The sequence below is a fragment of the Microcoleus sp. AS-A8 genome, assembly GCA_039962225.1.
Lineage (GTDB): Bacteria > Cyanobacteriota > Cyanobacteriia > Cyanobacteriales > Coleofasciculaceae > Allocoleopsis.
The window spans coordinates 230,221-287,891 of the sequence record JAMPKV010000008.1; the positions used below are offsets into that span (position 1 = coordinate 230,221).

Annotated in this window: 49 protein-coding genes and 1 tRNA gene (2 of these 50 only partly in view); 16 read left to right on the top strand and 34 right to left on the bottom strand. The window is 46.9% G+C overall.

The annotated features are described in order from the left end of the window. Both devC and NDI48_15045 read left to right on the top strand, forming a co-directional pair. Positions 1 to 829, top strand: the 3' portion of a protein-coding gene (gene devC, locus NDI48_15040; protein MEP0832488.1) for an ABC transporter permease DevC. The gene continues 329 nt to the left of window position 1, outside the view; 829 of the gene's 1,158 nt are visible here — the last part of the coding sequence; its start codon lies beyond the left edge, outside the window; it ends in the stop codon at positions 827 to 829. A 203-nt stretch (positions 830 to 1,032) separates the two neighbouring features. After that, positions 1,033 to 1,764, top strand: coding sequence for a DevA family ABC transporter ATP-binding protein (locus tag NDI48_15045; protein ID MEP0832489.1), 732 nt, complete (start codon positions 1,033 to 1,035; stop codon positions 1,762 to 1,764). A gap of 204 nt (positions 1,765 to 1,968) precedes the next feature. On the opposite strand, the gene NDI48_15050 is transcribed toward NDI48_15045, so the two are convergent. The 9 genes from NDI48_15050 to NDI48_15090 form a co-directional block, all read right to left on the bottom strand. Continuing rightward, the gene (locus NDI48_15050) at positions 1,969 to 3,999 is read right to left on the bottom strand and encodes a tetratricopeptide repeat protein (protein MEP0832490.1); all 2,031 of its coding nucleotides are present in this window, start codon (positions 3,997 to 3,999) and stop codon (positions 1,969 to 1,971) included. A 340-nt stretch (positions 4,000 to 4,339) separates the two neighbouring features. After that, entirely contained in the window at positions 4,340 to 4,900 is a 561-nt protein-coding gene (locus NDI48_15055) for an ATP/GTP-binding protein (GenBank protein MEP0832491.1), read from the bottom strand. A gap of 395 nt (positions 4,901 to 5,295) precedes the next feature. Continuing rightward, entirely contained in the window at positions 5,296 to 5,667 is a 372-nt protein-coding gene (locus tag NDI48_15060; protein ID MEP0832492.1) for a roadblock/LC7 domain-containing protein, read from the bottom strand. 125 nt (positions 5,668 to 5,792) lie between these two features. After that, the gene (locus NDI48_15065; GenBank protein MEP0832493.1) at positions 5,793 to 6,278 is read right to left on the bottom strand and encodes a hypothetical protein; all 486 of its coding nucleotides are present in this window, start codon (positions 6,276 to 6,278) and stop codon (positions 5,793 to 5,795) included. 968 nt (positions 6,279 to 7,246) lie between these two features. Further along, complete coding sequence (locus NDI48_15070) at positions 7,247 to 7,882, bottom strand: ATP/GTP-binding protein (protein ID MEP0832494.1); 636 nt, start codon at positions 7,880 to 7,882, stop codon at positions 7,247 to 7,249. Positions 7,883 to 8,035: 153 nt separating this feature from the next. Continuing rightward, the gene (locus tag NDI48_15075; GenBank protein MEP0832495.1) at positions 8,036 to 8,407 is read right to left on the bottom strand and encodes a roadblock/LC7 domain-containing protein; all 372 of its coding nucleotides are present in this window, start codon (positions 8,405 to 8,407) and stop codon (positions 8,036 to 8,038) included. A gap of 74 nt (positions 8,408 to 8,481) precedes the next feature. Continuing rightward, complete coding sequence (locus NDI48_15080) at positions 8,482 to 9,036, bottom strand: protoglobin domain-containing protein (GenBank protein ID MEP0832496.1); 555 nt, start codon at positions 9,034 to 9,036, stop codon at positions 8,482 to 8,484. 810 nt (positions 9,037 to 9,846) lie between these two features. Beyond that, a complete protein-coding gene (locus NDI48_15085) occupies positions 9,847 to 10,977 on the bottom strand; it encodes a saccharopine dehydrogenase NADP-binding domain-containing protein (GenBank protein MEP0832497.1) in 1,131 nt (376 codons plus the stop codon). A gap of 347 nt (positions 10,978 to 11,324) precedes the next feature. Beyond that, positions 11,325 to 13,019 carry an NAD(P)/FAD-dependent oxidoreductase gene (locus NDI48_15090; protein ID MEP0832498.1) on the bottom strand — a complete coding sequence of 565 codons (1,695 nt, stop codon included), beginning with the start codon at positions 13,017 to 13,019 and terminating at the stop codon, positions 11,325 to 11,327. A 433-nt stretch (positions 13,020 to 13,452) separates the two neighbouring features. Between NDI48_15090 and NDI48_15095 the strand changes: the two genes are divergently transcribed. Then, positions 13,453 to 13,779: an STAS domain-containing protein gene (locus tag NDI48_15095; GenBank protein MEP0832499.1), complete on the top strand. Its 327-nt coding sequence runs from the start codon at positions 13,453 to 13,455 to the stop codon at positions 13,777 to 13,779. A 30-nt stretch (positions 13,780 to 13,809) separates the two neighbouring features. Here NDI48_15095 and NDI48_15100 read toward each other — a convergent pair whose 3' ends face one another. Next, entirely contained in the window at positions 13,810 to 14,949 is a 1,140-nt protein-coding gene (locus NDI48_15100; GenBank protein MEP0832500.1) for a SpoIIE family protein phosphatase, read from the bottom strand. 238 nt (positions 14,950 to 15,187) lie between these two features. On the opposite strand from NDI48_15100, the gene NDI48_15105 reads away from it, so the two are divergent. Then, positions 15,188 to 15,607: an anti-sigma regulatory factor gene (locus NDI48_15105; protein ID MEP0832501.1), complete on the top strand. Its 420-nt coding sequence runs from the start codon at positions 15,188 to 15,190 to the stop codon at positions 15,605 to 15,607. Between the two features lie 201 nt (positions 15,608 to 15,808). Here NDI48_15105 and NDI48_15110 read toward each other — a convergent pair whose 3' ends face one another. Together NDI48_15110 and NDI48_15115 are read right to left on the bottom strand one after the other, a co-directional pair. Then, positions 15,809 to 17,218 (bottom strand): cytochrome P450, encoded by a 1,410-nt coding sequence (locus NDI48_15110; protein MEP0832502.1) that lies wholly within the window; start codon positions 17,216 to 17,218, stop codon positions 15,809 to 15,811. Between the two features lie 196 nt (positions 17,219 to 17,414). Further along, the gene (locus NDI48_15115) at positions 17,415 to 18,821 is read right to left on the bottom strand and encodes a cytochrome P450 (protein MEP0832503.1); all 1,407 of its coding nucleotides are present in this window, start codon (positions 18,819 to 18,821) and stop codon (positions 17,415 to 17,417) included. 187 nt (positions 18,822 to 19,008) lie between these two features. Between NDI48_15115 and NDI48_15120 the strand changes: the two genes are divergently transcribed. Continuing rightward, positions 19,009 to 21,207, top strand: a complete 2,199-nt coding sequence (locus NDI48_15120) for a phosphoketolase (GenBank protein MEP0832504.1) — start codon at positions 19,009 to 19,011, stop codon at positions 21,205 to 21,207. A 94-nt stretch (positions 21,208 to 21,301) separates the two neighbouring features. Here the strand turns inward: NDI48_15120 and NDI48_15125 are convergent, their stop codons facing one another. The 3 genes from NDI48_15125 to NDI48_15135 form a co-directional block, all read right to left on the bottom strand. Beyond that, positions 21,302 to 22,591: a 50S ribosome-binding GTPase gene (locus tag NDI48_15125; GenBank protein ID MEP0832505.1), complete on the bottom strand. Its 1,290-nt coding sequence runs from the start codon at positions 22,589 to 22,591 to the stop codon at positions 21,302 to 21,304. A gap of 429 nt (positions 22,592 to 23,020) precedes the next feature. Continuing rightward, positions 23,021 to 23,266, bottom strand: a complete 246-nt coding sequence (locus NDI48_15130) for a hypothetical protein (protein MEP0832506.1) — start codon at positions 23,264 to 23,266, stop codon at positions 23,021 to 23,023. After that, positions 23,263 to 23,553, bottom strand: a complete 291-nt coding sequence (locus tag NDI48_15135; protein MEP0832507.1) for a hypothetical protein — start codon at positions 23,551 to 23,553, stop codon at positions 23,263 to 23,265. The genes NDI48_15130 and NDI48_15135 overlap by 4 nt, the downstream gene beginning before the upstream one ends. Before the next feature lie 275 nt (positions 23,554 to 23,828). On the opposite strand from NDI48_15135, the gene NDI48_15140 reads away from it, so the two are divergent. The 3 genes from NDI48_15140 (at position 23,829) to NDI48_15150 (ending at position 26,272) form a co-directional block, all read left to right on the top strand. Then, entirely contained in the window at positions 23,829 to 24,359 is a 531-nt protein-coding gene (locus tag NDI48_15140) for a hypothetical protein (protein MEP0832508.1), read from the top strand. A 93-nt stretch (positions 24,360 to 24,452) separates the two neighbouring features. After that, positions 24,453 to 25,517, top strand: coding sequence for a low specificity L-threonine aldolase (locus tag NDI48_15145; protein ID MEP0832509.1), 1,065 nt, complete (start codon positions 24,453 to 24,455; stop codon positions 25,515 to 25,517). A 455-nt stretch (positions 25,518 to 25,972) separates the two neighbouring features. Further along, complete coding sequence (locus NDI48_15150) at positions 25,973 to 26,272, top strand: 2Fe-2S iron-sulfur cluster-binding protein (protein MEP0832510.1); 300 nt, start codon at positions 25,973 to 25,975, stop codon at positions 26,270 to 26,272. Between the two features lie 32 nt (positions 26,273 to 26,304). Here the strand turns inward: NDI48_15150 and NDI48_15155 are convergent, their stop codons facing one another. From NDI48_15155 to hisF, 6 genes are all read right to left on the bottom strand, one after another. Further along, positions 26,305 to 26,508 carry a hypothetical protein gene (locus tag NDI48_15155; GenBank protein MEP0832511.1) on the bottom strand — a complete coding sequence of 68 codons (204 nt, stop codon included), beginning with the start codon at positions 26,506 to 26,508 and terminating at the stop codon, positions 26,305 to 26,307. An 18-nt stretch (positions 26,509 to 26,526) separates the two neighbouring features. Beyond that, complete coding sequence (locus NDI48_15160) at positions 26,527 to 28,194, bottom strand: SpoIID/LytB domain-containing protein (protein MEP0832512.1); 1,668 nt, start codon at positions 28,192 to 28,194, stop codon at positions 26,527 to 26,529. A 69-nt stretch (positions 28,195 to 28,263) separates the two neighbouring features. Beyond that, the gene (locus NDI48_15165) at positions 28,264 to 34,917 is read right to left on the bottom strand and encodes a response regulator (GenBank protein MEP0832513.1); all 6,654 of its coding nucleotides are present in this window, start codon (positions 34,915 to 34,917) and stop codon (positions 28,264 to 28,266) included. Positions 34,918 to 35,602: 685 nt separating this feature from the next. Then, positions 35,603 to 35,675: transfer RNA gene (locus NDI48_15170), tRNA-Ala, on the bottom strand. Positions 35,676 to 35,743: 68 nt separating this feature from the next. Next, the gene (locus NDI48_15175) at positions 35,744 to 35,956 is read right to left on the bottom strand and encodes a hypothetical protein (protein MEP0832514.1); all 213 of its coding nucleotides are present in this window, start codon (positions 35,954 to 35,956) and stop codon (positions 35,744 to 35,746) included. A gap of 125 nt (positions 35,957 to 36,081) precedes the next feature. Next, the gene (hisF, locus tag NDI48_15180) at positions 36,082 to 36,849 is read right to left on the bottom strand and encodes an imidazole glycerol phosphate synthase subunit HisF (GenBank protein ID MEP0832515.1); all 768 of its coding nucleotides are present in this window, start codon (positions 36,847 to 36,849) and stop codon (positions 36,082 to 36,084) included. Positions 36,850 to 36,941: 92 nt separating this feature from the next. On the opposite strand from hisF, the gene ruvB reads away from it, so the two are divergent. Continuing rightward, entirely contained in the window at positions 36,942 to 38,045 is a 1,104-nt protein-coding gene (gene ruvB, locus NDI48_15185) for a Holliday junction branch migration DNA helicase RuvB (protein ID MEP0832516.1), read from the top strand. 177 nt (positions 38,046 to 38,222) lie between these two features. Further along, a complete protein-coding gene (locus tag NDI48_15190) occupies positions 38,223 to 39,047 on the top strand; it encodes a tetratricopeptide repeat protein (protein ID MEP0832517.1) in 825 nt (274 codons plus the stop codon). 179 nt (positions 39,048 to 39,226) lie between these two features. Here NDI48_15190 and NDI48_15195 read toward each other — a convergent pair whose 3' ends face one another. Continuing rightward, positions 39,227 to 39,427, bottom strand: a complete 201-nt coding sequence (locus NDI48_15195; protein MEP0832518.1) for a hypothetical protein — start codon at positions 39,425 to 39,427, stop codon at positions 39,227 to 39,229. Between the two features lie 571 nt (positions 39,428 to 39,998). On the opposite strand from NDI48_15195, the gene NDI48_15200 reads away from it, so the two are divergent. Continuing rightward, complete coding sequence (locus tag NDI48_15200; protein ID MEP0832519.1) at positions 39,999 to 40,226, top strand: hypothetical protein; 228 nt, start codon at positions 39,999 to 40,001, stop codon at positions 40,224 to 40,226. A gap of 90 nt (positions 40,227 to 40,316) precedes the next feature. Here the strand turns inward: NDI48_15200 and NDI48_15205 are convergent, their stop codons facing one another. Further along, on the bottom strand, positions 40,317 to 41,141 hold the full coding sequence (locus NDI48_15205) for a TIGR01548 family HAD-type hydrolase (protein ID MEP0832520.1): 825 nt from the start codon (positions 41,139 to 41,141) through the stop codon (positions 40,317 to 40,319). Between the two features lie 81 nt (positions 41,142 to 41,222). Here NDI48_15205 and NDI48_15210 point away from each other — a divergent pair, with 81 nt between their 5' ends. Further along, positions 41,223 to 41,522: a 30S ribosomal protein PSRP-3 gene (locus NDI48_15210; protein ID MEP0832521.1), complete on the top strand. Its 300-nt coding sequence runs from the start codon at positions 41,223 to 41,225 to the stop codon at positions 41,520 to 41,522. Between the two features lie 69 nt (positions 41,523 to 41,591). On the opposite strand, the gene atpC is transcribed toward NDI48_15210, so the two are convergent. Both atpC and atpD read right to left on the bottom strand, forming a co-directional pair. Further along, positions 41,592 to 42,002 carry an ATP synthase F1 subunit epsilon gene (gene atpC / locus NDI48_15215; GenBank protein MEP0832522.1) on the bottom strand — a complete coding sequence of 137 codons (411 nt, stop codon included), beginning with the start codon at positions 42,000 to 42,002 and terminating at the stop codon, positions 41,592 to 41,594. A 118-nt stretch (positions 42,003 to 42,120) separates the two neighbouring features. Then, positions 42,121 to 43,575, bottom strand: coding sequence for a F0F1 ATP synthase subunit beta (atpD, locus tag NDI48_15220; GenBank protein ID MEP0832523.1), 1,455 nt, complete (start codon positions 43,573 to 43,575; stop codon positions 42,121 to 42,123). A gap of 134 nt (positions 43,576 to 43,709) precedes the next feature. On the opposite strand from atpD, the gene NDI48_15225 reads away from it, so the two are divergent. Continuing rightward, on the top strand, positions 43,710 to 43,907 hold the full coding sequence (locus tag NDI48_15225; GenBank protein ID MEP0832524.1) for a hypothetical protein: 198 nt from the start codon (positions 43,710 to 43,712) through the stop codon (positions 43,905 to 43,907). A gap of 114 nt (positions 43,908 to 44,021) precedes the next feature. On the opposite strand, the gene NDI48_15230 is transcribed toward NDI48_15225, so the two are convergent. From NDI48_15230 to NDI48_15240, 3 genes are all read right to left on the bottom strand, one after another. After that, positions 44,022 to 45,833, bottom strand: coding sequence for a PKD domain-containing protein (locus tag NDI48_15230; protein ID MEP0832525.1), 1,812 nt, complete (start codon positions 45,831 to 45,833; stop codon positions 44,022 to 44,024). 306 nt (positions 45,834 to 46,139) lie between these two features. After that, complete coding sequence (locus NDI48_15235) at positions 46,140 to 47,483, bottom strand: adenylate/guanylate cyclase domain-containing protein (protein ID MEP0832526.1); 1,344 nt, start codon at positions 47,481 to 47,483, stop codon at positions 46,140 to 46,142. 245 nt (positions 47,484 to 47,728) lie between these two features. Next, positions 47,729 to 48,973, bottom strand: a complete 1,245-nt coding sequence (locus tag NDI48_15240; GenBank protein MEP0832527.1) for a hypothetical protein — start codon at positions 48,971 to 48,973, stop codon at positions 47,729 to 47,731. A gap of 122 nt (positions 48,974 to 49,095) precedes the next feature. On the opposite strand from NDI48_15240, the gene NDI48_15245 reads away from it, so the two are divergent. Further along, the gene (locus NDI48_15245; GenBank protein ID MEP0832528.1) at positions 49,096 to 50,037 is read left to right on the top strand and encodes a metallophosphoesterase; all 942 of its coding nucleotides are present in this window, start codon (positions 49,096 to 49,098) and stop codon (positions 50,035 to 50,037) included. Positions 50,038 to 50,067: 30 nt separating this feature from the next. Here NDI48_15245 and NDI48_15250 read toward each other — a convergent pair whose 3' ends face one another. The 3 genes from NDI48_15250 to NDI48_15260 all read right to left on the bottom strand — a co-directional run bounded on the left by NDI48_15250 (position 50,068) and on the right by NDI48_15260 (position 53,473). Next, positions 50,068 to 51,066: a glycosyltransferase gene (locus NDI48_15250; GenBank protein MEP0832529.1), complete on the bottom strand. Its 999-nt coding sequence runs from the start codon at positions 51,064 to 51,066 to the stop codon at positions 50,068 to 50,070. A 59-nt stretch (positions 51,067 to 51,125) separates the two neighbouring features. Beyond that, on the bottom strand, positions 51,126 to 52,550 hold the full coding sequence (locus NDI48_15255; GenBank protein MEP0832530.1) for a 1-acyl-sn-glycerol-3-phosphate acyltransferase: 1,425 nt from the start codon (positions 52,548 to 52,550) through the stop codon (positions 51,126 to 51,128). Positions 52,551 to 52,618: 68 nt separating this feature from the next. Next, complete coding sequence (locus tag NDI48_15260) at positions 52,619 to 53,473, bottom strand: lysophospholipase (protein MEP0832531.1); 855 nt, start codon at positions 53,471 to 53,473, stop codon at positions 52,619 to 52,621. Between the two features lie 323 nt (positions 53,474 to 53,796). Here NDI48_15260 and NDI48_15265 point away from each other — a divergent pair, with 323 nt between their 5' ends. Continuing rightward, entirely contained in the window at positions 53,797 to 55,395 is a 1,599-nt protein-coding gene (locus NDI48_15265) for an AAA family ATPase (GenBank protein ID MEP0832532.1), read from the top strand. Between the two features lie 298 nt (positions 55,396 to 55,693). After that, positions 55,694 to 55,888 (top strand): hypothetical protein, encoded by a 195-nt coding sequence (locus NDI48_15270; protein MEP0832533.1) that lies wholly within the window; start codon positions 55,694 to 55,696, stop codon positions 55,886 to 55,888. Positions 55,889 to 55,976: 88 nt separating this feature from the next. Here NDI48_15270 and NDI48_15275 read toward each other — a convergent pair whose 3' ends face one another. The 3 genes from NDI48_15275 to NDI48_15285 form a co-directional block, all read right to left on the bottom strand. Next, positions 55,977 to 56,231, bottom strand: coding sequence for a hypothetical protein (locus tag NDI48_15275; protein ID MEP0832534.1), 255 nt, complete (start codon positions 56,229 to 56,231; stop codon positions 55,977 to 55,979). Positions 56,232 to 56,304: 73 nt separating this feature from the next. Beyond that, complete coding sequence (locus NDI48_15280) at positions 56,305 to 56,718, bottom strand: hypothetical protein (protein MEP0832535.1); 414 nt, start codon at positions 56,716 to 56,718, stop codon at positions 56,305 to 56,307. A 121-nt stretch (positions 56,719 to 56,839) separates the two neighbouring features. Beyond that, on the bottom strand, positions 56,840 to 57,671 hold the 3' portion of the coding sequence (locus NDI48_15285; GenBank protein ID MEP0832536.1) for an aldo/keto reductase family protein. It continues 164 nt past the right edge of the window; 832 of the gene's 996 nt are visible here — the last part of the coding sequence; its start codon lies beyond the right edge, outside the window — the gene reads right to left on this strand; the stop codon is at positions 56,840 to 56,842.

Consider the following 57,671-nt stretch of genomic DNA (forward strand, 5'->3'; position numbering starts at 1 on the left):
AACCGGGATTTTAGTCGTGGGTTTTGACCCCAACCAATCGGTATTTGATTTACCGGGAGTCAACGAAAATCTGAATACGATCAAACTCCCTGATGCGGTGTTATTTGACCGCTCATCCAGAGGAGATTATAAGGCAACAATCGCCCAAGTGGTTCAAGGCAAATCCGTCAGCACAGAAGTCGGCGATCGCCAAATTAACATCAGTGGCTTATTTAGTATTGGCGCTTCCTTTGGTGCAGATGGCAGCTTAATAACCAGTGACCTAAATTTTCTCCGAATATTTCCCCGACGTAATCCAGAAAGTGTCAGCGTGGGCTTAATTAGCTTGCAACCGGGTACCGACCCCCGCCTCACAGCAGACGCCTTGCAAGCCAAACTCCCTGAGGATGTCAAAGTTCTCACTAAGCCAGAATTTATGGAATTTGAAAAGAATTACTGGCAGACGAATACAGCGATCGGCTTTATTTTCACCCTAGGGACAATGATGGGATTTATCGTCGGCGTGATTATTGTCTACCAAATCCTGTACACCGATGTTGCCGACCACATGGCTGAATATGCCACCCTCAAAGCAATGGGCTACAAAAACTTCTACCTGCTCAGTGTCGTGTTTCAAGAAGCTCTAATTTTGTCACTTCTCGGCTATCTCCCTGGAATTTCTCTATCAGTTGGGCTGTATGCCCTAACCCGCAATGCCACCAATCTCCCCCTATTTATGGCTACTCTCAGAGCCTTACAAGTACTCATTATGACAATGGTCATGTGTGCAATTTCCGGAGCGATCGCCATGCGTAAACTACACTCAGCAGACCCCGCCGACATCTTCTAGCCAGCACCACATCGTTCCTATCCCCATATTTATAAAGATCAAAACTCAACCTCTCTTATCCTCTCTCCCCTTTCTTCTCTGCGTTCTCTGTGCCTCTGTGGTTCGTTCTATTTCAATCAAACCTCCCTTTAAACGGAAAAAAGATTGATATCAATCTGCAAAAAGCGAACAACAAAAACTCCAACCCTAACCCTAAAAAGCCCATGTTGCCAAAACCAGTGATCGCCATTAAAAATCTCAACCACTACTTTGGTCAAGGAAAACTACGCAAACAAGCATTATTTGAGATCAACCTAGAAATTTATCCCGGTGAAATTGTCATCATGACCGGGCCATCAGGTTCAGGAAAAACCACCCTACTCACGATGGCAGGTGGTTTGCGAGCAGCACAAGAAGGTAGCCTTCAAGTATTAGGTCAAGAGCTATGCGGAGCAACCCAAAATCAACTCGTTCAGGTGCGTCGTAACATTGGCTACATTTTTCAAGCCCACAATTTACTAAAGAGCCTAACCGCGCAACAAAACGTACAGATGTCGCTGGAATTGCATAACGACATTCCCGTGAAAGATATGCCAGCCTTAGCGGCTCAAATGCTAGAGGCAGTGGGGTTGGGAAATCGCATCAATTACTATCCAGAGGACTTATCTGGAGGGCAAAAACAACGAGTTGCGATCGCACGCGCTCTCGTGAGTCATCCCAAAATAGTATTAGCCGACGAACCCACTGCCGCACTAGATAAAAAATCCGGTCGCGATGTGGTTGAACTGATGCAGCATCTAGCCAAAGAGCAAGGCTGCACCATTTTGATGGTGACTCACGATAATCGGATTCTGGATGTAGCCGATCGCATTGTCCACATGGAGGATGGGTGTTTAGCGTCAGATTCTAGCTTGGAGCGATCGAATCAGGAGAGCCTAGCGGTTGCTTCAAGCTAGTACCACATCCGGGATGACTACTCCATTTTTTTGTATGAACCACACAGACACAGAGTTGGCAAAGCATAGAACAAGAAATAAAATTACTTAGGCTTTGGCCGTTAACCACTATTACCCTGAGTTTGTGAGTCGTTAACGCCTCACAAATCACACAAGCCACGTAATCCTGGATGAAGCGCAGCCCTTTTGTGCGCTCGTCAGCCCTTACCCCTCACTTCGGCGAAACCACTGCAAGGCATTCCGAGCTAAGTCTAACGGACTCCAGGGCTTCACACCCGTTTTCCCAGTCGATTGTGTACTACCCTCGCTCATTTCACTCACGGAATTTGGCTTCTGGATTAACTCAAGCCACTCAGCTACCCGTTTAGACTTGGGTAAATTGGGGGGCAGTTTGGTGAGAGCTTCTTGCCATAACACGCCTGCTTCCGCCTCATGGCCTTGTTTAAGATGGAAGATTCCCATATTGGCTAAAGTTTGAGCTTCTCCGTATAGCTCTCCCAACTCACTGAAGATCACTCGACTCTGCTCATAACATTCACTCGCGTTTTCCCAGTTATCCTGCTGGCAGTAGACATTAGCCAGGTTACCCATAGTCTTCGCCATTCCCAGGCGGTCTCCTAACTCACCAAAGATGACTAGGCTTTGCTCATAGCTTTCGCGAGCCTTCTCCCAGGCATTTTGCAAAGCGTAAACGTTGCCCAGGTTAGTCAAGGTCTGAGCTTCTCCTTGGGGGTCGCCTAATTTGGCGCTAGCTTCCAATGCCAACAAGTGAGTGCGTTCCCAATCGGCATGATCGGCATAAATATTAAAAAAGTTAACTAAGTAGCTCGTCAGTGAGACGACAATATCCCATGCCTGGGCCTGGTAAGCCCATTCAATCGACGCTAATAGGTTCATCCGCTCTAGCTGAAACCAGTTTATGGCAGCTAAAAACCAATTTTGCTCTGCGGCTTCTAGGGATTGGTGTTTGCCGTCTATCAAGACTTGGGCTAAAAGAGGACGAGTCTCCGGCTTGAGAGCCAAGTTGACAATCTCAGAAGCTTCTAGATAGCAACGAGCGGCTCTAAGACGAGCCGCCTGACGCGCCTCCGCAGGCTCTTCGCTCGCTAATTGCTCTTTAGCGAACAGGCGCATCAAATCGTGGAGAAAGTAGCGTCCTTCACTGGCTGGCTCCAACAGTTGCAAATCAACGAGATATTTGACAAACTGCTCGGCGGTTACTGGCTCCAGTTCTAGCAGCGCAGCGGCTACCGTTGGCGCAAAGTTTTGTCCTGTGAGTAATCCCAGCAAACGGAAGAGACGAGTAGAGATTTCATCCAACTGCTTGAAGCTAGCCCCAAAGCTGGAGCGCACATCTTGATGATTTAAGCTCAGTTGAGCAATGCGTTGTTGCTCCTGAGTGAGTTCAATCACATAGTTTTCTAATTGCAACTGAGGCTGATTTCTCAGCGTGCCACCTGTAATCCGAATCCCTAGGGGAGACAGACCACAAAGGTAGATGAGCTGTTGGGCAGCTTCGGGTTCAGCCTGCACTCGTTCTATCCCAACCAATTTCTGGAACAGTTCTAGAGCTTCTGGTTCTGGGAGTAGACCGAGTTCGAGTGGAGCCACTTCCTCCAGTGCGGTAAGGCGTTTGCGGCTGGTAACCAGAACCGCACAAGAAGAACTATCCGGTAGCAAATGGCGAATCTGAGGCGAGTCGTGGGCATTGTCTAATACAACCAAAACCCGTTTGCCTGCCAGAAAGGAACAGTAGAGCTGCGAACGCTCAGTCAGATTGTCAGGCATGGATAGGTCATCGATACCCCAAGCGCGGAGGAAGCCAGCTAACACGTCCAAGGGATCGAGGGGTTGGCTTTCGCTTCCGCGCAGGTTGACATAAAGTTGAGCGTCCGGGAAATCCTGTTTCAACTGATGGGCAACATGAATCGCCAGAGCGGATTTACCGACGCCTGCCACGCCGATAATCGCTGTAATCGCCAAGGGGGACGCGGGCGTGTCCGTGGCTACCTCTCCACTGGGCGTTGTTGTGGTGAGCAAAGCAATCGCACGCTCTAGTTCGTCCTGGCGACCTGTAAAATCAGGCAGATCGGCTGGTAGCTGATGCAGAGGATCGGAGGTAAAGCGGGCTAAGTTTCCCTGAAAAATTTGTCTAACTTTGTTAGGGTCACGAACGACAGCACTTTGTACACTGACGTGAAAGTGCAGTTCATACCTTGGTCTATGCTCAACCATTTCTTGCTCCCGTAGCTTGTTGCCACAGTCATCAACATCCGTACTCAGTCACCCTCAAAAAGTTCCCCAGTCTGAAGCTTTAAGCATAAAGTATGAAAAGCAGCACTTCTCAAGACTAGCTTGTGTGAAGTGTGAGGATAACAAGGCTTACAGGCAAGTCTACTCTTGCTTTGGCCTCAGTTCCATGCTTCAGTCTTTATACTTCCTCCTTAATGCTTCATCCTTTTCCATCTTGACTCAGGTGTACTGAAAAATGCCAGTCAAACGAAGTGTGAGGACTGAAAGGGTAATTGGAAAGAATAACATTTTTTATCCTTTCTCATGCACACTTCATCGTTTTTTAGGCGGTATGGGATAATTTCACATCACTCTGGGCAACGATAAGACCCATTAACACAACCATCGCTTCGAGGACGGTTGTGCGATCATTCGGATTAATATTCACCATGGGGGGCCGATTTTTATCATGAATGTCATAGCCCAGAGTCGAGAGAATTTCCTCTGGAGTCAGAGCGCCCGGACAATCCATATGGGTCAGACCAATAATCATCGGGATTTGTACGCGTTCGCTAATAAATGAGACTATTTCACGAGCATAGTTGAAATCATTGGGTCGATTGGCTGCTACCAAGAGAATATAGCAGTGAGCATTTTGAATTAACAGATCCCACATGAAATCAAAACGAGCCTGACCCGGAGTGCCGTAGATATGCAGATCCATCTTGGGGCCAAACACGAGTCTGCCAAAGTCTAAAGCAACGGTTGTTTGTGACTTAAATACTGCTGTCCCGTCCGTAGCTATACGGTCTGTATCTACAACTTCAATTTCACTGAGCGTTCGCACAAAAGTAGACTTGCCAGCTCCTACAGACCCGGCGACTACTAAACGCATGGTTTTCATTCGATTTTGCTCCGAAAAACTTACTAACAAATAGAGAGTGAAAGCTGATTCGGGATGGAGTGGGAGAGTGAGAGAGTGGGGCCGGATCTTTAGAGAGGATGAAAGAGTGGGAGAGTGAGGATGAGAATGAAGGAGAAGAAAGATTGTTCAAATATTCCTCAAGACTGGCGATAAGCTTCTGACGATCGGGTCTAGTTATACCAAGTTATATTTGAAGCCATAACCTCCTGTTCCCCTACTTATTAACTCTTTTCCTGCCTTATCTCTAGAGAGTCAATAACGCTTTGACTCGCAACTTAATTTTCGATAACACGGTTCAAAATTCGTGAATGAATGCCTCCTACTCAAGGCGTTAATTTTGGCAGGAGGCAGGGTCTTACAGCACTCAAAATAACTTACAGCAAAAGCAACTTAAGTTCAGCGACGCTTCGCTTAATTTCTAACATCAAAACTCCCTGTTTTGCCGCCTTGCTTGCAAGAACAATAAATACGGCCTCTTCATCACATTTAGTTAGAATACTAAAGCCTTCATTGCCCTCCACATAGATGCGGTCAATATCACCTCTAGCAAGTTCTTTGCCGATGCGCTCACCCAAAGACAGCATGGCAGCAGACATAGCTGAAACTCGTTCATCATCCATCCCACTGGGCAAGCTTGACGCCAAGGGTAACCCGTCAGGAGTTACTAATGCTGCGCCTTGAACATCAGCGGTTGTCGTTACAAAGCTTTGGAGGACGTAACCGATTTTTTGAGAATTAATCGCCATTGTTGGATTCCTGATTTAATTTTATTCAGTATCATTCAGTCAGTTTTGGGTTTTTCTGGTCTCTAAAATGGATATAAATAGAGACCAGTTTGAATTGACTTCTAATACGTTTGGGAAGTATCTATTTAACCTAGAGGTGTGTACTCTAGGACATCGTAGCTACCACCACGTAAGACCGATTCTGTGTGTTGTCCCCGTAAGCGCTTGCCTAAGAACGCTTCTAAAAAGCCCTGAATCGCCCCTAAGGTAAAAGTACACTTGCGTGGGGAACCTTCTTCTTCACCTGCTGAACAAACGGTTTCGCGGGTATAGACTTTGTAGACTTCTCCTTCTTGGATAATCTTGTCTATAATGCACAAGCGAGTGCCTTCTGCGCCTATGGCGTACTTAACTTTTTCTGTGACTTCCGGCAAAGAGATTTCTTCACCCTTGTTGTCTAAACCTAAGTCTTCCGCTAACTTTTTACCGCGTTGACGACCCGCCGAAATTAAGGCGATAGCAGCGGCTTTCTCTCCGAGAGCTTCTTCTACACCAACAACGACTGCTTTGAAACAAACGATACTGCTGTATTCTCCGAGTTCTTGGCGTAAAGAATTTTGAGGAAGTGACATGATGTTGATTTCCTGTATTTAAGGTGAACAGATTGAAGGAATTACTAAGCACTTAAACTTTTAGGTTACTTAGTATTTTCCTGGGTACACCCTGCTGTTGAATTTCGTCCTTATTTAATCTGCTAGACAGTATTAATTACTTACCGTTCTGGCTTTCTTCAGTAAAATTTGTAGGTGCCTATGCCAGATTAGGTAGTTCTTTATTTTCTGTTTGCAGAAAAAATTAATGCAGCTTTTTAAGTACTTCATCATCCAAGTTTTGCTGCATTTTGAGATGAAACTTCTCTTCGCCAACCCAGATATTTTTTTCGATAGATTGACTGAGCAACTAAAAGATTAGAGATTGCTACTCTTCTTTAGCTGTGAGGAGAAATCTATCTACTTGATCCAGTTTTAGCAAAATTATCTGACTTATGTCTGTAGTCTTATTTAAAATCAACATTAATTTAAAGATTTTTTATGAAATAGAGATAAAAATATTCCTGTTGATTTAGGTTTGTTATTATATGGATTACCTAATTTATCCCTATAACAAATTAAAGCTTAAATAATGGGTTAAGCTTTTAAGATAGAAATCTATCAATAAATATTTATGTGTCGTATACTTTTCAAAAAGCAGTATGAAATTAACACAATTTTCCTGCTTTTGAGAAAAAAGACAGTGTTTTGAAGTTAATGTTATAAGGTTTACAGTAGTCTAGATCACAGTACACGGCCTCCTGCACTGTAAGCAGAGACGGCGATCTCATCTCCTTCTATTTGTTCATGGATGCCCAAGCCACATTGAATGAACTAAGCCAGTCTGTACATTTACATCATCAGCCAGTCAAATCTTCTCCATAGGCTCTTTATCCTAATGAACGATTGATGACCTTAAAGCTCAACTTTGTTGGAGGAGTTGGTATGAATTCTCAGTTCCAAACTAGATATTGAAGTTTGGCTGGTCTTTAAAACGAGTTTTGTCATTTTTACCGACCTCGTGAGAAGTTCGACAGAGGAAATTGATAGGGAGCCTTTGTTTTAGGCTGAGACGATGGACTGGGTTCTCCTTTGTTTGCCGATTGAGGCACATTCTGCTGAGCCACCAACAGAGCCATCGACCCCATGACGGCTTCCACGACTGAGCCTCGTTCTGTAGGATTAACTTTCAAGACTGGCGGACGATTTTTATCATTCATGAAGCCTAACCGAGCCATAATCTCATCTGTGGCACAAGCCCCTGGACAATCGCTATGAGTAATACCAATGAGCATCGGAATCTGTACTCGTTGATTCATAAACAGAAGAATCTGACGAGCATAGTGAAAATCATTGGGTCGATGCGCGGCTACTAAAAGAATATAGGTGTGAGCTCTCTGAATCAAAAAATCCCACATGAAATTAAAGCGAGATTGACCAGGAGTACCGTAAATTTGGACTTCCAGAATAGAACCAAACACAAACCGACCATAGTCGAAAGCTACAGTGGTCTTTGGCTTTAATAGAGATGTTTCATCGGTTGCAGCACGGTCTGTGTCTACCACTTCAATATCACTAATTGTCCGTACAAAAGTAGACTTGCCAGCCCCTGGAGTTCCTGCTACTACTAAACGTAATGTTTTCATTGAATTTAGCTCCGCAAAAGGAAATTAAAGTGAGAATTGAAAGCTTATTTAGGCTTTTTTAAAATGCACCCAAATAGACTGATGTGACGTGATGCCTCCTGCTCAATAGCTTATATTTAGCAGGAGGCATAGTACTATTCAGAGAAATTTGACTTACGACAGAACTGGCTTTAATTCAGCAAGCGCACGTTTAATTTCTAACATCAAAACACCTTGCTTCGCTGCCTTGCTGGCGAGGACAAGAAAGACCGCATCTTCACCACAACTGGTCAAAATACTAAAGCCTTCGTCTCCTTCCACATAGATGCGATCGATGTCACCTCTGGCGAGTTCTTTGCCAATACGCTCTCCTAAAGAGAGCATAGCAGCAGACATTGCTGAAACCCGTTCATCATCCATCCCTCCAGGTAAGCTTGACGCCAGAGGCAAACCATCGGGTGTGACCATTGCTGCTCCCTGAACATCAGCAGTTTGAGAGACAAAGTTTTGGAGAATATTCCCCAATTTTTGAGAATTGATAGCCATGCTTGTGTTCCTAGTTTAATTTAAAATCCTGCAATTGAGTCAATTTTTGGTGCTTTGAAGTGACCGACAGAGACTTACATTGAACTCGCACCTGTTGAGATCAAACGTCTGAAGAGACCTTCTGTCCAGCCAGTTTCTTTGAGTACCGCAGCTGAACTAACTTCTACGTAAGCTTGCTCAATGAAGGCTAAATCAATCATGCAAATTCGCCCTAAAGCCTCCCGTAATTCTTCAGGCTTGCCATCCGCCTTCAGTTGTTTGCCAACTTCATTCACTACAGTCGCCATGGCGGGTACAACATGTTGGGGGCCAATTCCAATTTGCACATGCACCAGGCCAATCCGCCAACGACGATCAGCATAGGCATTTCCCCAATCATCCATACCCGTAAACATTTCATAAAACCAGGGGATAAAGGTTTCACGCAAGCGATGAATACGCCCTTCTTTTGCATTCATAATGGCATTCATTTCTGGATCGCGGCTTAAGTATTCATAGAAATGATCTGCCATTGCAGGTGCAATCGCTTTTCCCCATTCAGCATGAGATTTTAGAAGTGCTTTGTCTTCACTTGTAAAATTCACACGTTTTTCCATGGTGGTCATGAAGGTATGGGAATCTAAGCTCATAATTTTCCTTTATTTTTCCTCTTTAAATAGAAATTCCTCACTTTTCCTTCCTAATAGTTTTAACAGGGGATCTCTGCCTATTTCGGGATAGTATATGTATATTTTTCATAAAAAACAAAGAAAACATTCGGCCTTAAAATTATTTAGTGAGATAAATAAAATTTTGTAATTACCTATTATTATATTCCCCTACTATTGAATTCAATAGCTTATAATCACTCAGCGCATAGGGGATTTTAAACCTGTAACAGTTACTTCAGTTCTAGCAATTTATTCTAAGGATGTTTCTCAATAAGATGGATCTAAATGCCTGTTTTTGAAGATATTAATGAATTTTAGATAAATGACTGATGTACCCTCTCTCTTGACCTAATCATTTGGGCTTTTTAATATCTTTCAAGAAGAAAAAATATCTCTTAAGGCGGCTTATCGGAGTACTATATAGAGATTATGAGAACCTTGTTTACTAACCTTTTCATCCCTTATGGATTAAATCCGGAGGATTGGGTCACTAAATTTACTCCACAATACCGGTATTTGTCTCCAGTTCGGTATCTCTTGCTCTGATGTTTTAGAGTTTTGTAAACATAAAGAATTTATGGATTGTTTATGTAGGTCGATTGAGTTCTCGGTAAAAACATATCGGCTCAATAACCACCCATGCATCAACAAAAACACTTGTACAGACAGGGGAACTCCAGCCATAGAGTATCTACCTCCGTTCTGAAAAAGTGAAAAGTGGAGAGTAGTGTGAAACTACTCTCCAATTCGGGAGTATCACTCCTTGTATGAGCCTTTTTGGGTGAGGTTTTATTCGGTCACAGGAGCAGGTGTTACTGTACTCTCAACATTAAGCTTGAGACCTCGACTTTGAAGTGTTTGTTTAAACAATTCAGTCGGGAGAGCCTGTTCAACAGGCCAAACGCCTGATTTATTCAGTTGATTGGCAAGCATAAGTTCGGCAATGCTGCCAGTCCCCGCACCAGCCGCCACTGCTGTATTTTCATGCACCAAAGTTGAGCCGATCAGGGTAGGTTTACCATCTTTTTGACCCCGAACTTCAGAGCGAATGGCGACACCAATGCCACTGAAGCGATCGCTGACAGAAGTCATGCGGTGGCTGACATGAGATAAAAACTCAATACCCCCTGGATTTTTGAGCCAGGAGGGCGGAAAAATGTGAGCTGCAATCCAAGTGAGATGATTGTAAAAATCGGGAATAGAGCCAAACTTGGTAATAACCGTTTTTACAGGAAAGGAGTCAACGAGTGTAAAAGCTTCTGGCATATCAAACCAGTAGACACCGGCTTTCCCATAGGGTTCCGGGAATTGAACCGTTTCGCGAGCGCTATAAGGTTTCACCGATTGCCATTGGTGATCAATCCATGCTTCAAACGGTTCTTGTAAACCCAGAAATGTCGTCCGCATGACCGTAACCCCAGCACCACCGGAACCTGCTACTACATAACTGAGGTGAATTTGTTCCGCCTCATCGAGCTGTTCGACATCGTGACGCACCATGCTATTGGAGATGCCGGGAAAGATGCCAGTGTTAATAATAGCAGTAACGCCCGCTGCCTTAGCGGCATCCCCTAAGGCTAGCGCTTTACGAGTGAAGGAGCGGCTGTCACTGACATCTAAATAGTTTACACCCTGTTCGATGCAAGCTTTTAGGACACGAGTGTCCCGGTAGAGAAACGGACCTGCACAATGAATCACAAGCTGATGAGAAGCGATCGCTTTTTCTAACCCTTCATGATCTGCTAAATCCAAGGCCAAAAACTCTACTTGCGGCGACTCCTGCGGCTGCACAGCGCCTTCAGATTTCAGCGTCCGTCCCGTTACAGTAATCTTGGCCTGAGTATTCGCAACAAGGTCGTGCGCTACACTCCTGCCGATTCTCCCTTGTCCTCCCAGAATTAAAACCTGCTGGTCTGTCATCGCTTCTGCATCGGTAACATTGCGTTCCTTATTTCATCACTTTTGCTCTGTCCAAATCATCAGTAGCCCGGATGACCATTTCTCTGTAAAAAGATTGATTTTGGTTTATGATACCGAGTTGCATTCAAAGAGGTAACATCCTCCTCCCCAGCTTCCCTAGTCGTCCTAGATTAGATGTTTGAACGCAACTTAGTATGAGAAGTGACAGCATGAACAGATCACATTAGTCATTAATCAATAGTCACGAAATTTTGACCAATGAATAATAGACTTCTTGAAAAAATCCCTGTCGCCTCAAGTAAGGGCGCACCTTAGAGCGCCCCTATGGGTACTGATGACAACACTCCTTAAGTAGTCTTGAATACAGACTCTACTGCTGATTTAACAGTATTACCAGCATCTTTCAGCTTTTGGGCAATGGGCTGTTGAGTATTCAGAAACACACGGGCACAGTTACGTCCCGGCATTCCAGAGATCGAACCGCCCGGATGAGTCCCAGCACCTGTGAGATATAGATCTTCAATCGGTGTTTTGTAGTTAGCAATTTCCGGTAAGGGACGGAAGAAGATCATCTGATCGAGGGTCATGTCCACATGGTAGTAGTTGCCCTTGTATGCCCCCAACCGCTCTCCTAGTTCTGCTGGGCTTTCCACGCGACGAGCCATAATCGCATTTTTGATATTCGGGGCATAATCTGCCAATTTATCAATTACACGGTCAGCCACTTTGTTTTTTAGTTCATCCGTCCAACCTGTACCCTTCAAACCTGTCCCCTCTGCGCCAGCAATCTGGTAAGGAGCAAAGAACTCAATCCATAACGTATGCTTGCCTTCGGGAGCCATCGATGGGTCTAGTACTGTTGGGACATCCAGATACATTGAGGGATTAGAGTCGGGAATAATTCCCCTCGTTGCTAGGGAGTGGGCTTCTTCTACATGAGCCACAGAATCGGCAATTAGCACTGAGCCAATCAAGTACTCGTCTTTGTGATCGAAACGTTCAAAACGCGGCACCTCTGACAGGGCGCAGTCAATCTTGAGAATTGTTTCATTGTTATTGACAATACGTCGTTCCAAGCGCTCTCGCAGGTTGGGATCAGCTGAGTGGGTATCAGCCGGATCAACCATTTGAAGGAACAACCGCCTAGCGTCAATATTGGAAATCACGCCCTTGTTAGCACGGTACTCTTTGCCTCCACCAACTCTTACACCCACCGCACGACCGTCATCAACTAAAACTTGCTCAACGTGCTGGTCGCACAAGACCTCGCCGCCTTTACTCTTAACCAGGTTTAATAAGGCTTTAACCAGTGCGCCCGTCCCGCCACGGGGTCTAGCCATGCCAGGGTTATGACGTAATGACATCATCATCGCCCCAATGGCAATCGTTTTTTGGGAAGGAGGCGCTCCTAATTCTGCCGCGAGTCTTGCCAGTGGAGCTTTGACGAACTCGGAATCAAACCACTCATTGAGGAGATCTTCTGGACTGGTTAGCATATTCCGAACCAAGTCCAGTGCTTTATCAACGCCACCGATTACCGAGAGGAGGTCTTTGATATTTTGCGCACCATAGTTGCCTGCAATATCAATAATCGATTTAGGCGGCGCATTGAACATGGGAGTGATCGCTTTGGTGACGCGCTGCCAGTAGTCTATAAATTCAGCATATTTTTTAGCATCGCGCTCGCTATATCGGGCAATTTCAGCACAAGTCTTCTCAACCGACTTGTGACCGAAAAAATACTTGCCATCGGGATGGGGACAAAAGGTAACAGGGTCACAGAATAGATATTCTAATCCGTATTTGGTTAGTTCTAATTCTTCGACCACTGGGCCGAGGTGAATAAACTCGTGGTCAATCGCGCAGAGGTTGAACTTAAAACCAGGGGCTTCCTCTGGCATAGCTTCTTCCGTGGTGGCTGCACCGCCAGGGACGGAACGCTTTTCTAGAAGCAATACACTGTAACCCGCTTTTAGCAGGTAGGCAGCACAGACCAGTCCATTATGACCCGCGCCGATAATAATGACATCGTAAGATTGCATGAATAACGCTCTACAAAACAGTAAGTCCAATAACTTCCTGATTGTAAAGAAATGAAAATGTTTTCTAGTCTATCACGGGAAGGATATTGGGGGATAGTCTCAAGTGAATAGGGAATGCTCTCGGAGTAGATTTATCAAGGGTTGGGCAGGAGGAGCATAGCCTGGGATCGGGTACTGAGTGTCGGGGGCGCATCCTAGAATCCCATGGTGTATGAACCCTGAGAGAGGGCAGCGCTAGAGAACTCAGCAATCGCTCAGGAGCCGTTTATCTAGCGCTTCGTTCTGAGAGAGCGGATAATGATTACAGGTGTCGCTGCCCCTTACTCTGGGATTAATCGTTGTATCGATCTGTAGAGTCTGGCTGAAAGCTGTTGCCACAGCTATACTGGCAAAGTCTGGATCTTTGTGTAACTAATTAAGTCTGCAATAGCCTATGAATCCTGTAGTTAAAGTTGTTCAACCCTCTGGAATCTTAGACGGCACCAAAGCCGGTCAATTTCGTCAAGAGATTGCTAACCTTGTGGATTCTGGTGTCGATATGGTGTTGGTTGATTTCCAAGATGTTACATTCATGGACAGCTCAGGGTTAGGGGCGCTAGTTTTGGCGCTAAAAACGGTTCGAGCTGCTGGTGGCAAGCTCTTTATTTGCTCGGTTAACGAGCAAATAAAAATGTTATTTGAACTAACGAGCATGGATCGCGTTTTTGAAATCTTTGCAAATCGAGAAGAATTTGAAAACGCTATTGTTTCTACCCACTAAGGCAAGAGATTCTCTTGCCTGAGGATCGTGTTAATCGAAGTTGATTTCCAGTAAAGACAAATCATCATCAAAATACTCTTTGGGGTTCACGGCTTTAATAGCCTCCAAGATCTGATCTAGATCGCGAGTATTTTTACTCCTACAGTCCGTCAAAAGTTGGACGAACGGATCAAGTCCCCAGATGGTGCCGTCTGATTGGTTAATCTCGTAGATCCCATCGCTGAAAATATACAGGGTGCTGGGTTCGACGATTTCACAGCATTCATCAATATAATCGGCATCAGGGAACATCCCAGCGGGTAAGCTTGGAGTCTTCAAGCGTTGCACCTGGATGAACGAATCTGACCTTCCAGAAAGCAATAGGGCAGGTGGGTGTCCTGCACTGGAGTAAACCAGTTGACGCTTGACTCGGTTATAGACCGCGTACCAGATGGTAAAGTACTTATCATTCTTCTGGGTCATCTGGAAGGTTTCGTTCAGCCCTCGTAAGACGTCGCTGGGTTGATAGTAATTAATCTTAGGCAGCGCTCGCGACCTGAGAAGATTCAAAACTTGAAGCGTCGGTAAGGCAGCCCGTAAGCCATGTCCAGAGGCGTCCAAAAGATAAACCGCTAAATGCTCTGAATCGAGCCAATAATAATCAAAGCCATCACCTCCCAGTTGCCGAGAAGGAATAAAGCGAGCATCGATTGTAACCGGTGGCTCTGTCAGTCGTTCGGGCAGAATCGAACTCACATATTCAGCCGCTTCGGCTAATTCTTCCTCCAACAACTGCTTCTGGAGCTGCAACTCGCGGTTGGCTTCATGTAACCTCAAGCCTGCCCGGACTCGTGCCTTCAATTCAGCCATTTCCACTGGCTTGGTCAAAAAGTCATCCGCGCCAGCATCCAGTCCTTCAACACGATCCTCCAGTGCATTTCGAGATGTCAGCAAAATGAACATAGTCGTTGAAAGTTCTGGTGTTGCCTTAACTTGGCGACAGACCTGTAGTCCGTTCATTTTTGGCATATTCCAGTCACAAAGGACGAGTCCCGGACGTATCTTACGTGCCAGTACTAGACCATCTTCACCGTTACTGGCAACTGAAACCTCGTAACCTTGGTTGTGCAGTGTCCGTTTCAGCAAGATTTGAATAGCCGGATCGTCATCAATAATCAAAATTTGGTTCATGGCATCGAGGTACTACAAGTCATGCTTAGGAGATTGCAGATGCACAGGTTGAGAACGTCGATAATTACTCTTTTCAGTTCGAGTGTAGTCTAATGAGAAAGTCAGATAAAACTGCACAGCAAGTTAATCAATGGTAGAGCATGGGTTAAATCCAGGCTAGACTAGATTCTTCAACAGGGAGTATCGGCATCTTGACAACCATGATGAAAGTGTTGTTGATTTAAAAGGCTTTGAGCAATTGAAAGACTTTCACCAATCTAGCAAGCAAGTAAAGAGTGACCTCAAGGTGTTAGAAGAGGTTTTGTTGTGGTTTGACCAACTTAACCGACCTTCTATCCCCAAAAAAGTTTGGTTACAGTGCCAATTAGCCTTAGCCGAGGGGTTCACCAACGCCGTCCGTCATGCTCACAAAGGTCTCCCGACCAATATATCCGTAGATCTTGAAGTTACTGTATACCCCCAACAGTTAGAACTGCGAATCTGGGATCATGGGCCGCCGTTTGATTTAGAACAGTGGCTCCAAGATCACGAGCATAAGATAGATGCTAGCGCTGGGGGTGGGCGTGGGCTGGCAATCTTACAACAAATTGCCGACCAGCTCAGTTATACGCGCACGGATGACAACCGCAACTGTTTATTGCTCGTGAAACATTATTAAGAGACGCCATAATATCGGGTCTATGCAAGGCTTTCTGGCTCTCGCTGGCAGCCTCGGCGTCAACTACAAGAGGCGGATCAGGCTGAAATAGATCTGGTCGCCTGCCAGGGGCTTTCTTCAAAGCGGGACGAAGTTCTGTTGCTACCCGAAATTTATCCTTCATACTTCATACTTGTTTCATCAAGTTGTTGATGGGCCGCATTAATTGTTACTGTTACTCGTGAGCTTATAATCCCGGACTTTAATCGGCTCAAATGGCTTCGCGGTTCGCTCGTGCTTGACCACAACCGGAACCCCTCCAGAAGGAACTAGGGTAATGCCCCGACGGACGGGTTGCACAGGACGGGGATCGGCTAAGGCAAGCTGATAACGGGATAGAATCGTTGCCAGCACGAGTTTCATTTCCAACATTGAAAAGGCCATTCCAATACAGCCACGAGCCCCGCCACCAAAAGGGAGATACTCATAAGGCGAGAATTTTTGGTTGAGGAACCGCTCTGGTTGGAACTGCTTGGCCTCCGGGAAGACTTCAGGACGGCGATGAGCCAGATAAATACAAGGAATCAGAATTGTACCCGTATCAAAATGGTAGCCTGCCACTTGCACCGATTCCAAGACTCTTCGTGGTGTACAAATCAAGGCAATGGGATTGACTCGCAGGGTTTCGGCGCAGACGGCTGTCAGATAAGGCAGTTGGGCGATCGCATCAGGTTGGATGTCATCCCCTAAAGCGTCGAGTTCTTTTCGTAATTTCTCCTCCGCCTCAGCGGTGGAGTAAATCCAGTAAACAGCCCAAGTCAGGACAGCGGCTGTCGTCTCGTAACCGAGGAGCAAGAGTGAAACGAGTTGATCGCGCAGCTCAACATCACTCATCGGTTGACCGTTCTCATCTCGCGCTGATATCAGCATGGAGAGAATATCTGTCCCAGAGGCATCTGCTTGCTCACGGCGTTCTTTAATCTCGTCGTAAATTAGGCTGTCAATTGCCGCACGGCGTCGGAGAAAGTGCCCCCAAGGACTCCAGCCACCTAAATCCCGTTGTAGGGGGGGGAAGAAAAACAAACTGGAGTACCAGGGAGTAGTAATGTCATCTAAGAGCGAACTCAGCCTTTGTTCGAGCTGTTGGTACCGGGGGCCGGGATCGATGCCAAACACGACCTGTAAGATGATCTGGAGGGTAATTTTGGGCATGACCTCCTGCATGGATACGGTGGAGCCTATAGTCCAGCCTTCTATGGCCTGCTGAGTAATTTCGCAAATAAGCTGACCATAACTTCTCATTCGTTCGCCATGAAAGGGCGGCATCATCAACTGACGCAGGCGATTATGGCTACGTCCCTCCTGCAAAATGATGGACTGCTCTCCCATCAGGGGTTCAAAGACATGGGTTGCCTTGCGAAAGTCTAACTTGGAGGAAGGCAGCGAAAAAATTTCTTGAATGGCGTCAGGATTCCCGAAAAATACCACAGGCGGAGAATTTAAACCGAGTACTCGTGTGGTGAAGGTGTCTCCATAGTGTTCTCGACACTTATCCAAAAATTGAGTCGGTTGAGCAATTAATTGAACCGTCTGTAATAAAGAAGGTGTCTGCGGGCCATTCGGTAAGTTCATTGGACTGTGTCAGGCTGTGTGAAGGTATAAACTAGGCGAGGAAAGACGCTTGGGCAATGCATACCTTGTTTCTAGGCTGGCCTTACCCTGTACGAACCTCCCTCAGCATGGCTTCTTTCGATTCTCTACGTTAATAGCGACCTTCACAACCAATTTGACGCTACCAGTTAGAGCCAATGTAGAGTGGAGATCGCTGTTACATCGAACTCTCAACTGCTAAAGGCGATTCCTCTTGAGATGGGGTTTCCGGATTTTTGCTGACCTGATGCCGACTCTTGACGACCAGCTTAACGCCATCGGCAGGCATCATCGCCACACCCCGACGGACAGCCCGCACTGGCTGCGGTTTAGCAAGAGCAAGTTCGAAGCGTGACAAAATAGAAACGAGTACGAGTTTCATTTCATACAGGGCAAACGCTGCACCAATGCAGCGACGATTACCACCTCCAAACGGCAAATACTCGTAGGGTGAAAACTGCCGTTCTAGAAAGCGCTCTGGCTTAAATTGATTCGCTTGAGGGTATAAATCCTCACGATGATGGGTCAGATAAATACAGGGAGCCAGTACCGTACCCGCCTCAAACTCTCGACCAAGGATCTGGAGTGGGGATTTCAGAATTCGAGGGGTAGAGAGTACGAGAATCGGGGAAATTCGCAGCGTTTCTGAGCAGACGGCGTTGAGATAAGGGAGTCGCAGAATTGCGCTGGGGTCTGGGTTTAAGCCGAGAGTATCGAGTTCCTCAAGGAGTTTTTCTTTCACCTCTGGCAGATAATGAATCCAGTACAATGCCCAAGACAGAGCTATAGCTGTAGTTTCATGACCAGCGATGAGGAGTGTGATCAACTCATCCCGTAATTCCTGATCTGTCATCGGTTGACCTGCTTCATCTCGCGCAGACATCAGTAAAGAAAGGATATCTGAGCGAGATGGATCGGGATGTTTTCGGCGTTCGTGAATCTCGGCATAGAGCAGTTGGTCAATGTTCTGCTTGCGCCTGATAAAGTGTCGTCCCGGACTCAGCGGCCCTAAATCACGCAGCAAAGCTGGCAAATAAGTAAAGGCGGTAAACAACGGAGAGGTGATAAAATCCACCAGGGAAACCAGCAGCGGTTGGAGTTTCTGGCTGCGTTCTCCTGGATTCAAACCAAAAACTGCCCGTAAGATGACTAGCAAGGAAATTTCTTGCATAAATAAACGAGCTGTGATATGCGAACCTTCCGTCCACTGGCTGGTAAGTTGTTCAGCAATCTGGAAAATAAGCTGACCATAAGCTCGCATCCGTTCCCCATGAAAGGGGGGCATTAACAACTGACGCTGACGGTGGTGGCTATCGCCTTCAAGCAAGATTAAAGAATTATCCCCTAGTGTGAGGCGTAAAACACTCTTAACACCGAAGAGGTTGGGATTGGCAGTAAAAATTTGCTCGATCGCCTGTGGATTGCTCAAAAATACATAAGTCGAAGAGCTACCTAACCTAGCAGTAAAGCAATCTCCGTAGCGGTTAGCGCAAGTGTCCATAAACTTGATTGGGTCAGCAATCCACTGGATGAGCTGCAACAGCGGCGGTGCTTGTGGACCATCAGGCAGTTTCGTCGTGACCATAGCAATAACATCCCGCCAGAGAGACTATATTAGTGACATCAATCTTATCAATAAGATATTTCATTACTACAGATTCCTTAGCGATCGCCCCTGACAGCGCCATTTCCTGGGTTGCCAGATTGTACGATCTACCTAGTAAGGTCAACCCGTTACAGGGACGCAGTTGTTTGAAGAGGGATCTAAAATTATGACCGTTGCCACTCAAGCCCCTAGTTTTTGCGAAGGGATTCAGTATTTTGGTGAAGCGTTGCCGGGTTTTGACAAGCTTGGCAAGGAACCCGCGATCGCACAAGGGCAAAAAGCGATCGCCCAAGCCAATGACCAAAATGCTGTGTTTCAGACACTGCTAGCGGCTGACGCCCTGCGTTACCTGATATTGCAAGTTACTGCCAGTAAGTCATCGGGACATCCGGGTGGCTTTGCCAGTCAAGCGGAAGCGTATGCTGCTCTGGTCATGCTGGGTTACAAAAACATCTTGACAGAAGTCGGACATCATGCGCCCGGTTTCTACAGCGCCATGTTCCTCGATCGCTCCTTAGAGGATATGGGGATTTCTACCGTGAGGGAGTTGTGCGATCGCTTCCGAGAAAAACACGGGCTTTTGGGTCACCTTTCCGGTCAAATTCCCGGTCTTCTCTCCCCTGCTGGCCCCTTGGGACAAGGGCAACACTTCGCCATGTCAGCGGCTTTGCTCAACAGCGGCACACTCTTCCCCTTCACCATCGGGGATGGCGGGCTTGGCGAACCCTACATCATGAGCAGTATGGCTCACTTCCACACGGCTTTTCCCAGCGTCACGAACTTCTTACCAGTATTGGTGTGGAACGGCTTTAGCCAGGAACATCACAGCATGGTTTCCACCCAGTCCAACGAAAAGATGATCGAGTACTGGCGCGGCAACGGGTTTGAAAATGTCATTTTAGTCAATGCCAAAGACTACGACGACGCCAACCAATCGGGTGAGTATGTCGATAGCACCGCCTTCTCATTTGAACAGCGGCTTGCCTTCACCAAAGCAGTTCTCAACGCGGCTGATGAAGCGGCTAAGTCTGCCCTGGGTGGCAAGCTAACGGTGCTGATTATCAAACAGCTCAAAGGTGCTGGTGTCCACGACCGGGGGGCAAAATCTCACAACCTCTATGCCCATCACACCTTGGAAAGTGAGGATATTGTTGGGGCACTCAAAACCCGTGCACTGACGCCAGCCGCTTGGGAACTGGTGCGTAGTAATTTTGAACGTGCTGGGGGTGGGCCTGCTAGCCGTGTTGCGGCGACGGAAAAAGTGCGATCGCTTCCAGAACTGGGTAAACTGCCTCTAGAGGAATTCACCGTTGGTGGTGAGAAAAAAGTGGCAACGACGGCGATGGGTGCTGTTGTTGGGGCTGTGGGACTACATGACACGTCGTTTATCGTTACTAACGCTGATGGTAACGAAGCCTCTGGTATTGCCAACATCAACAAAGCACTGCAAATCCTCCACCCTACGGCTGATGAACGCTACTACCAAAGCCCTGCTGGGCGAGTGTATGAACCGCTGAGTGAAGATGCCTGTGCTGGTTTAGCATCCGGCATGGCTCTGATGGGAGGGCGCAGTCTTTGGTGTTCCTACGAAGCCTTTGCGATTAACGGCTTACCCATTTGGCAGACTGTTACTCAGGCAATGGCGGAACTGCGACGCCCGACGCCTTCTAATATTTGTTTGTTCACGGCTGGGGCTTTGGAACAGGGACGCAACGGCTGGACGCACCAACGTCCGGAAATTGAAGCCTATCTCGCCGCGATGATGCGTAATGGCAACATCTTCCCCATCTTTCCCCCCGATGCCAATAGCATCCAAGTGGCGTATGAGTGGGCACTGGGTACGAAGAACAAAGGCATCATTATCACTGCCAGCAAATCTCCCTTACCCATTTACACGACATTTGAGCAAGGGCGTCAGGGACTCCAAGATGGTGGCATTGTCTTACACGAGTCAGCAGGAGAGAAGACGGTTGTCTTTGCCGTAGTGGGAGATATGGTTCTCCTCCCGGTGTTTGAAGCAGCTAAACAGCTTGAATCTCAAGGCATAGGCGTCCGGGTTGTGTCGGTAATCAATCCTCGCCGCCTCTACCGTCCCTCTGATGTCTTGTGGGAAGCTGCTTCTGAACCGGATGGTGATTTCCTGGATGATGCTGGTTTTGAAAAGATGTTTGGCGGTGATGCCTTAATTGGTGTGACTGGCGGTGCTGCTGGGATGCTGGAACCTTTGATGCTGCGGAGTACCGTAAAACGTGATGTCTTCGCTTGGAAGCGAGGTGAAACTACTGCTACCGCTGGTCAAATTATGGAGTTTAACGGGTTGACGGCTGAGGCGCTGACAAAAAGAGCGATCGAGTTAGTCCATTAAGCTGGAGGTGATGTAATGTAATGCTCCCACCTAGGTTTATCCTAGGTGGGGGAATTCTGTTTCGTACCGAGTTTATTGGATACGCAAGTTCTAGCTAATAAGCCGGAACAGGAGCTAGAGATGTTTGTGTATCTGGGGGGGTATCCTCGTTTAGGATGTAGTAAGAAATAGCTGCCTCTCCAAGTTTTTGAGTTGCGTCTGCCGACAGGAAACTATTAATTAAAGGACCAATGAATGGTATCGATTGTAATAAGGTTTCTTCCATTCCTTGAATCACTCCTTGCTCACTAACCACCTGAGAAATAATACTCACTGCTGACTCAATAAAATCGCCGTTTACATCTTGGACAATTGTATCCATCCCTTTATACATCACAAGAAACTTCACGGCATCTTCGAGTTTAATATCGTTATTGTCTCCCCCCATATTGGCGATTATTTTGACCATATTCACTTGTATTATGAGGACAATCACCAAAGAAACACCGGGAATTTGGGATGCGCTGCTTACAACAGGAGCCAAAATGCTAACAACATTCCTGATAACATTAACGAATTCCTTGGCTAGATCGGCTAAACATTTGGGTTCCAGCTCAGGTTTTGTCTCAGGAGGAACTAGCTTTAATAGAACCTCCATAAGCTGCTCCTCAATGTTCCAACGATAATCAACATCAACCTTGATCTCCTTATTTGCTGCGTATTCTGCATAGGCAACTGTTGCAATAACATCCGACAACCTAGCGGAGCTAAGCTTTTTCTGTATATGTTCACGGAGTATATCCTTGGCCTTTTCTATATTCTGAGTTTTTTTCTTGTCTTCAGTTGGTAGTCGAATGTAATGTGGCGCTAACTGGTCGCATTGAGTGACTACACCTATTAGGGGAATCTCACGGTGATAATGCGATTTAAACTTCTTCAGAATCTCCTCAGTGCAGGCTAAATCCTTATCAATTGCCGCATCAACTTCTGTTGCTTTGCATAAGAATAGTACAACATCCGGACAACATTTTTTTACTATTTTCCAAATTTGATCTCCGCTAATTTCCTGATGATCTAAGGGGTCTTGAAATCCCCGTGTATCCAGGCAAGATAGTTCTCTGTTGTTATGTTTATATATCTGCCATTCAGGCTTTTTGGTTCCTGTTCCTACATCTGATATGTCACACTCATATTTGCCAATCATGGCATTAATCAACGTTGATTTGCCGCTGCCACGACGACCAATAATTAGGAAACGGGGCGGCCGCAGAAGCTTAATTGTTTCTTCTATTTCGTTGATTTTTGTGAGAGGATAATTGACGTTTATAAATTTTGAAATTTTGTTCAATAGCGACCGAATTTTGTTGAGAGATGCTTCAATTTTTTCGAGAGATTCTTTATCCACGAGCCAGCGTTCCTTGAGGTGAATACGACATGAAACAAAACGCAAAAAACGTTTTTGGATGATAGCTGACCTAAAGCAGGTTTTGCCCAGTGCAGATAGGGTGTGGGAAAATGACAGACTGTTGCCTGGGCTGTTTTTCCAGGATTCAGGCTGTATGAGGCTTTTTAGTTTATTGTAGAACCTTGGTGATAAATCCAGGTCTTAACTAGGCTAAAATCAGCCCACTCAGACTGTCTCCACAAGCATTTGGGTCTATTCAGAGTATTTGTCTTTCATAACTTTGAGAAACACAGGTAAAAGTGAACTTTTCTTGGAGCAATGTAGACATCCTTGAGAGTGTGTGTACCTCATCTAACCAAGAACGCTTACATTATCTAATTTATTTGGATGTTAATCATTATTCCTTCCTCCAATCAGGCGAATGTTGTTTCACCCAATCAGGCGATATTTATGCCAACAAAACGACCCCCCAACTTCTAGCAAATTAACTTCAGCTCCACTAAGATTGGCTTCTGTGAGAATAGCTCCCATGACAGAAGCTCCGTCAAGCGCTCGCGGGAGAATATGTTCCATAACTGGTGGTGTTTCAGTCAACCGAGAGGAAGTCTTACAGTATTCACTGCCATAATCTGCTGCGACAATAACTTGCTGACGTAGTTTTTCTGAAATGGTCACAGCGAGGCAGATAACTCCTTCAAAGGAGGTATCCGATGCCCGCGCCAGCGTAGAACAGACCAAGCATAAGCTTTACGAAGCATCAAACGATCCGCAGCGAACCGTAAATCTGTCAGTTCCTGCCGTTCCTCTAAAGTCAGCGAACCTTCTTTATTCTTCTCCAATATCTCAACATGGAGCTCGTGCTGACTTGGTTCAACCTTAGTATTGGCGATCGCTAATAATCTTGATGTAATTTGATGCGATGCTCCCACCTGGGTTAATGCTGGGTGGGGTTCTATTTTCAAAAGAGTTTCATTAACCTTCAGAAAAGTAAGACTTGTAGGTCTTTACCTCAAGCAAACGTGAAGTGATGTTGAACGCTATGGCAAAAATTCGAGCGATCGCACCGGATTGTCAGTCACAATGAATCTAGCGGCAATCTTGAGGAGCGATCGCGTTTGAGGTCACCGCATTACGGCTATCTCTCTACCTTCATCTCCAGGAAAGGCACTACGCTTTGGCTGGGAAACTAGGAGGGTAAGGGGAGACGAAGGGAGGGAAACTCAGAGGACATAGGGCTATGCGACCTGATTTGCAGGGCTTGGTGATTACGGAGGACTATCTAACCGATTTAATTGGTGAAAATCCCCATAAAGTCAGATATTTCTATACAGCCGGAAAACCGAGAGAGCCTGGGGATTTTTTAATTAAGCTAGGGATTTCTACATTTCGCTGGGTAAAGTTTAAATCTGTCAGACGCCTAGTGAAAGAGGTTGATCGCTACAGTGCCGTGATTAGAGCTGTTGATATCAACGACCAACTCGAAGAAGCAGGTAACCCAGGTGTGGGTTTAAGCGATCGCGAAAAAGTAATTCAAGCCCTGAGTGTGATGAAATCCGATTTAGAGCGGGCACTGAAAACAGAACGAATCCTGAGGGAAAACAAAAAGTTTATTACCCAACATCCACAGTTATTTACAACAAATTTGACCGCTTTGACAGCGCTACAATTGAGCGATAAAGCCAGTGAGTATGGACGGGTACTCGATCAAGCCTTGCAGATTGCCGTCGGTGTGCAAGAAGAAATGAGAAAGTTGCAGAATCGACAGTAGAGGCAACTATCCAAACCGCGATCGCCTTTAACGCTTTTAACACAGCCTCCTAGAAATGATCGTCATCTGGCTAGAACCTAAAATACCAAAACCATGAACTTTGCTAGCGATAATGTCACCGGCATCTCACCGGAAATCATGGCAGCCTTGAGTGCAGCTAACGCAGGAGTCGCGATGCCCTATGGACAAGATGAATACACACAGCGATTAAAGACTCAGTTCAGCGATTTATTTGAGACAGACGTCACAGTGTTTCCGGTGGCAACTGGCTCAGCCGCCAACGCCCTGGCACTATCGGTGATGACTCCACCGTTTGGAGCCATTTACTGCCATGCCGAATCACACATTAATGTTGATGAATGCGGCGCACCTGAATTTTACACAGGTGGTGCGAAGTTAGTCACACTCCCTGGTTCTCATGGGAAAATTCTAGCCGCTGATTTAGCCACCGTGCTAGCCCAGGCTGGTGCTGGCGTTGTGCATCACGTCCAGCCGGCTGCGGTGAGTCTCACCCAGGCTACTGAAGCCGGCACCGTCTATACTCCCGATGAAATTCGTGCCCTGGCTGAGGTGGCAAAAAGCCATCGTCTTTACCTCCACATCGACGGGGCGCGTTTTGCTAATGCCGTCGTTAGCCTAGGTTGTTCTCCGGCTGATTTAACTTGGCGTGCGGGTGTTGATGTTCTCTGCTTTGGCGCAACCAAGAACGGTGCCATGGCAGCGGAAGCAGTAGTCTTTTTTAATCAGACTTTAGCAGAGACTTTTGGCTATCGTCGCAAGCGCAGTGGACATCTATTTTCCAAGATGCGATTCTTGTCAGCGCAGCTTTTGGCTTATATCAATCATGATTTGTGGTTAAACAATGCTAACCATGCTAATCAGATGGCGCAGAAGTTAGCTCAGGGGCTGGTAGACTTACCGGGTGTGGAACTTTGTTACCAGGTGCAGGCTAACGAAATCTTTATTCAGTTGCCTAAGGCTGTGATTTCCAGTCTGCTTGCCGATGGCTTCTACTTCTACCCGTGGGGAGGAGAAAATTCGACAACGGTTCGATTAGTGACGGCTTTTAATACGAGCGAGGCGGATGTTATGGCTTTTATAGAAGCCGCTCAACGTTATTCTTCACAGGGTTTTCCAGCCGTTGAGGCAAAAGTCTAAGCCAAGGAGCATCCCGAATGTGAAAATTTAAAGAAAGGTGAGGAGAGTTTATCTCTAAATGCTCCCCCGCTCCCCCGCCCCCCCATTCTCACGTCTAAGAACAAATCATGGATTCTATTGATAAAGATAATTAATACTAATTAATAGGAAATTTAGACTGGGGTTAGAAGAGTTATAAAAGTGGAGAACTTCTCATAATACCTGAGTTTGAGAGTTAATGTTGGGATTATTTTTGACTCGACAACCGCGTCTGTGCGATATAAGAATAACTAATTTAATAGTCATTTCAGAATTTCATTCCTAATCCTGTCTAACCTCTCTAGCTTTTTCTCGTAGTATCAGAAATGAAGCGAACACTGCAAAGGCAATCTTCCTAAAGACGAAGTACGCTCGTGTGAGGTACGCTGTCCCTTGGATTTATACTGCCGTTTTACATCAACTACAGAGGAACACGCATGGCATCTTTCAAAGTCAGATTAATCAACGAAGCTGAAGGGCTAGACACCACCATTGAAGTTCCCGACGACGAGTACATTCTCGACGCCGCTGAAGAGCAAGGACTTGACTTACCCTATTCTTGTCGCGCTGGTGCCTGCTCCACCTGTGCTGGCAAACTGACGGATGGTACAGTTGACCAGTCTGACCAGTCTTTCCTGGATGACGAGCAGATCGAAGCGGGTTACATTCTGACCTGTGTTGCCTATGCCACGAGTGACTGTACGATCAAAACTCACCAAGAAGAAGCATTGTATTAATTAGCTAGAAAGAAGACAAAGCTGTTTTCACTTCAAAGGCTCTGAGAGCTAGGGATTGTCCAAGGGGTACCAGCCAAGCTGAGCGCACCAAGCGCGCCGACAAAGTCGAACAGCGCGTAGTGCCAATTTGCAGCCGTATCACGTTTTTTGGGATAACCCCCATTAAAGTCAGTACTCTCGCCTTCTCGTTTGGGTTCGCGGGCTTCAGAGTCAAAAAGAATTACGAGCAGGAGCACGGTTTGGGTGTTCCTGCTTCATTTTTGAGGAGATAGCTGAAGCTGGGAAGAACCTTCCGGCGGTTGCCAGAAGACGAGTGAAGACGAGAGGGGTTGGATTTGAGTGCCGGGATAGTAGAAATTCAAAATCTGCTCTCCTGACCAACCGATATTCGCTAAGTTGTAGGAACCGTATTGGCTCATGCCGACCCCATGCCCAAAGCCACCGCCTACGAAGGCATAGCCTTTGAGGATTTTATCGCTTCCATAGACTGGCTCTAGGTAATAGAGGGTACTTAAGGGAGGTTCAAAGGCACTACGGGTGTCGTTTTTATCGATTTCAATGTTGCCGATATCGGTTTGTACGACAAGTTTGAGAATTCGTCCGGCTGGCGATCGCTTCACAATTTGTATTTGCTTAACAGTCGTAAAGTTAACCAGGGGATGATTTCGATTCTTCAGATAACGCTTTAGATGCTGGGTGATTTGTTCAAGGGTTCTCGTTCTGCGCCAACGGAAGACATCTCGTCCTGTTTCATTGAATCCCTGCTTCAAGTTCAGGAACTGACGGAAGTTGTTTTCATCCGCTAATGATTTTTGCGACAAATCCCAGACGGCGTTGGGGGAGTCCACTCTGGCTGCCAAGTAAGGACGTTCCGGCCCATTCCAGACATCACTAAAAGGAGCCGTAACACCGCCAGTCGTAGAAGAATAGAGGGCATCGATCAGCTCATTGTTGTAAGTCAGCACCAACCCCTTTGTTTGTGCGATCGCTTTATCCGCCAAGGGGACTGTATTCGTGAGTCCCTTGTAAACTTGGCAGTGGACATCGGCGCAAAGTTGGTAATTGTCCGCGGTAAATCGACGCAGGTTTCGTAGAGCATAGGTTCGAGCCAAGATCGTCTGGGCGACGACAGAGGCATAAGGTGCCCCCCCACCAATTTCGTGAGGAACCACACCCCGTAGATAGGTTTCTAACGGTACCTGATTCACCAAGGTATAGGTACCATAGGCATTTGGCTGAAGTCGCAAACGTCCGGCATAGAGACGAGGGTTTTTATTATTAGCACCCCGACTGACCTGGATTAAATTTTTCTTAGCAGAAATGTCTAACTCCCGACGAGTGTAGCGAAAGCCATTGACCACAAATGAAGCTCTGGGTGATTTCTCCACCATTTTTGTCGCGAGATAGGCGGTTGTATCGCCTTGAGCTTTCAGATTTTGCAGGAGCATACGCCGTAGTAAAGGCGTTTGATAAACATCTCGCTTTGCCCAAACCTGCCATCGCTCCGGCTGTGCTATTTCTACCTCAATGCCCAGTTTTTGCCATTGATTGGCCTTGTCTTCTGCGGTTTCAAAGGTCGATTCGTTATTCAGAACTAAATATTCTTCCAGCGCTGGAGTCTGTAGTGGCTGCATCACTGTTTCCAGCTTCAGGCTCTCCAGTTGAACCGTTTCGGGTTTCATCTCACCTGACAAAAAGCGTACCGTCAGGCGATCGCCTGGAGTGGCTTTCAAGGTAACCTGATCCGTGGGTTCCTCGCCAAAGCGCTGCACAATTCCCACTTTTAAACTCGCCTCCTGAGCTTTCGCCGCCGGTTCGGGCTGGGTTGCTAGTCCTAGGAGGCTCATCACCACCAGCAGGGTACCCAAGGCTTGAGGAATTCGTTTGTTGGTCAGCGTTTGATGTGTCAAAATCTTAGCCATTCGTCATTACGTCATTCTTGAAGAAGGCACAAGTCCCAAGGCAGAGGGCTTCTGCCTTCTTCAAATCAATCAAGCGTTGCTGTTGCTGTTAAAGAGCACTTCCCCTTTAATCATGCGCTGAGCGGCGTCAAGGAGTACTTCTTCCAAATAGGGCTTGGTGAAGTAGCCACTGGCTCCCAACTGAGCTGCCATTTGTCGGTGTCGGTCGGCACCGCGCGAGGTGAGCATTGCAATGGGTAGGTTGGCGAGATTTTCGTCTTTCTGAAGTCGAGACAGCAACTCTAGACCGTCCATTCTCGGCATTTCAATGTCACAGAACACAATGTCGCAAGGTAAACCTGAGCGAAGTTTATCCCACGCTTCCTGACCGTCACGAGCTTGTTCGACCCGATAACCGGATTTACTGAAGGTCATGGAAAGCAGCTCACGCACGGTAATCGAATCATCCACAATCAGAACCATCGGTTCCGATTTGGCCTCGATGATTTCTCCTGGCAGTTCGATCTGTGGTTCTTCCCTAGGCCAGAGGGTGACGCCACCATCCTTGCGAATCCGTCCGTTCGCCAGGTCAATCAATTCTAGAACATCAGCGATCGCCATAATCCGACCATCCCCTAAGACAGTAGCCCCAGCGATTCCTACGGGCTTAGGCGGTGGGCCTTCGAGTTGCTTAATCACAATTTCCTGTTCACCTAACACTTGATCCACTTGGATGGCGAGGAAGTTACCTGCACTCCGCAGCACCACAATGGAAATCATGTCGTCTTCCCGTTTGCCGCCGTAGACCGTGTTGCGACTCAGTTGACGTTTGTAGGTGAGCAGATCAGAGAGAGAGTGGAAGGGTAGGAGTGTATCTCGCCATTGGATGCAGGATTGTCCCTCTGCATTGGTTTGAACGCGATCATTCAAAATATCCATCATGTCTTCCACCCCATCCATGGGGAAAGCGATGCGGGCGCGATCGCTCAGGCAACAGAGCGCTTTACAAATACTCAACGTCAGAGGTAGACGAATGGTAAAAGTCGTGCCTTTGCCCACGGTGGAATCAATGTGGATCGTTCCGCGAATTTCACTCAAGCTGGTGCGGACAACATCCATCCCCACACCTCGACCGGAGAAATCGTCGGCTTTGTCTTTTGTACTAAAACCAGGGTGGAACAGACAGTCATATAACTCTACATTTGTCAAAGTTTTGGCATCAGCCGCAGTAATCAGTCTCTGCTGAATGGCCTTCGATCTGACTCGTTCGGCATCGATTCCGGCTCCATCATCGGAGATAGAAATCACCGTCTGGTTCCCTTGGTGGAATGCTCGCAGCGTCACTTTCCCCACCGGTGGCTTCCGAGCTGCTTTGCGGACTTCTGGCGACTCAATCCCATGAGTCAGGGCGTTATTGACCAGGTGCGTCATCGGGTCATAGAGGTGTTCGAGAATCATCTTATCGATCAAGGTTTCCCGGCCCTCAACCTGTAATTGAGCCTCTTTCCCTAACTTCCGAGAAATTTCGTGTACGGCACGCAGCAGGCGATCGGCATTCTGGGCAAAGGGCACCATCCGTGCTCGGGTTAAACCTTCTTGGAGTTGGGTGGTGATTTGCCGTAACATCCGAGCCACTTGATCGGTTTCATCCACCAAAAACTCAATGTCAGATGCCGACTCCCGTACTCGCACGATCAGTTCAATCATCTCTTGGGAGAGCAAATGGAAGCCGGTGAAACGATCCATTTCCAGGGGATCGTATTCTACACCGGAGTGGTGGGGCGGATGGGAGAAGAGATCGGACACTCCTGGAGAACGATAGCCCTGACGGCTCGCCAACAGCGAACTTTCCAGGAGACTGCGCTCATACAAGTCTTGCATCCTCGCCCCCACATCACTCAGAGCTAAAACCTGATGGGATAAATTATCTAAAAATTGCCGCAGACGTTCTTGGTCTTGCTCTAGGGTATTGCGGTTGACCACCAGTTCTCCCACCAAATTGCTGAGGCTGTCTAGATGTTTAACGGGTACCCGCATTGTATGCTCAAACACGCGGGGGGTACGGGGACGCATAGGAGGGCGCGTCCTGCCTTGGTCGGGCATGATGCTCGGAGGCCCCCCCATGCTCTTATCGGCTTGCTCTAGCAGGCTCTCCAGGTCTCCGAATTCGTCTGCTAAGGAACCTGCTTTGGCAGTTGCACGATTCACGGGTGCTGGGGCTGGTGGAGCCATCGCTGGGGTCTCTTCTTCTAACAGGGAATCGAGGTCTTGAAACACATCCAAGTCGCTTGATTCGGTAGCTGGGTGACTAGGAGCCTCAGCCAGCATCGCCTCTAAATCGGCAAATTCATCGAGACCGTTGAGTTCACCATTCTCAGGCGTGGCGTCCCAGGCTTCTAGACCCGAAACCGCTAGTTCCTCGCCCCCATTCAGCATGGCTTCTAAATCGTCGAATTCCAAGGCTTGAGAACTATCCACCGCTGAATCCTGTGCAGCGAGCGCGTGCAGATGCGCGTCCGCCCCACTCTCGGCGAACAGGTGATCACTCTCTTCGGGTCCCCAATCCAGATCCAATGCGGTTGCCGTTTCATCCTCTATGGCCTCAAAGTCCAAGGCTGTTGCGTCAACAGGTGCGTCCGTAACGCTCTCGGATAGCGCCGTGGCTTCGGCATCCGGCACCTCAGCCTCTTGTGCCGCGTTTAACAACTCATCCCAATTTTCGGCATCCGCAACCTCATCTGTCTGAATGCTGAAGAAATCATCGAAATTATCGGCCTCAATCGCACCTGTACCTTCCCAATTAAAATCGAGGAGATCATCAGCCACAGCTTCCTGTGTGGGTTGTTGCTCCTCACTCAAAGCCATCTCGGTGTCAAACAAGTTATCCGTTGCGTTATCTGCAACATCGAGGGAATCGATATCTCCAAAGATTCCATCACCCAACAGCCCATCTAAATCTGACGCGGATGGACTGTCTAATGCAGCACTCTCAACAGTGGCATCAGGAGCTTCGTCCCATTCAAAAAGCGGGGTTTGAGCCTCTGCGGTGGCTTCTTCCTCTGCCTCAAACGCCCATTCTAAGGATGACGAATCGCCGGCCCATAAATCCGCATCCGAATTCAATTCATTCGCACTGAACGACGACAAATCGAAGTCTGACAGTGCTGGAGCCTCTACCGCTGCACCCTCGGTTTCCGCTGTAGATTCATCCCCAAACATAGCCTCGAAATCTGACATGGGTGAGGCGTCTAACACCGCACTTTCCATTTCCGCAGAAGCAGCTTCTGTGAATTCCAGGTCAAAGAGGTCACTTTCTGGGGTATCTAAGAAGGCATCCGAAAGGTCGGTTCCCTGGTCTACCTCTGAAGCGCTGGACTCGAAGAGCAAGTCTTCAAACGTTTCTTCGGGAAGCGCTGATTCTGGCCGACTGGCGACCGCTGCGTTGTCAGGTGCCTCTGGTATGTCAAAGAGGGAAAAGTCTTCAAAGTCGAGTGCCTGCTCGACCTGCGAGTGGCTTGGCTCGTGCGCTTCCTCCCAAAACGAGTCAGCGTCGCTAATCGGCGATCGCGCATCCGTCTCGCTCACGTCTTCTGTATTAAAGAAGCCGTTCAGGTCATCCAACTCAGAGGGATCTTCTAGCTCTTCTAAGCCGGAGAACTCCCACCCTTCGCTGGCCTGGGTTTCAGCTTCTGCGGTGGGTGTCTCTAACAAATCCTGGAAAGCTTCTAGAGCTTCCAATGCCGCACTTTGGGCTGCCACGCTGGTGGAGAGGGCTTCATCCTCAAACAAGTCATCCCTATCGTCATTGTTATTGGTCTCAAGGTTGAAGCTATCGCTGGCTGTTTCCTCGAAATCAAAATCGAGAGCAGAGGCTTCGCCCTCGGCGTCTTCAAACAAGTCATCCCTATCGCCATTATTATTGGTCTCAAGGTTGAAGCTATCGCTGCCTGTTTCCTCGAAATCAAAATCGAGAGCAGAGACTTCGCCCTCGGCGTCTTCAAACAAGTCATCCCTATCGCCATTGTTATTGGCCTCAAGGTTGAAGCTATCGCTGGCTGTTTCCTCGAAATCAAAATCGAGGGCAGAAGCTTCGCCCTCGGCGTCTTCAAACAAGTCATCCCTATCGCCATTATTATTGGCCTCAAGGTTGAAGCTATCGCTGGCTGTTTCCTCGAAATCAAAATCGAGGGCAGAAGCTTCGCCCTCAGCGTCCATTCCGGCTAACTCCAACTCATCCGAGGCTAGCTCTGGCTGATGCTCATCCCAAAAAGACTCTTCGGTTGCAGCATTCTCCAAAGAAGGCAATTCCTCGGCTGCACGACTATCCCACTGCCCTAAGCTTTCTGACATCGGGTCAGCCGTCGTGGTATCAGTAAAATCTCCTTCCAGGTTAAAGTCAGCGACCTGATCAAGGGAGATTTCACGTTCTTCGTCCCAGTTCCAATCATCTGCACCGCTCAGCTCATCTGTTGACATAAAGTTTTCCAGAGCCAAATCGGAAAAACTCTCCGTCTCCTGAGCCGGGATATCATGGGTAGACCTATCGAAGATACTGGCGTCCAGGGATCGCTCGGTTGGCTGAGATAGGGCAGCCGTATCCGCCTCGACACCGAAATCATCAAATTGGAGACTCTCAACATTGATAAAGTCTCCTACCTCTTCGCCTTGATTGAAATCGGCTGGGGCGTCAAAATCAAAGTCTGCGGCCGATTCGTCCAATTCTTCCCAGCCCCAATCTGTGGCTTGGTGGTCCATAACGGGTTCGTCACTCAACTCTTGAGCCGATGGAACGGCACCCGCAGGACTCGCCCCATGAGGATGTGCATCGGCAACGCTTTCGGAAATTTCCATTAGGTCGCCAAAGTCCATGTCTGACTCCGTGGGGGCGGCTGAGTCCAACCAGAGTTCTTCACCCTCCAGGTTTTCCAATTCCTGTGATGAGTCTTCAAAAGCAAGAAACTCATTTTCTTCGGTGGCGAAGCTCTCACTGATTGATGCTTCTGTATCCTTCAATAACTCCTCTGGAGCTTCTGCAAACACATCCGCCACGGGATCGGCAAACAGGTCATCGTCCGGGTTCTGCAATTGGGGGGTAGCGTTAGCCTCGAAATCAAAATCATCTAAGTCTTGTTCCAGAGGACTGTTTTCCTCAAAGAAGCTGTCCCCAAATAAATTGCTTAAGTCATCTGATTCGCGGCTGGAATCGAACACGGGATCGGGGTTATCTCCCTCAAATAGCAAATCAGAAAAGTCATTCGTCACCGCATCGGTTGTACTTAGGGGTGTTTCAGTGTTTAGACCCCTCCAGTCTGAGTGGGTTGGTTCTGGAGTATGAACAACGGCTTCTTCTAGCGATTCATCCCCAAACAAATCCATCAAGTCTTCGCTCGTCGAGGTTTCATTGGTTAAATCTAAGCTATCTAGATCGCTGACGAGGTCAGAAAAATCACTTTGTTCATCCAAACTAAATAAATTGCCGGAGTGAGAGGCCGCTGAGTTGTCATCTAAACTGATAATTTCTTCGTCTTGCCAGGTTTCATCCAAATCGGGCATTTGACCTTCAAAAATATCCGCCAGAGTGTTCAGTTCTGCCACACCAACTTCGGGTTCGCTGGGGGCGGCAAATCGGTAAATTTTTCTCGTTGTCTGCTGTTCCGACTGGACAAAGGCTTGAGGGGAAGGACTTTCCTCTTCCACTCTAGTGTCGGGTGTGTAGTCTTGGAGGTCGGCTTGAATCTGTGTGTCTGAGCTTTCAAAGAGATTGGTTAATGACGATTCACTCTGATTCTGAAACGGCTGGCTATGAGATTCTAGGGTTTCGGACTCTTGAGCGTCTTGTTCAACCTCGTGGTCAAAATTTAGATCAAATTCTGACTCTTGGGATTGGAGTGCCACTGGAGTCTCGGAGGCGGGAGGCTCTGGAGCTAGGGCTTTGAGCTGTTCGCTGGCGCAAATTTCAACCGAGCGACCGGCGAGCACTAATTCTTGAGCTTGTTTGATTTCTTTGATGACAATGTTGGCAAGCAGGCGATAGGAATTTGAGGAACAGGCGATCGCGACCCGTGCCGTCTCTAGTAACTCGTCCCAACCGGGGAGGTCTTGCTGTTCGCCCAACCGGACGAGATTCAGACAATGAACCTGTAAGGCTTCCCGATGTTCGGGCTGGTCTTGCTGTTTAAATAGCTGTAACATCTCCCGCAGCTCGATCAGGACATCTCGTTTAAAGTTGGCTGGCAGGGTTTTGGGATTTGCTGTATTCATAGGAGAATTTACCAAAGTTACCTTGGGCGCTTCAACCGTTACCACAGAAGGTTCGTCTACTGTTTTGACCAGCGTTTCTAGATGCGTGTTGAGTTCATCAAACACGGGTTCAGCATCCGACATGATTTCCCCGGCGGTTTCGTCGCTTAGGCCAAACGGGCTTTGAAGTTGCTCTACGAGTGCCTGAAGGGTATCAAAGACCCGCAAGAAGAGGGATTCTAACTGATGGTCTGGTTTGACTGACGACTCTTGTAGGGTTTTGAAGCAGTCTTCAAGGCGATGAGCTGCTTGCTGAATGCTATTAATTCCTAACATTGCTGCTCCACCTTTGACGGAATGGGCAGCACGGAAGATTTCGTTGAGCATCTCCCTGTCTTCCATTGTGCTTTGCAGACTGAGCAAACCCTGCTCAATGGTATTGAGATGGTCTTTTGCCTCCTCAATGAAGTAGCCCATGATGCGCTGTTGTTGTTCAGACTGCATAATAATATCCCTATAAGAGTCTTCAGTAATCTGGGGACACCCGCCCCTATATCCACCCGGAGCCTCAAAGCTTGAAAATGACTTCCACAGCTTACGACTCACGTATCATTTATCGTTACCTTAGATAGATTTCAATGTAGCCAATATCTTTAGAATCGACATCAACATCTATATAAATAGTGTCACTGTTCGTTTCCGTGACACAGCTCATCGAAGCCTTCTTCTATGATCGCTCTTTAAGGACTCTAGCTGAACCCAGGGCTGTGAGTAATTTTTTGGGCAACGCTTTGGCAAAGATATTTTGTGTATAAATAAAGCCAAAATCTGATAAATACTCGATTTTTTCGTCCTATTTTAGGGTTGCGTTTGTACCTGAGTTCGGAGTCAAAATGAGGAAGAGGACTCTATCGAGGCATCATGCCATAGGCTATTAACCAGGAGACGCAGCTGTTGTGCATTTAAGAGAGCGAGTTCGGTTTCAGCCTTTTTCTGTGGGCTGGGTATCCTGCCCATCCAAGTTATGCAATAAGAATGAGCCGCAAATTCCCTTGACTCTCGTCAATCTTTCCCACTCTTTGGCGGAATCAGGGAGTTAGCCAATCGGATTGGGTAACCCCGATGGGCTGTTGCGCCAAACACAGAAGTTAAATCTGTTTTCGGCTTCTTCATTTATGGTTTATTTACATGGAGCTAAGCGGATTCGAACCGCTGACCCCCTCAATGCCATTGAGGTGCTCTACCAACTGAGCTATAACCCCGTACCGCGTATTCTACGATAGCTTGATAATTTTGTTTCGTCAAGCTTTTGGGGAGAAAGAGGCATAATTCAGTAAAACAAGCTGGAGGATTGAGCCATGTGAGTCAGATAGCCAACGTAACTACCCATCAGGAAATAAACCACTAACATGGCGGCGGCTGACATCGCCACTAAAGTGCCAGCTAACATGAGAGAGAATTCTTGGGTGTCGAAGGCTTCCTGCATCAGGTGCAGCGACCAAGCCACTAACGCGACATCAAGTATTAAAATAAAAATCAACATAAATTACGAAATGTAACAGTCACCCCCTATTCTAGCAGCCGCTTTGCCTGCTGCACAGAGTAAAGCGGTACGATCTGTATGACAAAAGTGCCTCATTCCGAGTACTTAAAGCCAAATGTATTACGCTAAAATCTCACAGGGACTTGACGTTCTTTCAGATAGGTTTTGATTTGGGAGACGGTGAGTTGCCCGTAATGCAGCAGAGATGCCAGAAGCGCCGCTTCGGCTTTCCCTGCGGTGAGTGCTTCATGAATATGAGCACAATTCCCTGCTCCGCCGGAGGCAATAACGGGAATTTGCACTTGTTCGGCGATGGTACGTGTGAGTTCTAAATCATACCCCGCTTGGGTTCCATCGGCATCCATGCTCGTCACGAGGAGTTCGCCAGCACCGCGTTGCTCCACTTCTTTGGCCCACAAGATGGCGTCTTTGCCTGTGTTTTCTCGTCCACCTCGCACGTAGACATCCCACCCTGGATTGTTGGCATCTTGGCGGCGTCGCGCATCAATGGCAACGACTATGCACTGATTGCCGAAGTGATCGCTAGCCTCGTTAACAAAATCTGGATTACGCACCGCCGAGGAATTGATGCTAACTTTATCTGCCCCAGCCCTTAACAATAGTTTAATCATTTCTAAGGATTGAATCCCGCCACCCACGGTTAAGGGGATAAATACCTGTTCGGCTGTGCGATAGACCACATCAATGATAATCTCCCGGTCTTCATGGGTAGCGGTGATATCGAGAAACACCAGTTCATCGGCTCCTGCCTCGTTATAAGCTTGAGCTAACTCCACTGGATCACCGGCATCCTTGAGATCAACGAAGTTAACACCTTTAACAACCCGTCCGGCTTTCACATCTAAGCAAGGTAAGATTCGTTTAGCGAGCATGGCTTGAGTGTCCTTAGCGATCAGTCATTAGTCCTCCATGCTCTCATCATTCTCTGGCTCAGAGGAAGCTCACTCAGAACGATGACTTAATTATGGCGATAACCTCCTTTAAACAACAGTCTCAAGAACCAGATCGGCAACCTCAGTCCAGCAAAAAATCCAAGGGTAAGGGTCGCCGTAACAATTTCCGCAAACCTGAGACAGAAGACGCAGACCTTTTGCTGGCAACGGCAAGGGCAGACGAAACAGGTAACCAGGAAGAGAGTATCCGACCCCAACGACTGGCTGACTACATTGGGCAAAAAGAATTAAAGAGTGTTTTGGACATTGCGATTCAAGCGGCAAAAGGTAGAAACGAATCACTCGATCACTTACTTTTGTATGGCCCGCCCGGATTAGGGAAAACCACCATGTCGCTGATTTTGGCGACGGAGATGGGGGTCAACTGCAAAATTACGGCAGCACCAGCTTTAGAACGCCCACGAGACATTATGGGCATTCTGTGCAGTCTTAAAGAAGGAGATATCCTATTTATTGACGAAATCCACCGGATGTCGAGGATGACGGAGGAATTGCTGTATCCGGCAATGGAGGACTATCGCTTAGATCTCACTATTGGTAAGGGTCAAACCGCTAAGACTCGCAGTATTCCATTGCCCAAGTTTACTTTGGTGGGGGCAACCACGCGAGTTGGGTCACTCACTTCACCCCTGCGCGATCGCTTTGGTTTGATCCAACGTCTGCGCTTCTATGAAACCGATGAACTGACTTTAATTGTAAAAAGAACCGCCGAGGTTCTCAAAGTGCCTGTAACCGAAGAGGGTGCCGAAGAAATTGCCCGTCGTTCTCGTGGAACCCCTCGAATTGCGAACCGACTTTTAAAGCGGGTTCGGGACTATTGCCAAGTCAAGAAAGTTGCACCCATTAACAAAGAGTTTGCCGAAGAAGCGTTAGAAGTGTTTAATGTAGACCCGATGGGTCTAGATTGGACGGATCGGCTTGTCCTGAGTGTGATGATTGAACAATTCAATGGGGGGCCTGTGGGTCTGGAGGCTGTGGCATCAGCAACAGGGGAAGATGCTCAAACCATTGAGGAAGTGTATGAGCCTTATCTTTTACAGATTGGTTACGTACACCGGACGCCTCGTGGTCGCGTTGCGACAGTAGCGGCTCGGAAGCATTTAAATTATGAGTAGAAGGTCATTCAATTTGGGATTTGGGATTTGGGATTTATTACATCGCTAAAGTTAGCGGATTGTACCAAAAATCGTATTTAATCCAAAATTGAGCGGTCAAATGTCAGTGGTTTCTCTTGACTTCTGGCTCGGACTTACATCCCAATTTGATATAAGAATAAAGGAAAAAGCATTCTAATGATTCGCTGGTTTTTGAGAGTTCTGAGTGCATTACTGGTTGTCGTAATCGCAAGTTTAGTGATGGTATCGCCAGTGATGGCGCAGGAGGTACAGGCATCTGACTTGACTGAGGTTCAGATGCAACAATTTAATGAACTCAGGCAGCAAGCGTTTGCCGCGACAAATAAAGGTGACTTCCCGACGGCTGAAGGGTATTGGACTCAATTAATTGAGCTGTTGCCAGATAATCCCGTCGGTTGGAGCAATCGCGGAAATTCTAGAGTCAGTCAGAATAAGTTAAAGGATGCGATCGCAGATTTTAATCAATCGATTGAGTTAGCTCCCGATGCACCAGACCCCTATCTCAATCGGGGTACGGCTTATGAAGGATTGGGCGAGTGGGAGGAAGCGATCGCAGATTACAAGCGAGTACTGGAACTCGACCCTCTTGATGCAATGGCTTACAACAACTTGGGGAATGCCAAAGCCGGACAGGGAAAATGGGAAGAGGCGATCGCTGGCTATGAAAAAGCTGCCGACTTAGCACCCAATTTTGCCTTTGCTCGTGCCAACTACGCCCTCGCCCTCTATCAAACGGGCCAGAAACAAGAAGCCCTTCGCACCCTACGCAATATTATCCGCAAATACCCACAATTTCCTGATGTACGAGCCGCACTCACGGCTGTGTTGTGGGAAGACGGAAAACGCGGTGAAGCGGAGAGCAATTGGGCGGCAGTGGTTGGTCTTGACAATCGCTATAAAGACTTAGAGTGGGTTAAAACGATTCGTCGTTGGCCTCCCGTCATGGTTGCCGCCTTGGAGAAGTTCCTAACTTTGAGATAAAGACAACTAGGAGGTAGAGCCTAGGAAGAGTAATTGTTGGAATGTTCCTTAAGCTTGTCAGCTCTAGCTCACGATAAAACTTAGAGTTTGGGGATTGGGGATTGGGGATTGGGATTGGGGATTGGGGATTGGAGCTTCACTAACTCACGACCCATAACCCATATCCCATTGGATAAAAATTACTCATCCACAACCTGCAATCTGCCTCGGCGCACTGCGTGCAACAACCGATTAATTAAGATTTCTTCTTCTTGGCAAAGAGAATTATTTACAAGTGCTGTCATTAACACACAGCGATCTGTTAGGGTTAGTTTCCCTTGTTGAAGGGCATGAGCAAATAACTGAGCGATTGTTGATTCCAGGAAGTAAACTTGGCACAAATTAGTCGTCCTCCCTCAAACAACTATTCAGGTAAATATTTTTTACTTTTCTTTTCGTGACCTCAAGATTTCTGAACAAAATTGAATTAAACCTCAATGAGCTGTACACGAAATCATAAGGCTTATTCCCTAAGGTACAGGCAGAATAACCCCTCGTTTCATGGACTCTTTAATTATTGGAGTTCTGTAAAAACTTATGATTGTAAACAATCATGAAGTCAAAAGAGTTTTCAAATCGAGTGCTGTGCCGATTAAGTTAACAAAACGCTTTAGTTTTTAACAATTACTTAAAATTATTTGTTGAGATAATTTTTAAATTGGGTATACTCATAAGTGTAGGTTATACTAACCTCAGAGTTTCATCCCAATTCGCTTACTGATAACTTTAAAAAATTAATTAATCGCAGCACTCAGGCTCACCCACAGCTGAAAGCCAGTTTATTCTATTGAGTGAGTCAGGGTTGTCTTAAAGGCATTGTTTTAAGAAAAAATATCTATCCCTGAGAAGATATAAACTAAATATTAAAATGGTACTTTCTATTAGACAAAACGGCTCCTCAGCACTAACTATATGTTATTTGGGAAAGAGCAACTAAAGTATAAAGACAGCACTAGCTCATGTCGGCTTCCGGAGTTATTTGCTAAAGTGATTCATTCTCATGAAATCAGCTTTGCTGACTGGCATGACTTGATGACCGCTCCTTTGGATCATTCCTTCACACAAGAAGATGAAGATTTATTAACGCGGCTGATTTACGCTGTGCGGCAAGGCTGGGTAAAAATTGTGGACGAAATTTAGGTAAGCGAGCAATCCTCTCAGAAAGCCGATTTGAAGAGCAGAAATTGCCTGTGGGATGGGGGTAGGAGGGCTTGTCTGAATTACCGTACTTTAGCCTTGAAGTACAAGTTGTTGAATTCGTTCGGGAGTCAACTGTTCAACATTATTCAATACCACCCCTGCACCCGCTGATTGAAGAGTCTGTTGATAAGTATCACGGTGTTCGGGTACGGTCTGAACGTGAGGCGGTAGAATGCCAACTGCAATCCAAGTTCGTTCGGGATAAAGGGTTTTAGCTTTCTGGATGGTGTACATATCGGCCACCGTGTCTCCGGCGTAGAACACAGGCGTTTTTGGCTCAAGATTGTGCCGTTGTCCTAACTGCTCAATGGTTGCCAACAGTCCTGTAGGGTCAGGCTTGCCAGGAGCATCTTCCATGGCAATCAGCACCGGGTTAACAAGACCCAGACGTGTGGTGAGTGCATATTGAGCTTCGCGTCTGGGTGCACCGCTAAAAAAGCCCCAACCGATTCCGGCGGCGGTTAGACGTTCTAGATAGCTGGATTGGATGAGTAACGGTTCGGTGCAGATATAGCCCGTCCAGTGTTCGGGGTCTGGGCCTTGGTAACGAGACTGAAAAAAGGCAATGAGGGTCTCGTAATTCAGATCCACTTGTGTGCGCGCCTGACCCTGAGACTCAAAGTAGCGGTAAACGATTTCTTGTGACGCTTCCCAATCATTGTTCCAAAATCCTTCTGATTTGAGCTGGTCAATTTCTACTCCAGAAGGTCGGTGAACACCGTGGGTGAAATACTCTACCGTATCTGCGATCGCCCGTCGATAAGACCCAGCCACATCTCGCACGACGCCATCAATATCAAAAATCACAATAGCTGTGCTTTGGGGAGTGAATGTTTGGGATTGTGGATGAGTCATCACTCAGGTGGATACACCGTAGGTTAAAATAGAAAATTGTACAATAATTTCAGAACGCCTGAAGTCTCGCTGGAGGTGCGATTGGCCAAATTTATTCTAAAAGTGCTCTGGTTGGAGGAAAACGTAGCTCTAGCTGTGGATCAAGTGGTGGGTAAAGGGACTAGCCCTTTGACCTCATACTTTTTCTGGCCTCGGAATGATGCCTGGGAACAGCTGAAGAACGAATTGGAAGCCAAACACTGGATTTCCGAAAGCGATCGCATTGACTTGCTCAACAAGGCAACGGAAGTCATTAACTACTGGCAAGAAGAAGGTAGACGCCGCCCGATGGCGGAAGCTCAGTCGAAGTTTCCCGAAGTGACTTTCACGGGCAGCGCTTAATCCAGCGAAGTCGTTTAACTAAAAGGCAAAAGAAAGGACTCACGCCTTCTCTTTTGCCTTTTTTATGGCTCACATCAAGCCACCAGCCGCTTGATAACGAGCGCGTGCGCGCTTAAAGGCTTGATTCGCCTGAATTTGCTCCTGCCGATTCTCCGTGCCTTGAACTTGGTTGAGACGTTCTTCAGCTTTGGTGTAAGCTTCGAGAGCTGCTGCTTTGTCGATTGCATCTCCACGCTCAGCACCGTTAACAAGAATCGTCACTTCGTTATTTTCGACTTCGGCAAAGCCACCCATGAGCGCGATGGGCAACCAATCTTTACCAGGACGAACTCGCATCACACCCACATCTAAAGCGGTCAATAGCGGAGCGTGACCGGACAATATACCCAGTTGTCCAGTGGTGCTGGGGAGAATTACTTCCTCAGCCTCGGAATCCCAAACAGTTTTGTCGGGAGCAATTACACGAACAGTTAAAGTCATCCGTTGGTGAGTAGGGGTTAGGGGTTAGAAAGGGTCTAAAGTGATAAATTGATCCAGGGCATAAGGCATTACGCCCATACAGTAGGGCAAGCTCTCGCCCACCCTACTGAGGGAAATTTTAGCTACCTGACTTGATTTTCTCGGCTTTGGCGATCGCTTCGTTAATATTGCCCACCAGGTAGAAGGCTTGCTCTGGCAGGTCATCCAATTCACCTGCGAGAATCCGCTTGAAGCCGTCAATCGTTTCTTCCAGCTTCACGTACTTACCCGGAGAACCGGTGAAGACTTCTGCCACAAAGAACGGCTGAGACAAGAAGCGCTCAATCTTACGAGCACGAGCCACTATCAGTCGGTCATCTTCTGACAATTCATCCAAGCCCAAAATCGCAATGATATCTTGGAGTTCCTTGTAACGCTGAAGCGTGGATTGAACAGCACGGGCAGTGTTGTAGTGGTCTTCTCCGACGACAGCGGGTTGCAGCATGGTGGAAGCTGAATCCAGTGGGTCTACAGCCGGATAAATCCCTTTAGCTGCCAAACCACGAGACAATACCGTTGTTCCATCCAAGTGAGCAAAGGTTGTGGCGGGTGCGGGGTCGGTCAAGTCATCCGCTGGCACGTAAACCGCTTGAACTGAGGTAATAGAGCCTTCCGTTGTGGAAGTAATCCGCTCTTGCAAATCTCCCATGTCCGTACCCAAAGTCGGCTGATATCCCACAGCAGAGGGCATCCGACCTAAGAGCGCAGATACTTCAGAACCCGCTTGCACAAACCGGAAGATGTTGTCGATGAACAAGAGTACGTCCTGCTTGTTCACATCCCGGAAGTACTCAGCCATCGTCAGAGCAGAAAGACCCACACGCATTCTGGCTCCGGGGGGTTCGTTCATCTGACCGTAGACTAGGGCAATCTTCGATTCGTTGAGATTATCTTTATTAATAACCCCTGACTCGATCATTTCATTGTAGAGGTCATTTCCCTCACGGGTGCGTTCGCCCACACCGCCGAACACCGACACACCACCATGATTGGTAGCAATGTTGTTGATCAGCTCCATCATGATTACGGTCTTACCAACACCCGCACCGCCAAATAGACCGATTTTGCCGCCGCGCCGATAGGGCGTCAGCAAGTCAATCACTTTAATTCCGGTTTCAAAAACCGAAGGTTTGGTTTCCAGATCCGTGAATTTGGGAGCCGAGCGGTGAATGGGGAAGGTTTCCTCGGAATTGACGGCACCTTTGTTGTCTACGGGTTCACCCAGCACGTTGAAAATCCGACCCAGGGTTGCCTTGCCGACTGGCACATTAATGGGGGCACCTGTGTCCACCACTTCCATGCCGCGTACCAGTCCATCGGTGGTACTCATCGCTACCGCTCGTACCTGGTTGCCTCCCAATAGCTGCTGCACTTCGCAGGTGACGGAGACATCTTGTCCGGCTTGGTTCTTGCCTGCAATCTTCAAGGCATTGTAAATCTGCGGCATCTTGCCGGTGGAAAACTCAACATCGACAACGGGACCGATGATTTGGATAATTACGCCAGTGTTTGTCTTTTCTGTGGTGGTGACCATGCTGCGCCTATGTTTTGAAGCTACCTTTTCAGATTCTGAAAAACGGTCTTTACATTTAGAAATGTCATTTTCCAGGTTACCATCAAAGATCCCACGAGAGTGCTGTAACCATACCGCTTTCTTTGGTTAGTCGGATGGAGCCTATTCCCGTGCGCGATCGCCTGATTTGCTCACACCTAGTGTACAGAAGACTGGGGACTGAAAACATGACCAAAAAAGGCAGAGGACAGCAGGCCGAAGGCACAAGTAATGCCTACTCCTACGGAGAACGCTACGCGAACGACATGGAACCCACGACTCTCGCTTGTGTAAGGCTATTAAGCCAAGAGTGAACAATGTTCACAGGCTCGGAGTTCAGGAGGGGTTTGCATCCCATAAAAGAACAAAACATGAAAGCATTCTGCTTCCTCGTATGAGAGCCGATGCCTTCTGCCTTGTTCAACGTTTCAGCCTGGATTCTTCCCTTTGGATTGCTGCTTACGCTTCCATAAGGCAGCGGCACCACCAGCACTAAACACGAATACACCCAGCGCCGAACTCGGTTCAGGAACGCTTTCCACGTCAAAGGAACTATAAGCATAACCACCATTCCCATCCGAGACTCGCACAGCTACTTTATAGTTACCGTAGTCTGGAAAAGTCCACTGCCCAGCCGCACCGACAAAGTCATCAAATAGGCCATCCCCATTCAAATCCCACTCGTAGGTGAGAGCTGTACTATCCTTTCCGGGGTCAACGGCGGACACCGTAAAATCAAAGAAATCGTTGGCCTTGGCCACTAAATTCTGAGTGACTTGAGTGATGGTTGGAGCAACATTCAAAACTTGTATCGTTCTGGAAATTGGATTACTCCAATCCCCATCTTTATCTTGTGCTAAACCTGTGAAGGTATAGGTACCTGGGGCAAAGGAGCCGAGATTTGTTGTGGCTGTACGAGTGCCGGAAATTTGCAAATCAGTGCCAATATTTACCCCATCAATAAAAAATGTTTGTGCGTCTGCGCCTGGATCAGTCGCCGTCAAGAGGGCGGTTACCGATTGACCTTCATTAATCACGTACTCTGCCAGGTCGAAACTCGTTAGGGTTGGAGCTACATTTAAGACACTCAGCCCGCTGGCAACTGGCTCGCTCCAAGCTCCATCTTTATCTAAAGCGGTAGCTGTATAGGGAATGTAAGTATTATCCGCAAAGTATCCTAAGTTGGTGCTAACGGTGCGAACTCCTGATGTATTCAAGTCAGTACCCACATAATTCCCGTTCAGGTAGAAGTTGACGGAGTCAGCACCTGGATCAGTGGCGGATATATCAGCTAACGCCGATTGGCCTTCATAAATGGTAGGAATGTTAACACTGGTGATAGTGGGAGGAAGATTTAAGACGCTGAGCGTACTCGTAACAGGAAGGCTGTAATTGCCGCTTTCATCCCTCGCTTGAGCCGTATAAGTATAATCGCCGTTATCGAGAAAGGTCCCAAAATTTACGCCGACTTGACGGATGCCTGTACTAGCGTAGTCCGTGCCAATATTGCCACCATTGAGCAAAAATGTAATGGCTTCTGCACTAGGGTCTGTCGCTTGAACTACGGTTGAGGCGGATTGCCCTTCGTAGATGGTGGGTGCAGAAAAATAGGCCGTTGGCGGAGAATTGTACTCGACTGGGTCTTTGGGTTTAACGGGGTCATTGTTAGTACCGGTATCTGCATCGGCAAAGAATCTCAGTATGCCTGTAAATCCACCGCTCCAATAGAGTGACAATTTTCCAAACAAGTCTCCATAAGAGCTATCAATGGGGACGGAATAATTAAAGGAACTTGGGCCTAGTCCAGAAACCACCTGAAAAGGCCAACCTCTTTCTGAACCGGGTGTTTGTAGGGGACTGTCAACTTCATATAAATTATCAAAAACGGTGTTTCCCGGAATGGCATCAATCACCAAAGACGTCATACCTGAACCATAATTGCTCAAAATCCAGGCCGCTGCCTCTGGATTGGAATTATCAGGTGCGTAGGTATTACCAGATTGAGTTAAACCCCAGGCATTACCGAAAACTCCTCCCGATCGCGAATCCGTAGCACCCCAAGTCAGAGTTTGGGAGGAGCCATCCAAGAAATTAGCCGTTACCCGCATTCCGCTCATCATATTGCCGTAAGTGGCATAGCCAGTGAGGGTCGTTGCCTGTGAGGAGGCGGCTGATCCTAGGAGGATAAACATCGCCCCAAGGAGGCGGGTTGATTGTTTTTTTAAGAAAGAGCTATGCATTCAACTTATCTCCCCTCTCATGTTTTTTTATTTTTTTAAAAAAGAAAAAACTAGTTAATAACAATACTGATGCTTTTATAATTTACGGTATGATAATATTATATCTGCCTTAAGAAATACACATTATTCGTAAACAGCAAAACCTTACCTAATCAAGAATGGGGAAAATTTTGCATGAATTTATTTCCTAATTAAATAGGCTAAATCAACCCAATGGGCATCAGGGATGGGGGGAAATATGACAGCCCAAAATCCAATGAGGATAACGTAGCCCAAGTGAGAAATAGAAAATTAAACTTAAATCGATTAACTCGGCAATCTTGATATAAGCGACAGACTCGACTTGCCCATCAGCAGATAAGTGGTCATCTCGCCTTTTCCTTTAACTTGAATAACACCTCGTTTCTGGAAAAGATAGTGCTGTTTTAAACACTCATAGGTCGCTTCTGAAACCTGGATGACACCAGCGATTCCCTGAGATTCCATGCGGCTGGCAATATTCACCGTGTCTCCCCACAAGTCATAGATAAAGCGTTTGAGACCAATCACCCCAGCGACGACGGGGCCTGTGTTGATACCAATCCGAATACTCAAAGATTGGTTCATCTCGACATTAAAATGAGCCACGGCATGTTGCATATCAATCGCGAGATTGGCGATCGCTTGAGCATGGTCGCTGCGGGGGGTGGGCAAACCGGCCACGACCATATAGGCATCCCCAATCGTTTTGATCTTCTCCACACCATGGTGTTCTGCCAGTTGGTCAAACATGGAGAACAATCTGTTGAGCAATACCACTAATTCAGCAGCCGAGATTTCGGAAGCTAACTGAGTAAAGCCCACAACATCGGCAAACAAAACCGTTGCTTCCGGAAACTGATCGGCAATCGTGTGTTCTTCTTGCTTCAATCGTTCGGCAATCGGTTGGGGTAAGATATTCAGCAATAGTCGCTCGGTTCTTTTCCGCTCGGATTCTAGTTTCTGGTAAGCGACTTCAATTTCCCGACGACCCTGAAACTCAGAGCGTTGTAGACGTTCGTACAGAAACACAGAAAGGTCGCAGATAAAGCAAAACCAGAATAAATACAAATTTAGTGGCAGATTCAAGTAAATCTGTTGATCCACGTTCAAATTGAAGGCAAGATTCACACCCAGATAAAAGATAGGTGCACTCAACTGGGACAGCAAGTGAAGAGGCCAGCGCACCGGCATGAGTGTGGCTTGTGTCAAAAACGCGAACGTCCCGTTAAACACATTCAGCTCGGTATTCCCTAACAGGGAAGATCCAATTTGTGGCACTAAGATGATTGACCAAGAGAATCCGAGAAACAGCAGTCCTGGATAACGGTAACTGAGTGGAGTGTTGAGCAGTGCTAAGCATGTCAAAAGGCACAGTTCCACGGCTAGACCGATCAACAGTTGCGACCAGGCAAACTTCTGATTTAAGGCCGCCATAGCTAAAATCAGGAGGATAACAGTGAAGACAGCACCCAGCGAAATCCGCAAGGTGAGACGTAAGCGGTTCCTCAAGAAGCTGTTGCGCCACACTTCGTAGTCAGCCGACCAAGAGGCGGACAAACTAGCTCTCAAGAAAGCGAGTCCTTGTCTGACGGGCAAGACTAGCTCTTGTATATCTCCCCAGGCTTGCATGATTACTTGTTTCCCTTGCACAGGTGGATCTATTGAGCGATTAAGCTAATTGGCATTTAAATGGCATCGCTGGGACGGGCAGGATGCCCATCCCACAAGAAAAAGGCACCAAACCTAACTCCCTCTTTTAAATGCACAACAGCTTAGTGGTTCTAGCTGGAAAGAGATTGGTACAAAAACACGGGTAGTAGATACACAAGCAGACTTGGAATTGAGACATTCTCGATGCACAAGGCACTGATTGTCTATAAATTGACTGCCAATTCCTGTCGCTTTAAAATTACCATATTAGACCCGACGACTGGGTTACGAGCGACTAGCGTCCCTTGGAGGTCGGTGATTTCCAATTTGCTAAAATCCAGTTCTCTAGAGCGGCGCAGGATTTCGTCAGCTAACTTATTTTGCTGAGACTCTTTGAGTTCATACCAGCGATCGCTAACTTTGACCATGAGACGACTTGCCATAAAGTTGGCTTCGATGGACTGAATCAGTCCATTGCCGTAGCGCTCCGTAATTTCGGCGACTTGGTGTTGAATGGAGGCTACTAGGCTTTGTTCTGGAGTGAGTTCTGGTTCGGGAGGGGCTATCACTTCCACGGGTTGCGCTGGTTTGGGGGCTTTCAATTCGGGGGGTGCATCGATGGTATTAGGAGGCGCTTTCGCCACTTGTGCGGGTGTTTCTGGGAGCAGTGCTGCCGTTGTCACCATAATAATCACAACAATGCCTGCGATCGCACTCGTTAATGCCCAATCGGATAGCTTTTCATTCCAAGCGGCTGGCAGTAAAGAGCGAACTTTCCTTAAGGTTCCATCCCAAAATGCCTGAAGTTTGTCAAACGAGGGCAGTATGCGATCGAGCAATCTCGGCGGCCTTGTTTGGGAGACTGGTTCAAAAACGGATTCCTGTTTTACGACTTCTGGCGTGGCGGTTGGAATATCAGATTCGATAAATTCTGGCACGACTGTTGGGGTATCAGAACCGATAAATTCTGGCGTGGCGGTTGGAATATCAGAGTCGCTAAATTCTGGCACGACTGTTGGGGTATCAGAAGCGATAAATTCTGGCGTGGCGGTTGGAATATCAGAATCGCTAAATTCTAGCACGACTGTTGGGGTATCAGAACCAATAAATTCTGGCACGACGGCTGGGATATCATCCGCAATGGATTCTGATGCACGACTGAGTGACTCTGTTTCGGGTGTCGCCGTCGTGGTGTCTAAAACGGGTGCGGACACGGTTGTTGTGGCAGGAGAGGTTGCCTGGGGAGGAATCTCCCGGACAGGTTCTGTCTCCAGTTTTTGCACAACGCCTTCTAGTAGTCCAATCGTTCCTCGCAAGACTTTAAGGGTTTGAGCCTTGAGAAACGGCTTCTCTTGGTTTTCAGTGCGCCCAACCGTCTTGCCTGTTGCGGGAGCTGTCGCAGAAGATATTGGCAGTGTTTGAGCTGGGGAACTTTCTGATTGTGGCTGCTTCTGTTGATCGTCTGACATTAGAACCTCCTCCCAGGCAGCGCCCTTGAACTCAAATGCGATAGATTCTTACGGAAAGCTGCCATTACAGCACAACTCTATCACTTCTAACAAACTTGCTCCCCATCTGAAGCTATAGGTCTATGAGTCTTAACCGTCGTCAATTTCTTTTTTTGAGTGGCTTGAGTATTTTTGGTTTAGGGATTTTCGGCACAGTAATCCGGCATCAGACTTCTCAAAGTACGAATATCAGTCCGACGAATACTGACAATCTGGCTTCAGCCTCGGCAGATACTCTGATCAAACCTGTCGAAGGGTCGCCTCTACTACGTTTTGTCTCTGTAGCCGACACAGGCACGGGTGCCGTTGGACAATATGCGGTAGCGGCGGCGATGACTCGCTATCATCAGCTCAATCCTTACGATTTGGTGATTTTGGCGGGGGACAATATTTATAACAACGGCGAGATGGAAAAGATTGGTGCCGTATTTGAGAAGCCCTATCAACCGTTACTCAAACAGGGGGTCAAATTTCAAGCTTGCCTTGGCAACCATGACGTTCGTACCGGGAATGGTGACGAGCAAGTCCGTTATCCTGGCTTCAATATGTCGGGGCGTTACTACACGTTTCGGCAGGGGGATGTGCAATTTTTTGCCCTCGATACGAATCACAATGCCGACTGGAAGGCTCAACTCCCTTGGTTAGAGGAAGAACTCAGCCGCAGTAATGCACCTTGGAAAGTGGTATTTGGACATCATCAGATTTACTCATCCGGTCAGTATGGGCTGAATCAACCTTTCATTAAAACCCTAACGCCCCTATTCCAAAAATACCGCGTACAGTTGTATATCAACGGTCATGAACACAACTATGAGCGTACTCGTCCCATTGATGGCACGACCTATGTTATTTGTGGGGGTGGGGCTGGGACTCGTCCTGTAGGGCGATCGCAATGGACGGCGACTTCGGCTGAACGGCTGAGTTTTGCGGCGTATGAGGTGTATCGCGATCGCATCCTCATCAGTGGAATTGGCACGGATAACCAAGTGTTTGACCGGGGAATTATTCCGCTGCCAACGACGTGAGTTCTTTGAAATCGCTCAATTTATGATGTCTTAAAAATTAAAATACTTCTGTTGTAGCTTGCCCAATATCCGCTTTATTCTTGACGTTGCAATATGCCTCGCTGTCAAGTTCTTGATATTGGGTTTATGCTGTTTTTTGTTATCAAAGAATTCATTGATATCCTCCATAATCACTTTAAATCGCTCAGTTATATTTCCTGTCCTATATTCTTCAATAAAATGTTCCGAGAGAGAAATTAATACTGATTGTTCAACGGCTTTCATAATGCGCTGCACATCATAGTCTTTAGAATAGGCGGCAATTTTATAGCAATTAAATCCAGGGTCTAAATAATCCGACAGTCCACCATTGACACTCGAAAAAACTTGACAACCACAGGCAAGAGCTTCCATCGGTTGCAGACCGAACCCTTCACTAACCCTTTGTTGTGCCCAATACTCAGCGGAGTCATAAAGATAAACCTTAGCTCGATTAAACAGTCCGGGCAAATCCTCTACAAAAGAATCAATCACCCTAACATTACACTGCTGCTGCAACGCTGGAATTAACTCTTTAAGTAAATATTCAGAGGATTTTCGAGCCTGAACTAAAACATCAATATCCCGCTCAAGATGTAAATTCCGAAACTCATCTGCAATCTGATTCGGCAAATAGTAAATTAGGGAATTCGGTGACTTTTGTCCCCAATATCCCATGGTATTTCGGCTAACCGTGATGATGGGAATACTCGCAGGGAGACTGAATTCATACCCAGCGCTGTGAGCATGGTAAACAACATTGTAGGGCTTTAACTTAGTGGCGAGTTTTGCAACATCAAATCCCCAGCTAATCACAAAAATCACATCATTTAAATTGTTTTCCTTCAGCAAGTCATCGAGGAAAACTATGTCTTTTTCCCGTTGGCGGTAAGTCACCACATCCGCACTGCAAACCTGCTGAGCGAGATTCAGAGTTTTTAACTCTGCCCAAAGACCCCCACAGGCAAATTTACCACCTGTTCCAGGAACCAAAAAATAAAGCTTCCTCACAACATCCTCTTCAGTAAAATTGCCTGTAGGTTAGCCTATCCGATCGCGTTCACCTAACCCTACACAGAAATCAACTTCTCTAAAGTCTTTTGCAAATCTTGCGTTAGGTTAGTAACCGATTGCCTTGCAGCTTGACGACTGGAGTGATAAGTTGACCAGCGATCGCTCACACAAATGGGTTCCCCCACTGTCATCCTGACTTGCCGCAAACCCAAGCGAGGACGACGCGGTATTTTTCTCTCCTTAATTCGGGAAATGAAATCAAACATCAAAAGTGCCGTTTCCGCAAAGCGTTCAGCCGTTGGCTTTTCCTGGACATAGGTATCGGTGACTGCCACAAAACTTTCCACCAAACGCATATGCCGCATGTGTCGTTCGGATTCTTGAGCCACCCAGTCTGCCAAACCCCGTTTGAAGGGCGGTAACGTATTTAAATCGGGTATATCTTCGCGATAAATCTTACTCCAACCCGCCTCCTCCAAGCGGCGACAGCGATCAATCACAGTTCCCTGTGACTTGAGTCCAAAATACTGCTCAGCCACTTGTAACGCTGTATCCAGTAAGCGCTGGAGTCGCGCCAACAGCACCTGATTGGGATTAGTGGAGGAGTCACTCTCCATCCCTGTAAGTTCTGGCAAATTTTGATGGTAGAACCGCCGATAAAACTCTTCCATCTCAGACAGGAGATATTCACCGAGACGCAAAAGGCGCGGATAGTAAATTTTTTCTGGGTGATCAACGGCTGACGGATCGATGTGCTGCACGGGCAAACCGCTATCCGCTTCCATTTGACTCAACAGGTTATCCAGTTTTGACCAGGGCGGTTCAGCATAATGATAGCGAATGCCAATCGGCACAATAAAAACCTGCTCAGGACGGTTCGCTTTGTGCAAACTTTCGGCACACCAAAACCCCAGTTGAGCAACACCCGGTTCTAAGGGACTAATAATTTCACTATGACCATTGGTTGCTCCTTCTGGGGCTATTCCGATCGGGAATTTGCCATTCACAAACAAGTCCCGTGCCGTCCGCATCCCACTCCAGTCTAGGTGTTTGCCTCGATGAATTGGAATCCCTCCAATCCGAGAGAACAGCCAACCGAGCCAGTCTCCCGCCCACAGCGTCATACCCCGTTCATAAACAAAGTAACTAGGAGTTGGGTATTGTAGCCGAATCCCTAGCTGACGAGCAGCCCGTGGCACGGCACGATTAATCAGATAAAACATACAGAGTGGATCTTCAACTTCAGGATGGTGAAATGCCATCAAAAAGCGAATTTTGCCAGCCTGAAATTGTTGGTAAAGATCGACCAAAACCTTGATGTTTTCCGCTTCAATGTGTGAAATACCAGCGGGTAACCAGCGCCGAAGCCGGAACCTGAGCAAGATTGGCAGCAACCACTGGACAATCCGCAGGACAAAGGGATTAAAGCGTGGTGGAATAAACTTGAGTGGGGGTTGAGCGTGCTGAATCGAATCGGACAAGACTAATCTCCAAGTTGCATTGCCAAAAATATTAAAAAATTTGGGTGTAAAATGTTCAGTTGCTCAACCTATGACGATTGGGGAGGTAGGTGGCGCTCCAGCCAATTGTCCAGGTCGGTTAGCATTTCTTGGTAATTGCGATCGTTTTGAATCTCGTGATACACCCCAGGATACTCCCGTCGTTCTTTATCCAGGATCGTCACTCGTTGGAAGAAAGCACACCCCCCCTCAGGCAGAGCCACTTGGTCTGCTCCACCGTGGAGAATCAGGAGCGGCAGCTGCAAATCCGCCGCATGTTCTTGAATCCAGGCAACTGTGGCTAAATACTCTGTAGAGAAACGCGCATTGCCTTGAGTATGCCGCCATGGATCTTGGGCATAGGCCGCAATCACAGCCGGATCGCTTGACGCTGTACTCAGGTCAATGCTCGTACTCAGGCTAAAACGAGGCCACACTCGTGACAGCAGTCGTCCGAGAGCCAGTTTAAACGGTGGAACCCCAATCTTCCCTAGGGCTGGTGCTAAGGCTATCACACCCTGTACATCTGATTCCGAGGGAGAGCGCAGGACGTAGTCCAAAACAATCACCGCCCCCACGCTATGCCCCAGGAGAAATAAGGGTTGTTCTGGATTCTGGGTTTTAATTAACTGCACGAAGGCTTGTAAGTCTTCTCGAAACTCAGCCCAAGCGTTAATATAGCCTCGTTGACCCGGTGAGCGTCCATTACCCCGCAGGTCAAAGGCGTAGACTGCATAGTTCTTAGGAATCAGGTGCTGAACTATATTACCGTACAGTCCGCTATGTCCTCCGAGTCCATGCACAATGACTAATATGGCTCGAACCCGACTCTCTGGATGCCAGCTTTGGTAATACAGCTCTAGCCCGTCCGTACCCTTGAACGTTCCTTGGCGAGAGCATTCCATTTCATACTTCATACTTCATCGTTCATTTCAGTCTGACACTGCCATGCGCCATGGAATTTACGCAACAATGCGATCACATCCTCAACGTTAGACACACCGCAGGGAATCATCATATCAACTGAATGAGCGTTGGGGATTCAATATTTACCATAGACCTGTCCGAAAATTGCTAAAGCTCTCTATAAAAAAATAAACCCAACGTTAGCCAAGTTACTCTTGCGTTTTTAAGTTTCTATTTCTCTGGCAACAGTTGTCTGTGGTTTAGTAGATAGATTCTACCTTGTAAGATTTGAGTTAAACTGTAGGCGATTATCATTAGTAAGATGTTAGCATACTTAGAGGCTACTTTAAGAGTATATCTTATGTTAAGCCACTCAAACAAAAGTGAAATTCGAGACTCTATTATTCAAGAGCTTCTGGAAAAAGTCCGCAATAAAAATTATGGCAAATATCTCTGGTCTGTCACCTTAAAAAAAGTAAGATCTTTTAATGGGGGTTACCAAGATCGTGTGCAATTCTATTTTCCTGTTACGGCTTTAATAGGGCCTAATGGAGGAGGAAAATCTACAGTTCTGGGAGCGGCTGCTTGTGCCTATAAGTCAGTTAAACCAGGTATGTTTTTTCCTAAAAGCTCAATAGGGGATAACAGTATGGCTGACTGGAATATAGAATATGAGCTAGTTGATAAATCTATAAATCCAAGAAGTGAAGTTAGAAAAAGTAGCAAATTTAGAAAACTTAAATGGGCTCGTGAGGAAGTAGCTGATCGAGATGTAAAATATTTTGGTATTAACAGAACTGTTCCTGCCGGGGAAAAATCAAATTTCAAGAAACTGACAAAAGCATCATTTCAGCGAGAAAGAGATATCCCTATAAATCAGATAGTTGATACAGTAGCCCGGCAAGTAGAACATATTCTTGGTAAATCCGTACAAGCTTTCAAAGTTGCTGACATAGGAGAATATCAAAAATTTTATATTGGTGGGAATGGCGAACTTGAATACTCGGAATTTCATTTTGGTGCAGGAGAAGCATCTATAATTAGAATAGTTTCTGAGATAGAATTATCATCAGATAATTCTCTAGTATTAATTGAAGAAATAGAAAACGGATTACATCCAGTTGCGGTAAGAAGATTGGTTGAATATCTTCTTGATGTAGCTAAAAGAAAAAGTATTCAAGCAATATTTACCACGCATAGTGAGGCTGCACTGGAACCACTCCCATCAGATGCAATTTGGGCTTCTATAGATGGGAAAGTTGAAAAAGGTAAGCTATCAGTAGAAGCTTTGAGAGCAATTTCTGGTCGTGTAGATAGAAAGTTGGCAATCTTTGTAGAAGATGAATTTGCAAAGAATTGGCTTGAGGCTATAATTAGGGAAAAACTTAGTAATAGAATAGATGAAGTGTCAGTTTATGAACTTAATGGTGATGGTAATGCAACTAAAACTCACATAAATCATAATTCAAATCCATCTATTTCATTTCGCTCAATGTGCTTTATCGATGGTGATTCAAAGCAATTAGATTCAGCACAGCTAGAAAAGTTAGAGAAAGAAAAGAAGCCTGAAAATCCAGAGAAACATCAGACTGGAATCTATCGTCTTCCAGGGGAAATGCCAGAATCAACTGTGTTTAGAACAGTTGTCAATAACCTGGATAACAATATTGCGATATTGACTGTTTCTTGTCAGCGACCTCCCGAACAACAAGAAAATACAAAAAAAGCAATTAAAGAAGTTTTATGTACTAATAGAGATCCACATCTTCTATTTAACCAAGTTGGAATTAAAATAGGTTTCGTTCCAGAGGTAATAGTTAGGGGTGCTTTCCTCTCAATGTGGATAAGAGAAAATCTTGATGAGGTAGACAGAATAATAAAGCCTATCATAGAGATTTTGAATTTACCCCCGAAAAATTGACTTTTCTATTTTTCAAAGTTGAACATCTTTATGTAACTACTATCCTACATTTCAGCACTTAACTTTTAGCATCCAGATTATAATTAGAGATTATGCGATCAAGAAAGCATATCTCTCCTCTTCTCTGGCCTTCTCTGCGTGATCTGTGCCTCTGTGGTTAGTTAAACCTATGCTTTGCTCCACACGCCATCAAGTTACCCGAAAACAGGGGATCGGTTTTCCGTCCATCACCTTATGGCTATTGAACTCAGAAATTCGCCAAGATGAGAATAGAGTTACATGAGCATGAAGGTCAATTATGTTTCCTTTCTGGAATTGGAATAGCACTTGCTACGGTGGAGAACCTGTTTCTCGGAAAACAACGCTAGAACGTAAGCTCCAGTTTCTTAAATCGATGCGGGGTGATATGGAAATTAGGTTGGCTGGACTCAATGCCGCAATTGGTACCATTGAACAGCAATTAAACCAAGAAGATACAACCCCAACTGTTTAATTAACATCATCCCCGACCTCCCTCCCCACAAGAGGTTGAGGTCGGGGTTTCCCCTTTCCCCAACAATTTGGAGTCAAGGTGGACAGGATTAATAGAGGGAACCACACAACGCCTTAAGTTCAGGTTCAAGTTGACCGGGATGCTGCTGACGACAAAGTAACACCTGACCCGCTCTCTGCTGATAAAAAACTCGATGACCAAACCAACCAATAGGTGTACCGGCAATGATGCCAATCACTAGACCTGTAGCTAGGCTAGAAACCAGATTTTTCCGGGTAATTCTGTTGTGTTCTGCTCTGGTAATGTGGTCGTGTTCTGTTCTCGTAGCATGATCGTGAGCCATTTAAACCTTCTCCTTTTGACAAGCCTTCCCTAAGGAAAGCAAAACTCAGGAGGATCGACTTCCCTCTTTCTGCTTATTCATCAGGATTGGGTTCATCCAACCGATCAGGGTTCTCTACCCCAATCAGCCGATTCCAGAGCCAATAGCTAACCTCCGTCTTAGGCACATACCAGTTGTTTGCTCCGGCTTCCATACCACCCATCCCCGTAAACTCTTTGCGCTCTGGGTCCATTAGGTCGATGTACTTCGCACCTTGTTCCAAGCGACTCCCTTGTGGAAGTAACCGAATCTGTTTGAGTTCGTCGTTTGTATAGCCGTCCAGTAGTCGATGGACTTCCTTAATTTCATAAGCGTTTGGGGCATCGTTTGCTTTTTCTGGATGTGCCCCCTCAAGCCCAACATTGCGACCCGCCATCGGCTGGGGATGCAGGTCTTGATCCCACTCATCTGGCTTTGCATCTGTTGGTCGCCCGATTTTCTCACTCATGGAATATCTCTCCTTAATATCTATCTGGATTTATCAAACTTGATTATGTGAACACACCTTGAGGCTAAACTTGTTTGCTGTGACAATTACCCTATCTCCAGGCGGAAGATCGAGTGAAAATCTACTTCCGTGCGGCAGCTAATCCGTTACCACTCTCAGTGAGTTCCATCTCTAGAACCTCATTGATTGCCTGTAGCGTCTCTGCTGAAAGCTTCTTGCCTGACGCCCCAACATTTTCTTCCACCTGAGAGGGCTTGCTTGCGCCAATAATCACGCTGCTGAGTTCGGGTTGCCGCAAACACCAAGCCAGCGCGAGTTGAGTTAGGCTTAAGCCTTCTTGATCTGCAAGGGGAAACAGTTTTTGTACTCTGGCCAACTGCTGTTGATCCAGTTGCCCCTTGTTCAAAAATACGTTTTGACGTGGGTCGCTAGCACGGGAGCCTTCAGGCAGTGGTTCTCCTGGCTTATACTTGCCAGTTAACAATCCCTGAGCCAGAGGCGAAAAGTTGATAATTCCAATGCCCTCACGACGACAAAGGGGTAGAATTTCTTTCTCAATGCCTCGGTCTAGTAAGTTGTAGTAGGGCTGGTTGGAAGCGATAGGTGCCATTCCTGCCAACCGGGTCAGGTCAGCCGCATGTGCCAGTTGACCGGCGCTCCATTCAGAAACCCCATAATAAAGAATTTTTCCTTGTTGAACGAGGTGGTCAAAAGCCATCAACGTTTCAGCTAAGGGTACTGTTGGGTCATAACGATGGGCTTGGTAGAGGTCAATGTAATCTACGCCTAAGCGTTTGAGGCTAGCATTGCACTGCTCAATGATGTGCTTGCGAGACAGTCCCCGGTCATTGGGGCCTGAACCCATCGGGAAGTAGACCTTGGTTGCCAAGACGTAGGAGGAACGCGGGTATTGGCGCAAGACGTTGCCAACCACCTTTTCCGCTTCTCCCTTG

Coding starts and splice junctions, on each gene's coding strand:
- NDI48_15235 (MEP0832526.1), bottom strand. CDS start 47,483: ATGCAAGCCTGGGGAGATATACAAGAGCTAGTCTTGCCCGTCAGACAA.
- NDI48_15145 (MEP0832509.1), top strand. CDS start 24,453: ATGAACTTTGCTAGCGATAATGTCACCGGCATCTCACCGGAAATCATG.
- NDI48_15275 (MEP0832534.1), bottom strand. CDS start 56,231: ATGGCTCACGATCATGCTACGAGAACAGAACACGACCACATTACCAGA.
- NDI48_15100 (MEP0832500.1), bottom strand. CDS start 14,949: ATGAACCAAATTTTGATTATTGATGACGATCCGGCTATTCAAATCTTG.
- atpC (MEP0832522.1), bottom strand. CDS start 42,002: ATGACTTTAACTGTTCGTGTAATTGCTCCCGACAAAACTGTTTGGGAT.
- NDI48_15085 (MEP0832497.1), bottom strand. CDS start 10,977: ATGACAGACCAGCAGGTTTTAATTCTGGGAGGACAAGGGAGAATCGGC.
- NDI48_15120 (MEP0832504.1), top strand. CDS start 19,009: ATGACCGTTGCCACTCAAGCCCCTAGTTTTTGCGAAGGGATTCAGTAT.
- NDI48_15150 (MEP0832510.1), top strand. CDS start 25,973: ATGGCATCTTTCAAAGTCAGATTAATCAACGAAGCTGAAGGGCTAGAC.
- NDI48_15160 (MEP0832512.1), bottom strand. CDS start 28,194: ATGGCTAAGATTTTGACACATCAAACGCTGACCAACAAACGAATTCCT.
- hisF (MEP0832515.1), bottom strand. CDS start 36,849: ATGCTCGCTAAACGAATCTTACCTTGCTTAGATGTGAAAGCCGGACGG.
- NDI48_15175 (MEP0832514.1), bottom strand. CDS start 35,956: ATGTTGATTTTTATTTTAATACTTGATGTCGCGTTAGTGGCTTGGTCG.
- NDI48_15260 (MEP0832531.1), bottom strand. CDS start 53,473: ATGGAATGCTCTCGCCAAGGAACGTTCAAGGGTACGGACGGGCTAGAG.
- NDI48_15280 (MEP0832535.1), bottom strand. CDS start 56,718: ATGAGTGAGAAAATCGGGCGACCAACAGATGCAAAGCCAGATGAGTGG.
- NDI48_15055 (MEP0832491.1), bottom strand. CDS start 4,900: ATGAAAACCATGCGTTTAGTAGTCGCCGGGTCTGTAGGAGCTGGCAAG.
- NDI48_15065 (MEP0832493.1), bottom strand. CDS start 6,278: ATGTCACTTCCTCAAAATTCTTTACGCCAAGAACTCGGAGAATACAGC.
- NDI48_15225 (MEP0832524.1), top strand. CDS start 43,710: ATGGAGCCTATTCCCGTGCGCGATCGCCTGATTTGCTCACACCTAGTG.
- NDI48_15230 (MEP0832525.1), bottom strand. CDS start 45,833: ATGCATAGCTCTTTCTTAAAAAAACAATCAACCCGCCTCCTTGGGGCG.
- NDI48_15205 (MEP0832520.1), bottom strand. CDS start 41,141: ATGACTCATCCACAATCCCAAACATTCACTCCCCAAAGCACAGCTATT.
- NDI48_15165 (MEP0832513.1), bottom strand. CDS start 34,917: ATGCAGTCTGAACAACAACAGCGCATCATGGGCTACTTCATTGAGGAG.
- NDI48_15110 (MEP0832502.1), bottom strand. CDS start 17,218: ATGAACTTACCGAATGGCCCGCAGACACCTTCTTTATTACAGACGGTT.
- NDI48_15090 (MEP0832498.1), bottom strand. CDS start 13,019: ATGCAATCTTACGATGTCATTATTATCGGCGCGGGTCATAATGGACTG.
- NDI48_15045 (MEP0832489.1), top strand. CDS start 1,033: ATGTTGCCAAAACCAGTGATCGCCATTAAAAATCTCAACCACTACTTT.
- NDI48_15095 (MEP0832499.1), top strand. CDS start 13,453: ATGAATCCTGTAGTTAAAGTTGTTCAACCCTCTGGAATCTTAGACGGC.
- NDI48_15050 (MEP0832490.1), bottom strand. CDS start 3,999: ATGGTTGAGCATAGACCAAGGTATGAACTGCACTTTCACGTCAGTGTA.
- NDI48_15240 (MEP0832527.1), bottom strand. CDS start 48,973: ATGTCAGACGATCAACAGAAGCAGCCACAATCAGAAAGTTCCCCAGCT.
- NDI48_15075 (MEP0832495.1), bottom strand. CDS start 8,407: ATGGCTATCAATTCTCAAAAATTGGGGAATATTCTCCAAAACTTTGTC.
- ruvB (MEP0832516.1), top strand. CDS start 36,942: ATGGCGATAACCTCCTTTAAACAACAGTCTCAAGAACCAGATCGGCAA.
- NDI48_15070 (MEP0832494.1), bottom strand. CDS start 7,882: ATGAAAACATTACGTTTAGTAGTAGCAGGAACTCCAGGGGCTGGCAAG.
- NDI48_15265 (MEP0832532.1), top strand. CDS start 53,797: ATGTTAGCATACTTAGAGGCTACTTTAAGAGTATATCTTATGTTAAGC.
- NDI48_15190 (MEP0832517.1), top strand. CDS start 38,223: ATGATTCGCTGGTTTTTGAGAGTTCTGAGTGCATTACTGGTTGTCGTA.
- NDI48_15245 (MEP0832528.1), top strand. CDS start 49,096: ATGAGTCTTAACCGTCGTCAATTTCTTTTTTTGAGTGGCTTGAGTATT.
- NDI48_15140 (MEP0832508.1), top strand. CDS start 23,829: ATGCGACCTGATTTGCAGGGCTTGGTGATTACGGAGGACTATCTAACC.
- NDI48_15115 (MEP0832503.1), bottom strand. CDS start 18,821: ATGGTCACGACGAAACTGCCTGATGGTCCACAAGCACCGCCGCTGTTG.
- NDI48_15270 (MEP0832533.1), top strand. CDS start 55,694: ATGTTTCCTTTCTGGAATTGGAATAGCACTTGCTACGGTGGAGAACCT.
- NDI48_15080 (MEP0832496.1), bottom strand. CDS start 9,036: ATGAGCTTAGATTCCCATACCTTCATGACCACCATGGAAAAACGTGTG.
- NDI48_15060 (MEP0832492.1), bottom strand. CDS start 5,667: ATGGCGATTAATTCTCAAAAAATCGGTTACGTCCTCCAAAGCTTTGTA.
- atpD (MEP0832523.1), bottom strand. CDS start 43,575: ATGGTCACCACCACAGAAAAGACAAACACTGGCGTAATTATCCAAATC.
- NDI48_15200 (MEP0832519.1), top strand. CDS start 39,999: ATGTTATTTGGGAAAGAGCAACTAAAGTATAAAGACAGCACTAGCTCA.